The sequence below is a fragment of the Mycobacterium adipatum genome (assembly GCF_001644575.1).
GTDB classification, from domain to species: Bacteria; Actinomycetota; Actinomycetes; order Mycobacteriales; family Mycobacteriaceae; genus Mycobacterium; species Mycobacterium adipatum.
In genome coordinates, this window is record NZ_CP015596.1 from 57,509 (window position 1) to 113,186 (window position 55,678).

Sequence of the window (55,678 nt, forward strand, 5' to 3'; positions counted from 1 at the left end):
TCCGGCGGCACAACACCCCGCCGGACCCGCCACCACGACCGGATCTGACCAGAGCCGTACTGCCAGAACGGGTTTGACGGCTCTCCGAGACCCGGTCATCGTGGCACGGACATCGACGATGACGAGAACCGGTAGGTTACTCACCATGGGCACGGCATTGCAGGCCGTCGTGGTCGGCTCCGGGATCAGCGGCCTGACCACCGCCATCTCGCTGCTGGAGGCCGGCCACGCGGTGCGCATTGCGGCCGCCGAGCGCGCCTTATCCACCACCTCGGCCGTGGCGGCCGCGGTGTGGTTCCCGACCCATGTCGCACCGTGGGAGCGCGTATCGGGCTGGGGTGCACACACCTTCGATGTGCTCGCCGAGCAGGCCTCGGCGCAGGTACCGGGGGTCGTCATGCGTGAGTCGCTGAGCCTGTATCGAGAATCGCCGGGCGAACCCGCGTGGACGGCCGCCGTCGGCAATCTCCGACCGGCCCGCGCGGACGAACTGCCACCGGGCTATGCCCACGGATTGCGCTATGCGGTGCCGTTGGCGGAGATGCCCCGTTATCTCCCATGGCTGGAGGAACGGGTCCGAGCCCTCGGCGGCGAAGTCGACCAGCGCCGGCTGCGTTCACTGGACGACGTGGGCGAGGAGGCAGACGTGGTGATCAACTGTGCCGGCCTCGGCGCGGGCGCACTGGTCGACGACCCTTCGGTGTATCCGGTGCGAGGCCAGATCGTCCGGGTCAGCAATCCCGGCCTGACGATGTCGGTTCGTGACGAGGAGCATCCCGGCGGTCGCGCGTACGTACACCCCCGGACCGCGGACTGCATTCTCGGCGGCACCCTGGACGAGGGCCGATGGGACACCACGGTGGACGAGACCGTCGGAGCGGCGATCCTGGCGCGGTGCGCCGACCTGGTGCCCGCCCTGCGCGATGCTCACGTGCTTGAGCAGGTGGTGGGGCTACGCCCCGGGCGCCCGACCGTCCGACTCGAAGAGGGCGAGCCATTGAACTCCGGAGCTCGAGTCGTGCACAACTACGGGCACGGCGGTTCGGGAATCACCCTGTGCTGGGGCTGCGCCCTCGAGGTCACCGCACTCGTCGGCGGCTCCCACCCCGATCAGCGGAAGTACTGCTCACCGCCGGTCGGGTAGCCCCCGCCGGTGGTGGTGACGTGCACGTGATCGTAGTGGCCGTATCCGCCGGAACCCGCTGCACCGCTCGGGGTGTAGTAGGTACCGCGCCAGATGGCGTCCTGCATGCCGAAACGGGCGGCATTCTTCATCACGTACGCGACGATCTGGTTGCCGAGCGCGACACCCTCCGCGCTCCCGGGGTTGGGGATCATCACGTCGAGCGCCAGCCCGTTCGGGTGCCAGCGCAACGCATCGGGGCGCACGCCGCCGATGCTGCGGATCTCCGGGAAGACCGCACTGATGGCGCGGGCCGCCAGGATGGTCTTGACCTGCAGCCCGTGTTCGGGAGCCACGCCCTTGGGCAGTAACAGCGATCGGGTGTCCGCCCGCCACCTCGACGCCGAGACGAGCTGGGCGGAGGTGACCTCGGGCGCTGCGGATACCAGGGCGGTGGGGTTCCACCCGAAGGACGCCGGTGCCGCGATGACCTCGACACCCAGTGGGGCAGCTTCGGCGGTGCGGACCGCCGCGGGAGCGGAAGCTCTGGTCGCCTGGTCAGCGACGGTCACGGGCTGGATGTCGCCGCCGACGGAGAAGAGTACGGCGGCCGGCGCCACGATGGCGGCAAGTACGGCGGACGACCGCAGTCGGCTGTGAGCCGTTCCCTGTCGCCGCATTCACCACACCTTCGAGCTCGCCGGTTTCACGTTCAGCAACCGCCGAGACCCGGCCGTGTGCTTGTCGTTACCTATCCGTGACTTAACTCGGGTGACTATAACCCGGCGTGTCGCAGCAGCTCAACTCTTCGAGAAATTGGTATGCGCAGGTCGGACGGTCCGAGATCGGCTACGGAGCCGCTGGGGCCGCCGGGTTGGGCACCTGGATGGGGATCGGGGGCAGCAAAGGCACGTTGATATATGTGGTCGTCATCGCCGGCGCCTGCGACACCGTGGTGACCTCTGCGGTGGTGGTCGGCAACGTGCTCGGCACCGTCGTGGTGGTGGTGGACGGCACGGTCGTGGTGGTCGTGGTCGTGGTGGTGGTAGACGGCGTCGTGGTCGTCGTCGTGGTGGTCGTCGTCGTGGTGGTCGTGGTGGTCGTCGTCGTGGTCGTGGTGGTCGGCGGCTGCGTTGTGGTGGTCGTCGGTGCCACCGGCTGCGGCGCGACGGGTTCCGGTGGCGGCGCCGGCGGTGCCTGGGTGACGGTGACGATCGGTGGCGCTGTCTGGACGGCCGGGGGCTGCTCGACCGGCGGTGGTGTGTACACCCCGGACACCGGGGCCGTCGACGGGGTGGGCGTGTCCGTCTCGGACACACTGGTCAGCGCGATCGCCACGCCACCGATGCCGACGACAGCCAGGATGCCGGCGGCGGCGAACACCGCCATCGGTAGCCGCGGGACGCCGCGCGGCTCGTCATCGTATTGGGTCGGAACATGTTGGGAGACAATGCGGGTGGACTCATCGCCGAGATACGGGTTCGGTCCGTTGACCTCGGGATAGTCATCGGGTCCGGCGTAGGGCACCGGCTCGGCGGACAGATCGTCGTCCTGTGACCAGGCCAACGCCCGGAACGTCGAGGACCCGGACTGATCCGGGAGCACGATGGGCGGCGCCAGACTGGTCGGGGCGTCGGCTCCGAGCGCGGGAGCCATCCCGGTCTGCGCGCCGGCCTCCGCCGCGTAGGCCGCGAACAGCGCCGCGCCGACGGCCGCGTCCAGGGCGGGCTGCGGGGTGCTCACCACCGGGATCTGGGTATGCGCGGAGAGCTTCTGGGTGACCAGCGGAATGCTGGCGCCGCCACCCGCGGTCGCGACGACGGTCACATCTGTCCAGCTGATCCTGTTGCGCTGCAACAGATTATCCAGTTCATCGAGCACGTGCTGCACCGGCTCGGCGAGTAACGCCTCCAGCTCGGCGCGGGTCACCCGGACCACCGACCGGTAACCGGGCAACTCCACCGGGATCTCGGTGGCGGCCGCCGCGGACAGGCGTTCCTTGGCCTGCCGGCATTCGTCGCGCAGCGTGCCGAGCAGTCCGACCGCCGCGGTGGCTCCCGGATCGGTGTCCTCGATGCCGGACAACACGTGGGTCAACAACGCCTGGTCGATCAGGTCGCCCGAGAACTCGGCCACCCTGGTCGTCTCGTCGAGCGGTTCGAAGCCCAGGCCCGAATCGGCGAGGGTGATGCTGGTCCCGCCACCGCCCAGGTCCACCAGCACCACCGGGCCGCCGGCACCCAGACCCGGGTGGGCGCGCAGCGAGGTCAGCGCCGCGACGGCATCCGAGACCAGCCGCGGTGTCGTTCCGTTCGGGGAAAGCACCGGATTGGACCGCAGGCTTGCCCGCAGCGCCCGAAGCGTGGCGGCGTCCCAGTGGGCGGGCACCGCGATCGCGGTCTGCGCCGACACGGTGCCGCCCGCGACACCCACCATCGCCTCCAGCGCCTCGACCAGCAGGTCGTCGGCGGGATAGGACGATCCGTCGGGGGCCACCAGCGGTACCGGATCTCCCACGCGGTCAACGAATCCGGTCAGTACCTGTCCCGGCCGGCCGGACGGCACGCCGACTTCCGGCGCACCCTGCACGGGAAGTGTCAGAACAGCGCGCCGGGTCACCGGACGGTCGCCGACACGTGCCGCGACCAGGTTGGTCGTCCCGATGGACAACCCCAACGGGTCGGTCATTGGGCCCACCTTAACCGTCGCCACTGCGTTCGGCCGAACGGACACAACGCGGCGAAACCCTGTGTTCTGATGTCGGGCATGGTTGACAACCTCGCTGAAATCGAAGAAATCAAGAAGGTCAAGTACCGCTACATGCGCGCGCTGGACACCAAGCATTGGGACGATTTCGCCGATACCCTGACCGAGGATGTGGTGGGAGACTACGGCGAGTCCCTCGGTGAGGAACACCACTTCACCGACCGTGCCTCACTGGTGGAGTTCATGCGCACCTCCATGCCGGCCGGCATCATCACCGAGCACAAGGTGACCCATCCGGAGATCGAGGTCGACGGCGACGAGGCGACCGGGATCTGGTACCTGCAGGACAAGGTCATCGCCCCCGAGTTCAACTTCATGCTCATCGGTGCCGGCTTCTACCACGACACCTACCGGCGCACCCCGCAGGGCTGGAAGATCAGCAAGACCGGGTACGACCGGACCTATGACGCGTCGTTGTCCACCGAGAGCCTCGGCTTCAAGGTGAAAGCCGGTCGCGCCGTTAATATCTGACTATTTCGACACGGCGATGAGGGCGCCGGGGCGTAGCCACCGGATGATCTTCACCAGGGCGGCATCGTCGATCGCGACGCATCCCGCGGTCGCGCTGCCGTCGGTGGTGTGCAGGAAGAACGCGCTGCCCGCACCGGGCACCCTGGCCTTGTTGACCCCCATCACCACGGCATGCGCGTACTGCGGGATCTGCAGGTTCTCGGTGCCGCTGCCCTCGGTGGCGAACGGGCACCGGGCCTTCTCGCACACCTGCATGGTGTTGTAGGTCGGGCTGTTCACGTCGCCGTCCCACCAATGGTTCGGCCCCACCTGCACATAGGGCAGGCCACCGCCGGGATTGGCCTGGGTACCGAAGGCGAAGTCCAGGGGGAACACCCCCATCGGGGTCTTCATCGACCCCTCGCGGATCTCCTGCGCCATGCCGCTGGACCCAATGTGCGCGGGTATCCCCACACCGACCGGTGTCCAGCCGGCCGCGGTCCGCTCCCACACGTCGATCTTGGCCGTGGTAGGCCCCACGCCCACAACGGAAATGACCTGGGTGGCGTTGCCGACCGAACCGGCGAACCAGGGGGTCTCGACGGCGTTGGCGACCGGCGCCGACGCCAGGGTCAGCCAGAGCGCGCTCAACACCACCAGTAGTCGGCGCATCCGACCATCGTCGGCGCCGCAACGGGACGGGGTCAAGTCAAGGTTTGGACACGGCGGGTAATGCGTACTTTGTAGCCATGGGACTCGGAACGGTCGACCGGCGCGTATTCCTGGCCGTTGCAGAATCGGACAGCAAGGTGCTCGACACGGTGATGCCCAAACTCACCGCGGCCGCCGACCACTCCAAATTGTGGTTTGCGATCGGCGCCGGACTGTTCGCCACCGGAACCCCGTCCATGCGCCGTGGCGCGGCGCGGGGCCTGCTGACGCTGGCGGTGACCAGCCTGGTCACCAATCAGGGCGCCAAGCGCATCTGGAAACGACCCCGCCCGGACTTCGCGGCGGTGCCCTTCGTCCGGCGGTCGCGGCGGATGCCGACGTCGAACTCGCTGCCGTCGGGGCATTCGGCCAGCGCGGCCGCGTTCGCTGTCGGTGTTGGCCTGGAGAACCGCAATCTGGGCGTCTGCCTGGGTGCACTTGCCGGGCTGGTCGGCCTGTCCCGGGTGGCCACCGGTGCGCACTATCCCGGCGATGTGCTGGCCGGATTCGGGATCGGCACCGCCGTCGCCTTGGTCGGGGCCGGGGTGGTGCCCACCATCGTGGAGCCCCCGATCACCGCCGGCGAACCGCACCGCTACGACACCCCGCCCCGCCCGCAGGGTGAAGGCGTGATCCTGGTCGTCAATCCGAATTCCGGCAGCGGCACCGGGCGCCGCATCCTCGACGAGGTGCGCAAGGCACTGCCCGCGGCCGAGATCGTCGCGGTCGGCGACGACGGGGATATCGAGGACAAGCTGCGCGAGGCCGCCGAGCGGGCCGAGGTGCTGGCCGTCGGCGGCGGTGACGGCACGGTGTCCACCGCAGCCGGTATCGCGGTGCAGGCGGGGGTGCCGCTGGCGGTGTTCCCCGGCGGGACCTTCAATCATTTCGCCAAGGACATCGGCTGCGACACCGTCGCCGCCACCGTCGAGGCGCTGCGCAGCGGGTCGGCCGCCTACGCCGACACCATCGCGTTCAACGACTCCGGGACCGTGGTCAACACGGCGAGCATCGGCGCCTACCCGAAGTTCGTCCGCATCCGGGAAAAGCTGGAGCACAAGATGGGTAAGCCCCTGGCCGGTGCGTACGCGCTGTACCGCACCCTGCGCACCGACGCCACGGTGCGAATCCGCTACGACAACAAGACCGTGCAGACATCGTTGTTCTTCCTCGGCAATTCGCTGTACTCGCCGTCGGGCTTCGCCCCGTCGCGACGGGTCCGGATGGACGACGGACTCATCGACGTGCGCATCCTGGAGACCGGCCGCAAGTGCGCCACGCTGCGCATCCTGACCGCGCTGGCCACCGGCAGACTCGTACACAGCCCGCTGTACCACGAATTGCGGGTACCCGAGTTCAGCTTCACCGCGGTGGACGGCCCCACCCAGATCGCCCACGACGGCGAGGTGGAAATCGTCTGCCAGGAAGCGACTTTCAAGAACCGATATCGCTCACTGCCGGTGTTTCGTCCGCTGCCCTGAGTCGCCGGTTGGTGAGTATCGGCAGACATGCCAGTGCCCACAGATAACCCAGCGCCCAACCCGCCAGCACGTCGGAGGGGTGATGCACATTGAGCACCACCCGGCCCGCGCCGACCGCGATGACGATCAGGACGCCGATCACGATGGCCGCGGTGCGCGCTCGGCCGCCCAACCTGGGCGATGCGGCGAACACGATCGCCGTCACCGCCACCGCGGTCCCGAGGGCATGCCCGGACGGGAAGGCCGAAGAATGCTCCGCCACCAGCGCGGTGGCCGGACGTGGCAGTGACACAATCGCTTTCGTGAAGGTCACGAGCAGCGCGGAGAACTCCACCGTGGCGGCGAGATACAACACCAGCTGATATCGGTCCGGGCGACGCCCCATCAACAGGTAGACGATCCAGATCAACGTGATCAGCCGGAACACCGCCGGATGAAACACCGTGCACAGCACATCCCAGGTCCGCACCCAGCCCGGATGCGCGGTGCCGTAGCGGTACAGCGGATCCAGCACCGCCCAGTCGGCGTGCTCCATCCACTCCCAGCGCGCCAGCACCCCGGCCAGCGCGAGCGCGAACACCGCGGCAGCCACCAACGCACCGATCAGCGCAGCGGGGTGACGCGGGAAAATTCTGTCTGGCAAAGGCGCTCCCGAAGACGATGACCGATCTGCGGCCGAGCATAGGCGCCCGACCCGGTACCGGGGTTGCCGGTATCGTGCGGACCATGGCGGTGTTCCTGCGCAAAATGCTGCGTATCGGCAAACTTCCCGGCGAGCTACGCGACGCCGTGGAGGCCGAGGGCATCATCCACTTCGCCGAGTATGTGCCGGTCACCAGGCGATTCAGCGGAAAGGTGCCCGGAAAGCGCTCGGTCGGCAGTGTGGCCAGTTTCTCCGGGTCGCTGGTGTTCACCTCCCAGCGCGTACTGGGCACGTTGTCCACCGTGCCCAAACTGGCCGGACGGGCCATCGACCTGCGCTGGGACGCACCGCCGTCGGGCCCGGTGATCGCCGATATCTCCTCGGCGGGCCTGGTGATCAACCTCGACGTCGCGCAGGTCGACCCACGGTGCTCCGGGCAGTTGTCACTGCACTACAAGGAGCCGTTGAGCGACGACGTGCTGGCACGCCTGCCGCGCCGCTCGCTGACCTACGACGTGCCTCCGGAGTTCATCTTCCGCGCCGTCGGGGTGCCGTATCACCCGTGACCATCAGCTACGACGACGCGCTTCGCGACCGCATCCGGGCAAATCTGGCCGGCCACGTCCGCCGCACGTTCACCGACACCGCCAAGCGGCGCGCCGCCGTCGCCATCACGCTGGTGGACTCCCACGTCGGTGAGGATCGGGTGGATCCGGCGCCGGTCGAGGACTGGATCGCCGGCCGGCCGATGCCCGAATCACTGGACGGGCGCATGGTCGACGTATCCGGGGGCGCCTCGTTCCTGTTGTGCCGCCGGGCATCACGGCTGAACTCGCATGCCGCTCAGTGGGCGCTGCCGGGCGGCCGGCTCGATCCCGGTGAGAATTCCGTCGATGCCGCGCTGCGCGAACTCCACGAAGAGGTCGGGGTCGAGTTGCCGGGAAGCTCGGTGCTGGGCCTGCTCGACGACTACCCCACCCGGTCGGGTTATGTCATCACCCCGGTGGTGCTGTGGGGTGGCGGCCGACTGGAGCTACACCCCTCCCCCGACGAGGTGGTCGCCGTCTACCGGGTCGGACTGCACCAGCTCCAACGCGCCGACTCGCCGCGGTTCATCGAGATCCCGGAGAGCCCGCGGCCCGTCGTACAGATCCCGTTGGGCAATGACCTCATCCATGCCCCGACCGGCGCGGTGCTGCTCCAGTTGCGCTGGCTCGGGCTGGAGGGGCGGGGCGACGCCGTCGACCACCTCGAGCAGCCGGTATTTGCCTGGAAGTGACGGGTCACCCGACCCGGGCCACCACGAAGACCCGTCGGAACGGGAAGAAGGTCCGCCCGTCCGCGCGCCGCGGGTAGGCCCGCGCCAGCTCGGGAATGATGGCCTGCCGGTACTGCTGCCACTGCTGTTCGGTCAGCCGTTCCTTCACCTGGGTCAGCGCGGTGCCGGTGATCCAGTCCAGGACCGGTGTAGCACCGGTCAACTCGTGCACGTAGGTGCTCTCCCAGGCGTCCACCTCGCAGCCGGCGTCGGTCAGCAGCCCGGCGTATTCGGACGGGGTGGCGACCACATCGGCGTCCCGGAACGGCATGTCTCGCAACGCCTCGGCGAACGGTTCCCGGCGGGCCACCTCGCGCACCGCGACATGCGACGGGGCGTCGAAATTTCCCGGCACCTGGAAGGCGATCGACGATCCCGGGGCCAGCTGGCCGGCCCAGCGCACGATGAGCTCGCGGTGTTCGGGCACCCACTGCAGCGCGGCATTGGAAATGACGACGTCGGTGTCGGGTGCCGGTGACCATTCGGCGATCCCGCCCAGACGCACGTCCAGGCCCCGTTCGGTGGCCGCGGCGACCATCTCCGCCGAGGAATCCCAGCCCTGCACCACCGCCCCCGGCCAGCGCACGCTCAGCGTCTCGGTCAGGTTGCCGGGACCGCACCCCAGGTCCGCCACCCGGCGCGGATGCGGCGCGGCGATCCGGCCGACCAGATCGAAGAACGGCCGACCGCGGTGGTCGGCGAAGGCCAGGTAGGTGTCGGGGTTCCACATGCTGCCATCATCGACGGTGATGAATGAGGCAACAACGGTTCGGCGCATCTGGGGATCGCTGGGGCTATCCGGAATCATCGACGTGCACACCCACTTCATGCCCAAGAACGTGATGGACAAGGTGTGGCTGTATTTCGACAGCGCCGGGCCGCTGGTGGGGCGGGAATGGCCGATCACCTATCGCGCCGACGAGGATGCCCGGCTCCGCACGCTGCGTGCGTTCGGTGTGCGGGCGTTCACCTCGCTGGTGTATCCGCACAAACCTCAGATGGCGGCCTGGCTGAATCAGTGGGCGGCGCAGTTCGCCGCCGCGACACCGGATTGTCTGTCCACCGCGACCTTCTATCCCGAACCCGGTGCCGCCCGATATGTCACCGAGGCCATCGAGGGCGGTGCGCGGGTATTCAAGGCCCATGTCCAGGTCGGCGCCTATGATCCGACCGACCCGCTGCTCGACGACGTGTGGGGCGTGCTCGCCGATGCCGGAACTCCGGTCGTCATCCACTGCGGCTCGGGCCCCGCACCCGGCACGTTCACCGGTCCGGATCCGGTCGAGGCCGTACTGGCGCGCCATCCGCGGCTCCGGCTGATCATCGCGCACATGGGAATGCCGGAATACGAACCGTTCCTCGATATCTGCGAGCGCCATGCCGGCGTCCACCTGGACACCACGATGGCGTTCACCGCATTCGCCGAGGAGACCATGCCGTTCCCGCCGGGCGCCTATCCGCGGCTACGTGACCTCGGCGACCGGATCCTGTTCGGCAGCGATTTCCCCAACATCCCGTACCACTACACCCACGCGATGACGGTGCTCACCGAACTGCCCGGTGTCGACGACGACTGGCTGCGCGGGGTGCTCGCGCGTAATGCGGCTGAACTGTTCGGTTTACAGATACCCGACTGACTGACACGTCGATACGCGCCGGGCTACCATCGGCGGGCCGTAGTGAGAGGGGTTACCGCGTGGCCGAAACCGAGTCTGCACCCGTCGATCCCCCGATCCCGGTCCCCGATGTGCCCGGCGCCGATGCCACCGCGCGGGGGTTGCCGCGGCGCCGTGACCTGACGTTGCAACAGCGGATGGTGGTGGACGCCTCGGCCGTCGCCGATCTCGGCCTGCGTACCGCCGTCGCCAGTATCGTCGGCGCGGCGATGCTGCCGCGGCTCGCCGGTGCCGCCTTGCACCGCAACCGGATGCACGACGAGGACGCGGCACTCGGCTTCTACATCGACCTTGCCGCGCAGCAGGATCCGTTGCTGTCGTTCCCCGCGCCGACCGTGCCGCCGGACGTCTCGACCCGGCCGGCCAACGCGCTGGCGTCCTGGGTCGCGCACGGATCGGTGCACAATATCGAGTTCGCCAGCAGTTTCCGGGCGGTCAACCCCGCACTGCGCGAGCAGCGCGGCGGGTACTCCCGCAACAACGTGGTGCACGCCCAGCACTGGGTGCACGGCGACGGGCCGCGCCCCACGTTGTGCTTGATTCACGGGTTCATGGGTTCGGCATATCTGTTCAACGGGCTGTTCTTCTCGCTGCCGTGGTTCTTCAAGTCGGGCTACGACGTACTGCTCTACACCTTGCCGTTTCACGGCGCGCGGGCCGAGGCGAATTCGCCCTACAGCGGGTACGGCTACTTCGCCGACGGGATGGCCGGCTTCGCCGAGGCCATGGCCCAGGCCGTGTACGACTTCCGGTCGGTGATCGACTATCTGGAGCACACCGGGGTGGACCGCATCGCACTCACCGGGATGTCGCTGGGCGGCTACACCTCGGCGCTGATCGCCGCGGTCGAACCCCGGATCCAGGCCGTCATCCCGAATGTGCCGGTGGTGACGCCGGAAGCGGCGTTCGACGACTGGTTCCCGGCCAACATGCTGGTCCGCTTGGGCAACCGGCTGACCGGCGTCGACAAGACGAAATCCGGTGCGGCGACGATGTTCCACTCACCATTGAACTACCCGCCGCTGGTGCCCAAGGACCGGCGGTTGATCATTGCCGGGCTCGGTGACAAGCTGGCCCCACCCCAGCAGGCCGAGGCGCTGTGGCGGCACTGGGATCGATGCGCCTTCCACTGGTTTCCGGGCAATCACATCCTGCACGTCAGCCAGCCGGACTACCTGCGGCGGATGACGCGCTTCCTGCGGCCGTTCATGTTCTGACGCCCGCTTCTGCCGGCCAGCGGATCTCGGCGGCCGTTGATCCGGCTCGCTGATGGCCGGGAAGCCGCTGGGGCGACAGCGGATTCAGCGCATCGAGTACTACCCGTTGGCGACCGCCGAGAGTGCACAACCCGGTGACGGGCGGACCCGCGGGCGCCTGCGCCGCGCGGATCGCGACCACCCCGGTCACCGTCTCAGGCCCGAATTCGACGGCGGTCCACACTTCCTCGGCGGGGTGCGCCCACACCGCGTCCAGTGTCGTCGACAGCGATAGAGCCGGGATCCGGTATGCGGTCAGGAATCCGGACTCGTCGGTGAGTGCCCGCCAGGTCTCCTTGGCTTGACCGGAGACCGGACGCGGGGCGACATCCAGCGCCGTGACCGTGCACCCGTTCTCACGCAGGTGGTCGGCGAGTCGCCGTCCCAGGACCGTGGCGGTGTCGTGCAACGGGATCCGCGCAGACCGGGCCTGCAGTGCGGAGAGATTCTGCGCGGCGTCCATGGTGAGGGTGATCCAGGTGCGCCGCTCCCCCGCGCGGTCACGGCTGGTGAGCCGTACCTTGTCGCAGCGCAACCCGTACCGGTGCGCATAGCCGGCGATCAGCGCCACCGGCACCTCGTCGGAGGCGCAATCGTCGAGACGCAGGAGCACCGTCGCGGTGTCATCCGATATCGCAGCATCGCCCTCGGCGTGGTTACCCCGCCAGATGCGCCACCGCCGCGCCAGGTGAGTGGTGGCGAAATCGCCTCCCCACCAGGCGAACAGCACGATCACGACAGCGACAGCGACACCGAGTGCCCAGCGCTGGGTCACGGTCTGGTACGGATATGCCAGCGCGGCGGGCACGATGAAGAGCAGTGCCAGGGCGAGTCGGGCCGTCATGCGGCTGTGTCCTTCCGTCGGTGTGCGGCGATCGCGGCGGTCACGATGGCGGCCAGGCCGAGCAGGCCGGCGCCGATATATGCCACGGTTCGCGGGGTGGAGTCCTGCGGTACCGGTTCCGGCGGCGCCGCAACGGGTCTGGTGGTCTCGGACGGCTCGCCCGGGCCGGGCACATCCCAGGTCAGCGCGGCGACCGGGTCCACGGTGCCCGCCCCGACCAGCGACGAGGGTGAGCGCTCCGCACCCCGTGCGGTGGCGGTGAGTCTGCGCACCACCTGCTGCGCGCTGAGTTCGGGAAATCTGCTGCGCACCAGCGCCGCCACGCCGGACACGTAGGCCGCCGCGTAGCTGGTCCCGCTGACCGGCGCCAGTTCGCCCTTCTCGTCGGGCTGCCCGTTGGCCAGTCCCCCCTCCGGGCCGTTGCTCACCGAGGTGATGTTCTCCCCCGGCGCCGCGAGGCCGAGCCACGGCCCGGACATGGTGAACGGCGCGGGCTGACCGGCCGAGTTCAACGCCCCGACCGACAACACATACGGCTGCCACCACGACGGGATGGACACCGCGCTCACCCCGGCCCAGTTACGCGGATCGTCCGGCCGCGCCGGGTCGGTCAACGGGTTCGCCGCACAGTTGGTTCCACCGGCGATGCCGCCGCCGGTGTTACCGGCGGCGGCGATGATGACGGCGTCTTTCTCGACGGCCGCGTAGCGCAGGGCCGCGCCGAGCGCACTCTGGTCGACCGAGGTGTTCGCCGGCACGCAGGCCACCGACGAGATGTTGATGATGCGCGCACCCAGGTCGGCAGCGCGCACCACGGCCCGCGCCAACGTGGCGATATCGTTGCTCGCCTCCACGATCACCGGGTCATTCCCCGGCTGGTTCGGGGAGCCCGCCGGCGAGTATCGCGCCGAGGTCTGCCGGATGGCCAACAGCCGCGCTCCCGGCGCGACACCGGCGAAGCCGTCGGCGCCGGGTTGGCCGGCGATGAGCCCGGCGACCATCGTGCCGTGCCCGTCACAGTCGGTCAATCCGTCGGTGTTCGCGACGAAATCACCGCCGGGCTCGACATTGGGCAGCCGCGGACCCGGCTGCACACCGGTGTCGATCACGGCGACGGTCTGGCCGTCACCGCGGCTGTGCCGCCAGGCCTCCTCGAGATCCAGGGAGAGCTGATTGGCCCCGGCGACACCGGGATCGGTGCCCGGGATCACCCCGGTCACCGTGCAGGCACCGCGTTGCGCCATGGTCTGCACGGGGCCGGCGGCACCGGACGGGGGTGCGGTCCCGGCGTCCACCTCGGGCGGGGTGATGGCCCCCGCGGCCGGGCTCGCGAGCAGCGCCACCGTGACCACGGTCGCGGCGACCGCGGCACCGCCCCGACCGGGATTCATCGGTTCAGCACCCACTCGAACAGTCCGACGAGGTACGCCGCCACCGGGATGACCGAGGCGTCGACCGCGGAACTGGCGAATCCGAACAGCCGGCGGGCGGGCAACGAGTAGGTGTCCGGCGACGCGATCCGCGGATTCAGCGCGGCGACGATCCAGGCGACGGTCACGACCCCCAGGGCCGCCAGCGCCCACCAGGCCGCCGCGTACCGCTCGGTGAGGGCGAAGCTCACCAGCAGCGCGGCGGGTAGCAGGAAGGCCTGGCTCAGCAGCCACGCCTTGCACGGGGTCGAATCCCACACCCGGGCGCGCAACGTGCTGCCCAGCACGGCGGCCGCTACCAGGACCCAGGCCCACGGCGAGGCGGCCGCGGTGCCGACGAGGATCAGCGAGCCGGTCACCGACAGCAGCACTCCGGCGGCCAGGAATCCGGTCTGGTGCGCGTCGGTGACGCGGATGCGGCGTGGCAGATCCTCCAGAACGCGCAGCGGCTGGGCCGATGGTGTCGGGTCGCCCGGCGCGGGGATGGTCGGCACGGGCAGCCGCGCCCACAGGGCGGACAGGCGGGCGGCCTGCACGGTCACTAGCAGCGCAAACACGATGAGGCCGGATCCGGTGCGGATATCGGTCATCTCCCAGATGGTGGCCAGCACCGCGAACAGCAGCACGCCGATACCGAGCACCGTCGACGCGGTGAACGTGGCGATGGCGCGTTCGAAGACGACGATGCTGATCACCGACCAGGCGGCCACACCCGCCGCGGCGAGCAACATCTGCGCCGCGCCGAAATCGCCGGGCACGGCGAGTGCAAAGGCCCCCGCGACCGGGGCCAGCGCGGTCAGCGCCAGCGCGGTGCCCAGGCCGGGGAACCGGGCCCGGGTGGCGAAGGAGGCGATGACGGTGACCGCGGCGATACCGGCCACGGTGAACAGCCCCGCCGAGTGCCCGGTGACCACCCGGACCGCCGTCGCAAGGGCGGTGCCCAGCAGGATCAGGGCGATGACGGCGACCGCGGCGGCGCGCTGGATCTGCACTGGGCCCCAGGGGCGTTCGCGGGCGGCGGAGAAGATGACCGCGGCGTCGGCGATGTCCTCGATGATGCGGGGGGCGGCGGGCCCGTTCGGGATGGCCTGCAACGCCAGCAGATCTCCGTCGACGACACCCACGGTGTCCAGCGTGGCGTCCAGGCTGAAGGGTGCGCCGCCGATCGGCGCGAGGCTCAGGCGCGCCGGGATGCCGGCGTCGGCGCCCTCGGCGGTGTCGTCGGACGGCAGCACGGTGCGCTGCACGGCCGGGATGATCTCGCGCAGCGGAATTTCCGCGGGCAGCGCCATCTCGGTGAGCCGCCCGGCGCCGTCGGCGCTGTGCCCGGCGGCCAGTACGGCCACCCGGACGATCGGCATCACAGTGTTGTCGGGCATCGGTCTTCCGTTCTCTGGTCGAAATCTCGGTTCTGGTGCGCGCCGGGAAACCACGACCCGTGCGGCAGTGTTGCGATGAGTGTGTCGACCGCGGCGGCGATGGCCGTCGCGGTTCCGGGTGCGAACGTGGACACCCATTCCCCGTCAAACGCTTTCGTGGGGCTCACCAGGATGCGGCCGGCCTCGGAGTCGATGACACTGACGCCGACCTCGGTGCTGACCCGGTGACCGTCACGGTGTTCGCCCGCGACGATCTCCACATAGCTGCGCCTGCCGCTGAACACCGCCTGCACCACGGGCTGCGCGGAGCGCGGAATACCCAGGTATTCGATCACTTCGGTCAGGTCGGCACCGGCACGCAGCTTCTCGTCGGCGCGCGCACCCGCGCGCACGGGTACCGCGAAGCCGTCGAAGGTCGCCGCGCGCCGGCCGGCCAGGCCGGCCACCAGCACCGGCACCAGGTCATTCGGGTGCAGCAGGTCCATCGCGGTGAAGGTCACCAGGGCGCCGCTGCGCAGTGCGACCACGGAGGTCTCCTCGGAGCGACCGTCGTGCCGCGCGACGAACCCGCGCAGCATGTCGCCGTGTGCCCCCACGATTCGTAGTTCGAGCCACTGCCGCGCCCGGCAGGTCTGCCGAATCCACTGGGCCACAGCGGGGTCGATCAGCGCGCCCTCGGACATCACACCCAGCTCGGTCAACTCGTCGACCCGGTCGGCCGTGAACCGTTCGGCAACGGAGGACTCGGTGTAGGGCGGCGTGATCGCCAGCACCCACGGAAACGAGCCACATCCGAGCTGTTCTGCGATGAACCATGCCTGCTCGACGGTCAGCTCGACCGCATTAGCAGCCATCTATCCCCATTTGGCGCCCTCTGCCCGGTCCCGGGCGTTCATCGACATGGTGTTGGACTCGTGGGTGCCGGCCATCGCCTGGTAGGCACGCACCAGTTCGGCCATGCTGGCGTTCCACTGCGCCTGCCAGGCCTGGTAGGTCATCCCGGTATCGCCCTGCCAGGCGCCCGAGAGCGCCGCTTGCTCGGCGGCGATATCGGCGCCGACGGCGTTCAGCGCGCCGGCGAATCCGTTCATCTCGGCCGACAGCGCGAGCATGGCCGGGTAGTTGTACATGATCTGCGACATGTGAATTCTCCTATCGGCGTGCGTTATCAGATGGCGGTGTAGGTGCCGGCAGCCGCCGCGTCCTGCGCCACGTAGGTGCCCGCGGCGTCGGCCAGGTTGGCCTGGGCGATGTCGAGCAGGACGTTCACCCGGGCCGAGACCTCGATGAAGCGGGCATGCGCGGCCTGGAAGGCGGCCGCGGACTCGCCCATGTGGAAAGCCTGCGAGGCCTGGGCGGCCTGCTCGGCCTGGGCGATGGTGCTGCGCATCAGCGCGGCCTTGGCGCCGAACGCCGCCTCGGAGGCGACCAGCTGGGGGATGTGCGCGTCGAGCATGCTCATGGCATTTCCTTTCGGGTGAATCTATGGGCGATCGATGCAATCTGGGGTGTCCGGGTTGCGCTCAGTGGTGCTGTCCCCCTCCCGGCGCGGAGGGATCATCTGGATTCCAGGAGCCCGGCAACATGGGGTTGGTCGGCCCGTTGCCGAACGAGTCGCCGGTCAGTTCGGCCATCCCGGAAGCGGGCTCCTCGCGGCTGACGGCGCCAGTGAAACCCATTGGCCCGGCGCCCTTCTCAGACGCTGTGACGCGCGGCTCGGGTCGCGGTTCACGCGGTGCCGGATCCTCGTCGTAGTCCATGTATTCGTCGGCGTAGGCGCGGTCCTTGATCTCGCCGCCCTTCTTGCGCCGGCGCTTGCGGCGCTCGGCCGCCGAGAGTGCCGCCGCGGACGCGACCGCCGCCGACGAACCCGATGCGGGCGCCTTGGCCGAGGTGCTGTCCCGCACGGTCGGGCTGAAACCGCCACCGGGGTGCCCGCCGTAGACGGCATAGGCCATCGCCGGCGCGGCGGCCGCGGGAGCGGCCGCCGGTGCGGTGGCCGGCGCCGACGCCGGGGTGCCCGCCGCGGGCGCCGCCGCGGTCGGGGTGCCGGCCGGGGCAATGCCGGCCACCGGCAGATTGGGTTCGGCGCGCTGGGTGGCCGGCGCCTCGCCGAGATCGATCGGCGGCAGGTCGTCGAACTTCGGCAACAGCGCGAGGAACCCCAGCATGGCCAGCCCGACACCGGCCAGCACGGGTATCAGCAGCGGCGAGAGGAAGACGCCGATCCAGGTTCCCCAGCCGACCGGCTGCAGGATCGCCTGATAGGCCAGTGCGAACAGCATCGGGCCCCAGGTCACCAGGGCCGCAGAAGGATTCGTCGCGAAGTCGATCAGCATCTGACGCAGGATGCCGAGCGGGTTCTGGAAAAACTCCAGGATGAGGTCCCCGCCGGGCAGCGATTTGATGTACTGCTCCAGGAACTGCAGGATGAAGTTCGAGTCATTCAGTGCGGCTGCCGAATTGACGGCCTGGGCCTGCGCCAGCACCTCGGTGGATGCCGCACCGGCACTGCCCGCTTCCCCGACCCCCGGGGTCAGCAGCATCGGTGCGGGCTCCAACACCGGCGTCGCCGCGACCGTCGCCGCCGACACCGCCTGGTAGGTGCTCATCGTGGTGGCGGCCTGGATCCACATCCGGACGTAGTCCGCCTCGGTGACGGCGATCGGAATGGTGTTGATTCCGAAGAAGTTCGTCGCCAGCAGCGCACCGTGCAGCGCGTGGTTGGCGGCCAGCTCGGCCAGTGTGGGCATGGTGGCCAACGCGGTGGTGTAAGCGGCGGCCGCTGTCTCGTGCTGGGCCGCGGCAACGGCGCTCGTGGCGCTCGCCTGCGCCAGCCACACCAGGTACGGCTGGTGGGCGGCGACATACTGCTCGGAGCTCGGGCCTTCCCAGGCGCCCGCCGCCACACCTCCCAGAGTGGAGACCAGTTCTGCCGCCGCAGCGGCATACTCGGCGCTCAGCGACTGCCAGGCCCCCGCGGCGGCAAGCAGCGACCCGGGTCCTGGACCGCTGCTCAGCAGTGCCGAATGAACCTCGGGTGGCAGTGCCATCCAGACGGGAGCGGTCATCTCAGCCGCCGCGCGCGATCAGGTAGGTCGACGCGGCCAGCGCGTCTCCGGCGGCGTAGCTGGCGCCGGATTGAGCGACACCCATCCCGGCGCGGCCGAGTTCCTCGACGGCCAACGCGGCGACGGCGTTGTGCTCGTTACCGGCGGCGCTGAGCCCGGCAGCCGTCTGCAGTGAGACCGGGTCGGCGGCCGGCGGCACGACGACGTTCACCAGGGGCGCCGCCGCGGCGTGCGCGGCGGCCAGTCGCGCGGTCAGCGCCTCGACTGCCGAACCGGCAGCGGCCAGTCCTTCCGGAACAACCCGCAGGGTCATCAGCTGATTTCCTTTCCGTTGGTACCGGCGGGCGAAACTCCCTCGGGGACGAGGGGGTTCACCAGTTGGACATAGGTCGCTTCTTCGCTGTCACCGAGCAGCATCGCCCGGCCCGCCGGCAGCCTGCTGAAGCGCACGCCGCGCAGTTTGCCTCCGTCGGCCGGACTGCCCGACAGCATCACCGTCGTCGCCTGCAGATCGTTGAGGCGGCGCAACAACGGCGCGGTCATCACCGCGTGCGCGGATCCGCTGGCCCTGGCGGTGACGATGACCCGCAGGCCGAGATCGCTTGCTTCGGCCAGCAGCCCGAGCAGCGGACTCCAGGGCCGTTGGCCGGCGTAGGGGCCGCTCACCGCGGGACCGTCCGGGATCTGGTCGACGTCGTCGATGATCAGGTAGTGGGTCTGACCCGCAAAACTCCAGTGGCGCAGGTCCGCTGACGACAGACCGGCGGGCGGGCGGCGCTTCTCGACGAGCGCGGACAGGCCCAGCATTGCCGGGGTGACCCGGTCGATGTTCGGGGTGTACTCGTTGTCACCGAACAGCGGCTCGTCGACCAGGTGCAGCCGGCGGTCGATGACGGTGAATGCGACCTGATCGGCGGTCGAGTTGTCCCGGATGGTGCGGATCAGGTGCCGCAGCAGCGTGGTCTTGCCGGAGCGGCTGTCACCGAACACCATCATCAGCGGGTTGCGCGCGAAGTCAATCGCCACCGGACGCAGATCTTCCTCACGCTGGCCGATGACCACCTGCTCGGGCCCCACGTAGACCCTGCCGACGGCGGCCGGGCTGAGCTGGGTGGGCAGCAACCGGATCGCCGGGGCGCGCTCGCCGGGGTGGCGGGCGTTGATGACCGCGACATCGCGCAGGTCCGGCACAGCGAACAGGAAGTGTTCGGCAGCCATCGTCAGGCCGCGTCCGGGTTGATCGGCGGGCACACTGTCGGCCGGCCGGGTCAACGCGCCGACCACCCGGACATTGCTGTCATGGGAATCGTTGAGCTTGAGCTCAAGTCGCAGCCCGAGGCCGTCACGCATGGCCAGCGGCACCTCCAGCCAGTTCGGTGTGGTGATCACGACGTGGATGCCATAGGACAGCCCGGCGTTGACCAGTTCGGTGACCCGTGCCAGCAGCGGGTTGCGGGTGTTGAAGGTATCGATGTTGTCGCGGCTGAACGCGTATAGGTTGTCGATCACCAGGAAGACCTCCCCGTAACCGTCCGTGTACGTCCCCGAAGCCGCACGGGCACCGGCCTGCTGCCGGGTGCGCAACAGTTGCTCCAGCTCGGCGAAGGTGCGCCGGATCAGCTCGGGTTCCAGCGGCGTCGCGACCGCACCCACATGGGCCAGCTCCGCGAGCGCACGCAACTGGCCGCCGCCGTAGTCCAGGCAGTAGAAGCTGACCTCGCCGGGGGCATGCAGCGCCGCGGCCGAGAGCATGAACGTCTGCAGCGCGGTGGACTTGCCCGATTTCGGCCCACCATGGATGAGCAGGTTGCCCGCCGCACTGCCGGCATCGAAGACCAGTGCGTCACGGCGCATTTCGAACGGCTTGTCGATCTCGCCGAGCGGCCAGCGCCACTGCCGTTCGCCGATCTGGACCCGGGTGAGGAGGTCGGCCAGCGCAATGGCCTCTTCCAGCGGCGGCAGCCACAGCTGCGGCGCCCGCGGGCCGTAGTTGACCAGCTGGTCACCGATGGTGGCGATGAGCTTGCGCGGTGGCGGCGCGTCCTCGACCTCCCCGGTGACGATGACGGTGTCGGCGGCCGGTTCCACCCAGCCCGCGGTGAACAGCCGCGGCTCGGGCACCGAGTGCACCACCACCGTCTGCCCGGCCCGCGGCGGGTCGTAGATGCCGTCGACATAGGTGCTGCGGAACTTGATCGGGTTCGCGCCGGGCGCCGGCACCAGGAAGCCCTCACCCTTGTGCTCGCGGCCCGACTCGATCTGGAAGGCATCCTCGGTGCCGATGATCTGGCGGCTGATCGACGGGCTGGCGACCTTCAGGCCGATCCGATAGGAGGTGTTCTTGTCGATGTCCTTGATCCGGCCGACATCCAGCGTCTGTGACGCGAACAGGATATGGATGCGGAACGAACGACCCTTGCGGGCCACGTAGTCGAACAGCTCCGCGTACTCGGGGTGCTCGGCCAGCATCAGGGTGAACTCGTCGGCCACCACGAACAGTGTCGGGATCGGCGGTAGGTCATGGCCCGCTGCGGACGCGGCCTCGTACTCGGTGACCGAGCTGAACGCGCTGCCCTGCACACGGCGGCCGGCCTCTTTGAGCAGGTGCTCACGGCGAGCCACCTCACCGCGCAGGGTGTCGGCGAACCGGTCTGCCAGCGAACGCTTCTCGGCCATATTGGAGATGACGGCGACCACCTGGGGGAAGTGCCGGAAGATATCTGCGCCGGCCTCGCCCTTGAAGTCGGCGTAGATGACGATCAACCGGTCCGCGGAATGCGTGGTCAGCAGCGACAGCAGGATCGACATCAGGGTCTGGGACTTGCCGGAGCCGGTCATACCGATCATCAGGCCATGCGGGCCCATGCCACCCTCGGACTCGTCCTTGAGGTCGAAGATCAGCGGTTCGCCGGTCGCGGTGACGCCGATGGGTACCCGCAGCTCCTGGTCGCGGTGCCGGGGCGCCCACAGGCTGGCGACATCGAGCGCGGAGGCGTCCTGGATACCGAACAGTGTGGTGAACGTGCTGGCGCCGGTGGCGGCGGTGCGGGCCTGCTCGGGGTTGGTATCCCAGCGGGCCAGGCGGCGGGCCAGATGGGCGGCCTGCGCCGGGGAGAAGGCGTCCGACGCGTCGACATAGGGCTGCCAGCCACCGCTCTGCCAGCGCTCGATCCGGCCGGCGATGACCTTCAGGATGGGCCGCTCCGGGTCCGAATATTGCTCCCGGTGTGGCTCTTTGGTGGACCGGTGGATCACCGTCACGCCCGCGACGCCCGCCTTGTGCACGACGGCGTCGGGGTCGGCGTCGGGATCGTCGAGCAGCACCAGCAGGTGCTTGCCCGAGGCCAGTGCGGCACCGCTGAAGGCGTCCCGTTCGTCGAGGACGGGGGCCAGCAGACCGCGCAGACCGTCGGCGGTGGCGTCCAGGTAGCGGGCCGGGCCCACCCCGTCCGCCTTGCCCGGGACGTCGGTGTGCGGCAGCCATTTCAGCCAGGACCAGTCCGCTGCCTCCAGGTCGGGGGTGGCCAGCGCGACCCCGAGCACCGCGGGGTCATGCCAGGTGACAGCCTGGGCAACCCAGGCGCGCAATGCATCACGGACCTCATCGGGCTCCCCCAGCACGGTGATGCGGGACACCTTGCCCAGATCGATCCCGGTCGGGGCGCTCCGGACCGTGCGGTGCACGTCGAGCAGCCCCCGAAGGGTGGTGTGCGCCACCGGTTCCAGGTCGATCTCGTCGGCGGCATCCTTGACCCGCAGCGCCGTGTTCAGCGGGACATCAGTCAGGCCGGTGCGCACCACCAGGAAGTCGCTGTCGCGGGGGTCGCGCTCCCACTGCCTGCGGGTGCCGGGCACCGCGGCGAGCAGATCCGGGTCCGGGTGCGACCACTGCAACGCGGCCCGCTGAGCGGCGGCCTGAGTGCGCACGTTGTCCCGGACCACCGACAGGTAGCGCAGGTAGTCGGCGCGTTCGGCGTCGACCTCCTCGGTGCGCAGCTTGTTGTCCGACCCGCGGTAGAGCGCGGTGGCGGCCAGCAGCAGCACGAAGGGGAAGAACAGCATGGTCGGCGAGATCATCCGCATACCGGTGGCGAACAGCGCCACGATCATCCCGACGATCAGGATCACGATGAGGTAGGGCAGCACCCGGCGCAGCAGTGACAGCGGCACCAGCCGCGGCAGCGACGGCGGCGCCTCGATGGTGATCGTGCCCTTGCGCACCTCCGGTGCGGGTAGGCGACGTCGAGCCTCGAAGATCAAGCGACTCATCAGTTTTCCCCCTCGCGACCGGATGCGACCGCGGACGACACGGCGTCATGCGCGACGAGCGCATCCGCCCTGGAAAGGGTGGGGCCCGCGGCGAACTGGGCGAGGATCGACCACGGCACCGCCAGCGGCGGCGGCGTCAGGCCCAGCGCAGCAACAGTTTTGCCGTCATCGCCGGTGTCCACGCCGTAGCGCACGCCGGTGTCGCTGACCCAGAAGGCCGAGCCAGCCGGCGCGGCGCCGGCATCGGATCCGCTCGCCTGCACGAAATAGCCGCTGCCGGGCGCCAGCGCCACCCGCTGGGCGGTCGCGCCGCCGCCGGCGCCGACCAGCTCGACGGTCCGCAGGCCGTCGGGCAGCGGCAGAGCGGCACCGGACAGCACGCTCAGCGTGCTCTCGGTGGCGTCGGCGGGTTTGGACCAGTGGGCGCAGGTGACCGGCGCCGGGCCGGTCTCGGTCAGGGTGACCTCGTTGCTCGGGTAGGCGTTGGTGTCGATACCGCCGACGACCGGCAGCTTCGCCACCTCATCGGCGCCCAGTCGCGGCGGCTGCTGCAGGCCATAGGAATTGGAGTTCCGCAGGATCGCGGCCAGCACCGGCGAGATCTGCTGCAGACCCTCGGCGTGCACCGCGAAGTAGCGGATGGTGTTATCGGCCTCGTAGGACGCCACGACGGCTCCGACCGGAGCCGGGACCGGCAGCGGGAACCGCGCCGGCTCACCGGCGCCGGGCAGCACCGGGGCGACCAGCGGTGCGGACTCCGGGATGGCGTTGAACAGCCCGGGCGCGATGACGCGTGGCGCCGCGATATCGGTCCCGAGGCCCAGCGCGTCGGTGGCGGCCCGGTTGCCCAGATCGATCGGGCTGCGCTTGCCGTTCCACAACAGCCAGGTGCCCGCGTGCACGCCGCCGACGTTCTGCACCAGTACCGCACGGTCGGCGGGCAGCGGGGCCGCCCGCTCACCGTGCTGTGCGAGTGGCCCGGCGATCAGGGTGACCCCCGCGGCGCTACCGGAGACCGCATCGCAGACCGTCCAGTTCGCGTCCCGGGATGTGCTCTGCACCATGCGTTCCGGCGCGCCGGGGATACCGATCAGATTGCCGCGCGCGAACGTGTCGATCGCACTGCTCTTCACCGTGGTCGGATTGTCGGGACGCCCGGCGATCAACCGTGCCGAGGTCAGATTCAGCGCGGGATGCATCACGTCACCGATGCGCACATACAGCGCAGACGTGTCCCGATCGGCCAGGATCGTCGAGCTACCCGCATCCCCGCCGGGGCGGATCAAGGAGAACACGAAGCAACCCGCCACCACGGTGACCGACACCAGCGCGCCGACCAGCACCGCGCGGTTCTGGCTGCGCAGCGGGTCGACCAGCATCCGGGTGTCGTGCAGTGCCACACCGGACGCGATGCGGCGCATGACGAACCTCCACCCCGATACCTGGTGGCGGGTGACGAAACCACGCCGGTGCACGACGCGCTCGGGGTTCTCGTTGACCGGTGTGCGCGAGGTGAACTCGCGGCGGTCCTCGTTCTGTTCGCTCATCGGGCGGGCGCCGTCAGGCCGAGCCCGCGCAGCAGCGGAGCAGCCGAGCGCCGGACGTCATCAGCGGTGATCGCCATCAGCTCTTCGTCGGTGAAGTCATCGGAATCCGAATGGTCCAATCGGTATTCGCGTTCCTCCTCGGAACGCTCGACGAGGTTACGGACAAACCGGCCGTTACCGGCGATATCCAGGCTGCGCCGTGCGGTGCCGGTGGCGTCCGGGGTGGTGCTGGCGGCCAGATGCGCGAACAGGGTCTCCATCTCGTCGTGGGCCGTCTGCTCGAAGATGCTGTCGCGTTTCTCGGCCATCCGGGTCGCCATCTCGACGAGTTCGGACGCGCTGTAGGAGGGGAAGTCGATGCTGCGGGTGAAACGGGACCGCAGACCTTCGTTGGTGTCCAGGAAGCGGTCCAGGTCGGCGCGGTAGCCGGCGACGATGACGACCAACCGGTCGCGGTCGTTCTCCATGCGGGCCAGCAGGGTGTCGATCGCGACCAGGCCGAAATCGTTCTTGGCACCCGTCGACACCAGGGCGTAGGCCTCGTCGAGGAACAGCACACCGTCCAGGGCGCTGTCGATGATGGCGTTGGTCTTGGCCTCGGTCTCGCCGATGTGCTGACCGATGAGGTCGGCGCGGTGAACTTCGCGGACCGTCTCCTTCTTCAGCAGACCCAGCCCACAGTAGATCTTGGCCACCACCCGGGCGATCGTGGTCTTACCGGTTCCCGGTGGGCCGGCGAAGACCAGGTGATTGGTGCGCTGCGCGACGGCCAGCCCGCGCTCCTGGCGCCGGATCGACATGGCCACAGAGCTTTTCAGGCGCGCAACCTGATACTTGACCTCTTCCAGTCCGATGAACTCCGCGAGTTCGGCCTCGGCTTCTATCAGCAGGTGCGCCTTGCGTTCCTTGGCGCCCGGATCGACGAAGTCGGACTCCCCCGGCTCGGTCGAGGGATCCCACGGATCGCTGCGTGCCTCGATACGGTCGGCGGTCGTGGTGGCGAGCCCGAAGGATTTGTCCGACAACGCCTCTTGGACCCCGGCATGCTCGGGGTTGGCGGCGTACAACTCGGCCAGCACATCGGCGGCTTCGTCGTCCTCGCCCTGGGCTCGCAGGGACAGCCCCTTCACCAGCCCGCCGTCGACGGCCGCCACCGCGACCGGACCCTCGGGGTTCTCCAGGTGCGAGAGCGCGGGGGCGAACATGCCCAGGTTTGCCAGTGCGATGGCCAGCGTCACCCTCGCGGCGTGCGCGTAGTGCTCGTCGAGGCGCGGGTTGTTGACCACCGGTGTCAGCGTGCGCACCACATCCGACCAGCGCCGGCTGCGCTGGTAGAGCGCGACGCGGACCCAGCGTGCCTGCAGCCAGGCCGGCCGGCGTGAGATCGCTTCCTCGACAAGCCGATCGGCGGCGGCGAACTCACCGGCCGCACCGAGTGTGGCCGCATACGCCAGCGCGATGTCATCACGGCTGGTCGCGCGGAACTGCAGGTAAAGGCCGGTGTCGTAGGTGAATCCGAGATCCTCGGCGCCGAGCTCGATTTCGCGGGTGAGCGCCCCGAAGGTGCCCCGGGTGCGCCAGATGGTGGCGATGACGCGGCCGGCGTTCTCGCCCGCGCCGGCGGCCGCCAGGCCGATCCAGGCGTCACACTGGTCACGGGCGATGCGGGTCAGCTCGGCAAAGCCCGATCGCGCCGCGGCCGGGTCCGCGGGACGCTGCCGGTCGTTGACCGACAATCCCAGCGATCGGCAGCAGGTCGCGAACCTGTTCACCAGGTCGCGATCGACGCGTGTTGCTCCTCCACTCGCGGTGAGCGTGTCACTGACCGTATCCATGTGTCATTTGCAAAGAAGCACGCGCCCCCCTGCCGTCTCCTTTGGTATGGCTAGGCTAACTCCGCCGAAGTTAGCATTGCATTAGCTAACCTGTCGAGACGTTCGGGGTCGACGGCGGGCGTGACGGCGCTCACCGCGCGACAGGAGACCACCGGCGGCAGCCGATGGCGGTGGTGATGCGCTTGACCTCGCGTGATGCCGCTTTGAGCACCGGCCGGCCCGGGGCGGCCGTCAGACCAGTGGACGACCCGTGCGGATGCGCCAGTCCAGGTCCTTGAGCAGGACGTTGAACGGGAACTGCCGGACCGCCCGCGGTGCCACGTCGTTGGCCATTCGCAGGGCGCCGATCAGCCGGTCGAAGCGGCGCTGACGCTGCGAGTCCCAGGGCAGGCGCATCTCCGCGCGGAAGCGTTCGGGCAAGAAACCGGTGGTGATCAGGCCGGTGATGTCCTCGTGCAGGCGCTGCAGCGGACCGGGCAACCGCAACCCGCGCAGCCGTCCCACCGCAATCGGATACAGATACTCGCGGATGGTGTCGTCGATATGCACCTTGTCCAGCTGTTCCTGCCAGTATTTGTCGAAGGCCGCGCGGTCGGCCGGCCACATCTCGGCGGGCACCTGCAGGGTGGTGCCCAGCGTCATACCGTCCAGATAGTGCTTGTCGGCGGTCTCGTCGTCCATCTCGCCGACGAACATCCGCTGGATGTCCACCGATCCCTTGTAGAGGCAGGCGGCGACCCACATCTGTAGGTCCTTGTCGAAGGCGTTGTATTCGACCGGGCTCGCCGCGGTCGAGCGCACCTGGGCGTGTGCGCCGTTGACCGCACGCCGGAACGCGGCCTTCTGCGCCTCGGTGCCGCGGCCGGCCACCGCCAGGTAGGTGAAGGTGGTGCGGGCGCGCTTGACGGGGTGCCGGTCGACCCGCCCACCCTCGACCTTGCTCTCCTTGACTCCGTAGCCGACACCGGGCCGGGCGAGCTGCATGACCACGTTGGCCGGGCCTGCCAGCAGCGCAACGCCCATCAGACCGTCGTCGACGGTCGCACCCCAGCCGCGCCGACGGGCCGGCACGCGGCCGGTCTGGCCGATCGGACGTTCGACGATCGTCATGGACACCTCTGCGGAATGAAAGTGAGAACGAGTGTTTCCTGATATTGCACCGCCGGCCGGACGGGTGTCAAGATGGACGATATGACCCAGCTGCGGCCCTATCGCGGTGTCGCGGCGCCCCAGCGTCTGGCCGAGCGGCGCCGCCGCTTCCTGCAGGCTGGGCTGGATCTGCTCGGGGAGACCTATGACGAGCTCACGGTGCGGGCCATCTGCCGGCGCTCCGGCATCGCCACCCGGCACTTCTACGAGGCATTCATCGATAAGGACGAGTTCGTCGCCGCGGTGTTCGATTCCGTGATCGGCGAGATCGCCACCACCACCCAGGCGGCCGTGGCGGCCGTGCCGGGGCCGGAACAGAATCGGGCCGGCATCACGAATCTGGTGCGCACCATCGCCGACGACGCCCGGATCGGGAAGTTGCTCTTCGACCCTCAGCTGTCCAATGCGGTGCTGGTGCGCAAACGCGCCGAACTCGGTGGGTTCTTCGCCGTGCTGGCCGGCCAACACGCCCAGACCGTGCTGAACCAGCAGGACAGCGACCAGATCAAGGCCCTCGCGCATTTCATCGTCGGCGGAGTCAACCAGACCCTGCACGGCTGGCTGGCGGGCTCCATCGCACTGAGTCGCGAGGAGCTGATCGACTTCCTGACCGCGCTGCTCGATACCTTTCCCGACCCCGGCAGGGGCTAGACGACTGCGCGCGGCCGGCGGTCGGCCGCGGTCTTGGGCACCGTGGTGGTGTCGGCCTCGGTGAATTCCTTGATCCAGCAGGCGAACTCCAGGGTGATGCCATCCGGGTCCTGGAAGTAGAAGGAACGCACGTATACCCCTGGGTGCAGGGTCGGCGAGGCCTGCCATTCGCTTTCGTCGTGATTGAGCACCGGGCCGACACGGACGCCCTTGGCCTTGAGCTTCTCGCGATACTCGTCGAACTTCTCGGCAGGCACGTGGAAGGCCAAGTGGTTCATGGTGGTCACCGCACTGGTGATCTCCCCGAGACCGGGCAGTGCCACCGGGGCCGACACCCCGGGAATTCCGTCGGGGGCATCGGTGAACCAGAAGAAGGCCACGCAATCGCCGTTGCCGGCGTCGAAGAAGAAGTGCTGCCCCATTCCGCCCGGCAGGTCCAGAGATTTGATCAACGGCATGCCGAGCACACCGGAATAGAAGTCGACGGTGCGCTGCATGTCCGAGCACACCAATGCGACGTGATTGATCCCCCCGAGCTGGAACTCCGAGTTGGGGTTGTCGGGCTTGATCATGACGAGTACTCCCACCGCTGGCGCAGATCCGAATCTGAATCTAACATCAGATTCAGATTCGATCAACGAAGGGACCCTGTGACCGCTCGGGTTGAGCTGCCCACCGCGCGCGGGCGCCAGACGCAGGCCGCCATCGATGCGGCCGCTCGAACAGTGATCGCCCGCAAGGGAATTCTGGCTGCCACCATCGCCGATATCGCCGCCGAAGCCGGTCGCTCCACCGCGTCGTACTACAACTACTACGACTCCAAGGAAGCGATGGTGCGCGAGTGGGCCGTCCGCTTCCGCGATGAAGCGCGCGACCGGGTGATCGCGGCCAACGAGCCGGGACTGAGCAATGCCGAGCGTGCGCACGCCGCCGCGGCCGCGCACTGGCACACCTACCGACATCGGCTCGCCGAGATCATCGCGGTGTCCCAGCTGGCCATGGTCAGCGACGATTTCGCGCAGTACTGGGCAGAAATCTGCGCCCTGCCCATCGCGCTGATCACGAAAATGGTGGTCCAGGCGCAGGGCGAGGGCTACTGCGCCGGCGATGACCCGCATCTGATCGCCGTCGCCCTGGTGTCCATGCTGAACCAGTTCTGCTACACCCAACTTTCGGGCACCGGCGCGCAGACCGCCGATGACGACGCCTGCATTGCCACCCTGGCCGCGATCTTCCACCGGACGATCTATCACAAGGAGACCTCACTGCCATGACGACGAAGGGCCAGACGCCGGGGGTGACCCGGGAGTTCGTCGGAATGGATTCACCCACCGCGCGCCGCGCCGGGGCCGGCGGGCACCCCTGCCAAGGGCTCTACCATCGTGGGGTCGGCCGCAAGCCCAAGGTCGCGGTCATCGCGACGCATTATCAGATCGATTTCTCCGAGCACTACCTCGCCGACTACCTGGCCACCCGCGGAATCGGGTTCCTCGGCTGGAACACCCGCTTCCGCGGTTTCGAGAGCACCTTCCTGCTGGATCACGCCCTGGTCGACATCGGCGTCGGGATCCGCTGGCTACGCGAGGTGCAGGGCATCGAAACCGTGGTGCTGCTGGGCAATTCCGGTGGCGGCTCACTGATGGCCGCCTATCAGGCCCAGGCGGTGCACCACCATATCGCCCCGCTCGACGGGATGCGGCCGGCCGCGGGTCTCGCCGACCTGCCCCCGGCCGATGGTTACGTGGCCAGCGCCGCGCACCCCGGCCGGCCCGATGTGCTCACCGCGTGGATGGACGCCTCCGTCATCGACGAGAACGATGCGCTGGGAACCGATCCCACCCTGGACCTGTTCGACGCGAAGAACGGCCCGCCCTACTCGGCAGACTTCATCGCCCGCTACCGCGCCGCACAGGTGGCCCGCAACGATGCCATCACGGACTGGGCGGAGTCCGAGCTCAAACGTGTACGGGCCGCCGGGTATTCAGACCGGCCGTTCACGGTGTTGCGCACCTGGGCCGACCCCCGGATGGTCGACCCCACCCTGGAGCCGACGAGACGTCAGCCCAACATGTGCTACGCGGGCCCGCCGGTCAAGGCCAACCGATCCGCGTATGGCATCGCGGCTGCGTGCACACTGCGCAACTGGATCGGCATGTGGAGCCTGCGGCACGCCCAGACCAGGGCCGAACCCCATCTCGCGCTCATCGACTGCCCGGCCCTGGTGATCAACGCAGAGCAGGACACCGGCGTGTATCCCTCGGATGCCCAACGCATCCATGATGCTCTCGCCAGCACCGACAAGGCCCGGTTGTCGATCGACACCGACCACTACTTCACCACCCCGGGGGCCCGCAGCGAACAGGCCGATACCATCGCCAAGTGGATCGCGAAAAGGTGGCGCTGAAGGTACTGGCCCATTTCACCCCCGGTCGGCGGGTGATGGATTTCGTTGCTGCAGAATCGGATTGGCTGGATGTCCGGTGGTGCGCAGAGGATGACGACACCACCTTGCACCGGGAGCTGCCCGGCGCCGACGTGATCTGGCATGTGCTGCGTCCGCTCTCGGAAGCCGATCTCGGCCTCGCCGCCCAGTGCCGACTGGTGCACAAGCTGGGCGCCGGGGTGAACACCATCGATGTCGACGCGGCGACCCGCGCCGGGATCGCCGTCGCGAACATGCCCGGCGCCAACGCGCCGTCGGTCACCGAGGGCACCCTGCTGTTGATGCTCGCCGCCCTGCGCAGGTTGCCCGTGCTGGATCGCGCCACCCGCGCGGGCCGCGGCTGGCCGTCGGACCCGAGCCTCGGGGAGACGGTGCGCGATATCGGCGGCTGCACGGTGGGGCTGGTCGGCTACGGGAACATCGCCAAACAGGTGGAGGCGGTACTCAAGACGCTGGGCGCCCGGGTGTTGCACACCAGCACCCGCGACGACGGCCACCCGGGCTGGCAGCCGTTACCGGCACTGCTCGCCGAGAGCGACATCGTCTCGCTGCACTTGCCGTTGACCCCGGCGACCCGGCACCTGATCGACCGGGACGCGCTGGCGTCGATGAAACCCGGCGCGGTGCTCGTCAACACCGCGCGCGGGCCGATCGTCGACGAGGACGCTCTGGCCGACGCGTTGCGCGCAGGCCGGCTGGGCGCGGCCGGCCTGGACGTCTTCGCCGTCGAACCCGTGCCACCCGGCAATCCCCTGCTGGAACTGGACAACGTGGTGCTGACCCCGCACGTCACCTGGTACACGGTCGACACCATGCGCCGCTATCTGGAGGTCGCGGTCGACAACTGTCGGCGGCTGCGGGACGGCCTTCCGCTCGCCAACGTGGTGAACCAAGTGAACTAGGGCCCGGGGGTGACTGCCATCACCCCCGGGGTACGCTCGGTTACCAACCGACCGGTTAATAGGGAAGTTGCCCCATGGAGGTTAAGCGTGCCCATCGCGATCAACTCTGAACACAATGACCTGGCCGACTCGGTCCGGTCGCTGGTAGCCAAAGTCGCCCCGTCAGACGTCCTGCACGAGGCCCTGGAGACGCCGATCTCCAACCCGCCCCCGTACTGGAAGGCCGCTGCCGAGCAGGGCCTGCACGGTGTGCACCTGTCCGAGGCCGTCGGCGGCCAGGGCTTCGGGATTCTGGAACTGGCCATCACGCTCGCCGAGTTCGGCTACGGCGCGGTACCCGGACCGTTCGTGCCGTCCGCGATCGCCAGCGCACTGATCTCGGCTCACGACACCGAGTCCGCGCTGCTCAAGGATCTGGCGACCGGAGCGAGCATTGCCGCCTACGCCATCGACTCCGGGCTGACCGCCACCCGCCAGGGCGACACGCTCGTCATCCGCGGTGAGGCACGGGCTGTGCCGGCCGCCGCGCAGGCCTCGTGGCTGGTCCTGCCGGTGTCGATCGACAGCAGTGAGGAATGGGTGGTCCTCGACGCCGACACCGTCGAGATCGAGGAGGTCAAGAGTCTCGATCCGCTTCGGCCCCTGGCCCATGTCCGGGTCAGCGCCGTCGAGGTCGGTGCCGACCGGGTGCTGTCGAACCTCACCCGCGACCACGCCCTCGCGCTCATCACCACGCTGCTGTCGGCCGAGTGCATCGGCGTCGCCCGGTGGTCCACCGACACCGCGACCGAATACGCCAAGATCCGCGAGCAGTTCGGCCGGCCCATCGGCCAGTTCCAGGCCATCAAACACAAGTGCGCCGGCATGATCGCCGAGACCGAGCGGGCCACCGCCGCGGTCTGGGACGCCGCCCGCGCGATCGACGAATTCCACGGCGGCAGTGACGATTCCAAGTACCAGTTCGCCGCCGCGGTCGCGGGCACGCTGGCACCGGAAGCGGCCCAGCACACCGCCCAGGAGTGCATCCAGGTGCACGGCGGCATCGGCTTCACCTGGGAGCATGACACCAACATCTACTACCGCCGGGCCCTGGTGTTGGTCGCCAGCTTCGGCCGGGCCGCCGACTATCCCCAGCGGGTCGTCGACACCGCGACCGGCGCGGGGTTGCGCAAGCTGGACATCGACCTGGACCCCGACACCGAGAAGATCCGCGAAGAAATCCGCGCCGAGGTGGCGGGCCTGAAAGCCATTGCACGCGAAGAGCGCAACGCGGCGATCGCCGAAGGTGGCTGGGTGCAGCCGCATCTGCCCAAGCCGTGGGGTCGCAATGCGGCACCGATCGAGCAGATCATCATCGCCCAGGAGTTCTCGACCGGACGGGTCGCCCGCCCGCAGATGGGCATCGCCGCGTGGATCATTCCGTCCATCGTCGCCTACGGCACCGATGAGCAGCAGCAGCAGTTCCTGCCGCCGACCTTCCGCGGCGAGATGATCTGGTGCCAGCTGTTTTCCGAGCCGGGCGCGGGATCGGATCTGGCCAGCCTGACCACCAAGGCCACCAAGGTCGACGGTGGCTGGCGCATCACCGGCCAGAAGATCTGGACCACCGGCGCGCAGTTCTCCCAGTGGGGTGCGCTGCTGGCTCGGACCGACCCGACCGCACCGAAACACAATGGCATCACCTACTTCCTGCTGGACATGAAGTCCGAGGGTGTCGAGGTGAAGCCGCTGCGCGAACTCACCGGTGACGCCATGTTCAACACGGTGTTCATCGACGACGTGTTCGTGCCGGACTCCATGGTGCTCGGCGAGGTGGACCGCGGCTGGGAGGTCAGCCGTAACACCCTGACCAACGAGCGGGTGTCGATCGGCAGCGCCGAACCGCCGTTCCTGGCCAGCCTGGAGCAGTTCGTGGAGTTCGTCCGCGACGGCCAGTTCGACCAGATCGAACAGAACCATGCGGGCAAGCTGATCGCCGAAGGTTATGCGGCCAAGGTGCTCAACCTGCGCTCGACGCTGCTCACCCTTGCCGGTGGGGATCCGATGCCGGCCGCGGCCATCTCCAAGCTGTTGTCCATGAAGACCGGTCAGGGTTATGCCGAGTTCGGGGTGTCCTCGTTCGGCACCGACGGCGCCATCGGCGACAAGGAGCAGGACCCGGGCAAGTGGTCGGAGCGGTTGCTGTTCAGCCGCGCCACCACCATCTACGGCGGCACCACCGAGGTGCAGCTCAACATCATTGCCGAGCGTCTGCTCGGCCTGCCCCGCGACCCGTAACCCTCGCGCGACCAGACGCAAATGGCCCCCACATCGCTTGATGTGGGGGCCATTTGCGTCTGCTCGCGGGAAGTCCGTCAGGGCAGGATCGCGTCGACGTAACCCCCGTCGACGCGCAGCGCCCCACCGGTGGTCGCCGAGGCCAGCGGCGACGCGAGGTAGGTCACCATGTTGGCGATCTCCGCCGGCTCGATGAGCCTCTGCAGCAACGACTGTGGGCGGTGCGCGCGCATGAACTCGCGCTGCGCCTCCTCCCAGGGCAGGGCCTTGTCCACCAACTGATAGACGAATTCTTCGACGCCCGCGGTATGAGTCGGTCCGGCGATCACCGAGTTCACCGTGACGCCGGTCCCCGCGGCATCCTTGGCGAATCCGCGGGTGACGGCGAGCAGCGCGGTCTTGGACACCCCGTAGTGGATCATCTCGGCCGGGGTGACGATCGCCGAATCGCTGGCGATCTGGATGGCTCGGCCCCAACCGTTGTCGATCATCGACGGCAGATAGGCCCGGATCAGCCGGACCGCAGAGAGCACGTTGACCTCGAAGTAGCGCTGCCACTGTGCGTCGGTGACCTCGCGCGCCGGTACCGCCTCGAAGATGCCCAGGTTGTTCACCAACACATCGACGCCGGGGAACTCGGCGACCAAGGCCGTGGCGCCGTCGGCGTCGGCGACATCACCGGCGAAACCGACGGCATCGCCGCCGCCGGGACCGCCCCTGATACCGGCCACCGCCTCGTCGACCCGGGCCTGGGTGCGGCCGTTGACGATGACGCGCGCACCGGCCGAGGCCAGTCCTTGCGCGATGGCCAGGCCGATGCCCTGGGTGGAGCCGGTGACGAGTGCGGTCCTGCCGGAAAGGTCGATGTTCACGCCGTAGAACTACCCCGGCGCCGGCACCGCTATTCCCCGGCTACTGCTCGACGGAATCACTGCCGATCTCGCGCAGCTCACGCTTGAGGATCTTGCCGGTCGGGTTGCGCGGCAACTCGTCGAGGAAGATGACCTCCCGCGGCACCTTGTAACGGGCCAGGTTGTCCTTCACGTAGGCCTTGATGACGTCCTCGTCGATGCTCGCGCCCTCGGCCTTGACGACGAAGGCACGCAGCCGGTGACCCCACTCCTTGTCCTCGACCCCCAGCGCGGTGGCCTCGACCACCTCGGGGTGCCCGCTGATGAGGTCCTCGACCTCGGCGGGGAAGACGTTCTCGCCGCCGCACACGATCATCTCGTCATCACGGCCCGACACATAGAGCAGCCCGTGCTCGTCGAAATAGCCCACGTCGCCGGAGGACAACATGCCGTCGATGATCTGTTTTCCGCCGCCGCCGGTGTACCCCTGGAACGGAAAGGTGTTGCGCACGAAGATGCGCCCCACCTCGCCCTGTGGCTGCTCGTTGCCGTTGTCGTCGAGGATCTTCACTGTGATGCCCTTGACCGGGGGGCCGACGGTCGCCGGGTTGATGGACAGATCCTTGGGCCGGGCAATGGTGGCGAACGCGATCTCGGTCGAGCCGTACAGGTTGTAGATGATCGGCCCGAGGTCGCGCAGCGCCCGGCTGGCGAGTTCGGCGCCGAGCTGGGATCCGGAGACGAAGACGATCCGCAGGCTCGACAGGTCGGGCTTGGGCGAGGTCTTCTCCAGTTCGTCGAGCATGCGCGACAACATCACCGGGACCACCACGATGGCGGTCACCTTGTGCTTCTCGATATCGGCCAGCACGGTGGCCGGCTTGAACCGTCGGCGCAGCACGAGCGTGGTCCCCAGCATCATCGCGATGGTCGCGTGCAGGAAGCCCAGCGCGTGGAACATCGGCGCCGGCAGTGAGGTGACCTCCCCGGACCTGAACGGGACGTGGGACAACACCCCGCCGATGGGTGCGAGCGAGGGAGGCGTGCTGCGGTTGGCGCCCTTGGGGGTGCCGGTGGTCCCGCTGGTCAAAATGATGACCGACGAATGCTTGGTCACCTTCGGCGCGGGCTGCTTGCTGCTACGCGCAATGAGGTCGGCCAGGGTGTCGTCGGTGGAACCCGACGGTTCCTCGGAATCGGGGTTGGTGGCCAGCGCCCGGAATTTGCCCAGCGCCGGCTCGGCCTGCGCGACCGCCGCGGTGTACTCGTCGTCGTAGATGATGACCCGCGCGCCCTCGCGTTCGGAGACCTCCTTGATCTGCGGCCCGGAGAACTCACTGTTGAGCAGGATGATGCGGGCACCCACCCGGGCGGCGCCGTACACCCCGACCAGGAACCAGCGGTGGTTGCGGATCAGCAGCGCGACACCGTCGCCGCCTTTGACCCCCTTGGCGCGCAGACCGTTGGCCACCGCGTGCGCGGCCCGGTCCAGCTCACCGAAGGTCATCTCCCCGTCGTCGTCGATGACAGCGACGTGGTCGGGATGGCGCCGGGCGTTCAGCGCCGGGATCATCCCGAACTCCCCCCAACGTCGGATATCGGCGAGCATGGCGGCCATCGCCTGCGGCGATTCGAGCCGCAGGGCTCCCGCCTCGAACATCTTGCGGGCGTAATGCAACTCCGCGGCGCCGCGGCCGAGGTATTGCTGGGCTTTGGCCACTGCCTGAGCGGGCAGGTCTGTGAGACTCGACATGACCGCCACAATATGTGACGCGTGTCGAGTCGCGGCAGATAACTACCATGGCCGTATGGGCGCTTCGGCCGGCAGTCGCAGGACGCTGGAGGTCGGCGGTCACGAGGTGTCCGTCAGCAACCCCGACAAGGTGGTCTTCCCCGCGGCCGACGGCCGGCCGCCGATCACCAAGATCGCCCTCGTCGACTACTACCGCAGCGTTGCCGAGGGTGCGCTGCGCGGCGTGCACAACCGGCCGATGATTCTCAAACGCTTCGTCAAGGGCATCGGGGAAGAGGCGATCTTCCAGAAACGGGCACCGGAGAAGCGCCCGGACTTCGTCGGCGTCGCCGAGTTGAGATACGCGTCCGGGACATCGGCCAAGGAAGCGGTCATCACCGACGCCGCCGGCCTGGTCTGGGCGGTCGGCCTCGGCTGTATCGACTTCAACCCGCACCCGGTGCAGGCAGAAGACCTGGAGCATCCCGATGAGCTGCGCGTCGACCTCGACCCGATGCCCGGGGTCGACTGGGGCGAGATTCTGGCGGTCGCGGAGGTCACCCGCGGGGTGCTGGAAGACCACGGCCTGACCCCCTGGCCCAAGACCTCCGGCTCCCGCGGGTTCCACATCTATGCGCGCATCCGCCCGGACTGGCCGTACAAGCAGGTGCGGCTGGCCGCCGAGTCGGTGGCCAGAGAGGTGGAGCGGCGGGCGCCGGAGCTGGCCACGTCCCGGTGGTGGAAGGAAGAACGCGGCGCGCGGGTGTTCGTCGACTTCAACCAGAACGCCAAGGACCGCACGGTGGCCTCGGCCTATTCGGTGCGCGCCAGGCCTGATGCGCGGGTATCCACCCCATTGCACTGGGGCGAGGTGCCCGGTTGCCGGCCCGAGCTGTTCACCGTCGGCACGGTGGGGGCCCGGTTCGCCGAGATCGGCGATCCGTGGGCGGAGATGGATGCCCACCCGGGCGATCTGACCGAACTGCTGGCCCTCGCCGATCGGTTGGGGCCTGCGGAGAAGCCGCCGCCGAAGAAGAGCGTCGACGGACGGCGGACCTCGCAGATGCCACTCATCGAAGTTGCCAGGACCAAAACCCGCGACGAGGCGATGGCGGCACTGGAGGTGTGGCGCGACCGCCACCGCGAGGCGTCCGAGCGGCTCGAACCGGTGGACATCCTGATCGATGGAATGCGCGGTCCGAGTTCGATTTGGTACCGCGTCCGGATAAATCTGCAGCACGTGCCCGAAGGGCTCCGGCCGCCCCAGGAGGCGTTGATCGCGGACTACTCGCCGTGGCACAACTATTCGGGAAATCAGTCCGCACACTGATACCGAAAATTGGGCTACCCAGCCCTAATGTGTGCCCACCATTTCGGTTGATGAAACCGATCACCGAAAACAACTGCCCAACAACGGGTTTCAATTTCTTCAACGAACCCTTATCCGGCTCTCAGACTATCTTCTTAGCAAAGTATTAACCACTACTCCCAAGTACCTTAAGTTCCGCCGATAACTTCGAAGACATCAGCACGACAGGTCACGAACCAGAAGGGAGGCAGAACATGACGATCGCATTTCGCTACGGCAACCCGGCGGTCGAGTGCGACGGCGCCGAACTGCGAGCACAATGCCGCCACCTCGCGATGGTGGTGACCGTCTCAGGTGCCATCGATGACGACAACTTCGATCGACTCACCCAGAAGGTCCGCCGACTGGTCCTCGCGGAAAAGCCGTTCGCACTCGATCTGAGTGACGTGACGTACCTGTCCGCGCGTGGTGTGTCTCTCCTCTACGCCCTCGATGATGAGTGCGATATCGCCGGAGTCGAGTGGGCGCTCATCGCGAGCCCCGAGGTTCTCGATGTCCTGCGACTGCTCGACGACGCATTCCCCATCACGGTCTCCGTCCCGGAGGCGCTGCACCACTTCGCCGAGGGCACCCTGGCCCGGCGTCGGCTGCTCCCACTCCTGCACAAGACCGCATAACCGAAAGGCGGAACACACATGCTGCTCGATGTTCGCTGGCTGACCGCTCTGATGGGACGTCACCGCAAGACTGCCCGCTAAGAGGCCCACTCTCATCCGATGAGCCCTCCCGCCGACCGGCGGGAGGGCTCATCGCTGTCACTGCGGACGCCACCGCCGGTCTTTGCGTCGAGCCAACTCCTGGGGGTCGACCAGCTCCAACATCGGCCGACCGGGAACGCAGATCATCGTCACGGTGAACTTGCTCGGGATATCGGCGCGGTTGTTGCCGTCGCTGTAGTGGATGACATCACCGCCCGGCTCCCAGAACGCCTCCCCGGCTCGGACCACGCGCGGTGACTGACCCTCCAATTCGAAGAGCATCTCGCCCTCGATGACGTACCCGAACGCCGGCCCCGGATGACGGTGCGGAGGGGCTCCCGGATCACCGGGCGGGTACTCGATGACGATGGTCATCACGTGCGCGTCCGGCGGGATCACCGGTTGTGTTTCCTGCAGGACGGTCACCGCCGTCTTCCAAGCCTCAGACATCTGGGGTCTCTCCTCTGCTAGGCGGCAGCGCCGCCACCATCGGCGTGCAGGGTCAGGCCGGTGACGAAACTGGAGGCGGCGGAGGCGAGGAACAACACCGCCTGCGCGATCTCGGCGGGCTCCGCGGTACGCCCGAGCGGGAGTGCCCGGCCGAGTTCGTCATTGGTGGCGCCCCATTCGGCGACCACCCCTTCGGTGTTGGTCGGCCCGGGTGCCACGGTGTTGACTCGCACACCGTGCGGCCCGAATTCCACCGCCCACGTGCGGGTCAGTGACTCCACCGCGGCCTTGGACGCGCTGTACACCGACGCGCCCGGCACGCCCTTGGACGCCACCATGGAGGTGACGTTGATGATGCTGCCGTGCCCACGCTGCAGCATCCCCGGAACCAGGCCGGCCACCAGAAAATACGGGCCCCGGACGTTGGTGTCGAAGGTGGATGCGAAGGTGGCGACATCCTGTTCCACGGTCAGGGCCCCCGGGAAGGTGGCGGCATTGTTGACCAGGATGTCCACCCGGGGCGCCTGTTCGATCAGTGCCGCGACCGATTCGAGGTCGGACATATCGGCGTGGAGGAAGCGGACATCGGCACCGAGGGCGGCGGCCGCGGACTCCCCTCGCTCGCGGTTGCGCCCCGTGACCAGCACCGTGGCCCCCGCATCGGCCAGCAGGCGTGCGCAGGCCCTCCCGATGCCCGCGGTGCCACCGGTCACCAGGGCGGTCTGCCCAGTCAATTCCTTTGTCATGTCGTGCCTCTCCTTGTTTTCAAGCCGAAACATCCTCAAGCGGAAACCTGTTCGAGCTGGACGCCGCCCACACCGCGTTCCCGGGCGACGCCGGCCAAGGTGTCGCGCAGCTGCGCGCGGGCGCGGAACACCCGCGACATCACGGTGCCGACGGGGGTGCCCATCACGCGCGCGGTCTCGGCGTAGGTCAGTCCCTGCACGTCGGCGTAGTAGAGGGCGGTCCGGAAGCCCTCCGGAAGCTGATTCAGCGCGGCCTTGATGTCGGCATCCGGGAGGACCTCCATCGCCGTCGCTTCCGCCGACGGGGCGCTGCGCATCATGGCGGCGGGCAGGTCCAGATCGGCGACCGACCCGACCGCGTGCTCCGCCGGGCGCCGTTGCCTCATCCGATGGTTGCTGATCCAGCGGTTGTGCATGATGCGGAACAACCACGCGTTGAGGTTGGTGCCGGGCTCGAACCGGCGGAAACCCATGAATGCGTGCATCAGGGCGTCCTGCAACAGGTCCTCGGCGTCGGCTTCGTTGCGGGTCAGCCGGCGCGCACCCCGCATCAATACGGGTCGCAGGGGCGCGGTGTCACGTTCGAAACGCGCAGCCAGTTCGGCATCGGACTCGGTGACGGTGCTGATGAGTTTCACACGTCCCAGACTTGCGTCTTCCGTCAGCCGGCGGACCCTTGAAAACCCCTAGTCACCGGTCCGTAGGTCAGGTCCGCGGACTCCGGGGCGTTTCTTGCCCGGGCACCGGGCTGATCGGGCCGACACCCTGGTTCCCGGTGCCCGCGCATCCCTGTTCGGAATCCGGTTCCAGGACTGCCTACCGCAGTACCGCGCTCATCCCTTGAAGTAGACGATCTGATGGCTGGTGGCCAGCAGCCTTCCACCGGTCCCCCAGATCTGGGCGGCTTGGTCGAAATGGCCGGACGAATACTGTTGTGCACGTGCGGTTGCCAGCACATGGTCATCGCCCTGGGCGGCCAAGGCGTCGCTGTCGGCGTGGAAGTACACCGTGATCGACACGGTGCCCGCGGGCAGCGGACGCCCGAGCCGCAGGTAGATGCGCGGGTAGAAGATGTCACAGACAGCGGTCAATGCGGCGAAATCCCATGGCCGAGGGGGGTTGTCCCGAACCCACAGCGTGGTCTCCGAGGACGCGGATTCACCGTCACCGGCATCCGGGATGGCGCCGGTGACATAGCGCATGTCGTAGTTGCGCATCCAGGTCGGCCCCTTGTCCGGACCGACCGGCACCTCCGCGGGTGCGGGCACCGACGGGCTTGCCGGTTCGGTGTCACCCCAGGTGTCCCGCCGGACCCCGAAAACCGCGGTGGCGGTGGTCAACACGTCACCGTCCTGGCTGAGCTCGACGAACCAATGCTGGTTGGATCGGTTGGTGCGCACCGCGCGGGTGCTGATCTCGAAGTCGCCTTCGACGATCGGAGCCAGGTAGTTCACCGTCAGCGCCACCGGTTGACCGTGCACATCGGGCTGCAGTTCGATGGCCCGCAGCAGCGCTGCGGCGGTGATGCCCCCGAACGGGCCGACCATGTTCGCCCATTCGGGCACGGTGCGACCGCGCAACAGTCGTTCACCGGCGGGTTGCAGGGCGATGCCATTGTCGAAGGCCGTCATCGGTCTTCCTCCAGGGTCGGGCGGTTCGCTCGGTCGACGGCGCTGCCGACCGGCGATCCACGTTACCCGCGGACCGCGGACCGGCTCCGTGGCCGTCCCGCTCGTGCGCTAGGCGAACCGTCCGGCGAAACCCCGCAAGGGCAGGTCGGCACTGGTGAGCAGCCCCGGTGCCGCCGCGACCACCGAGGCGATGGCGTTGAGTGCGGGCAGACCGGTCACGGTCATCCCGATCGAGGCGAAGCTCGCCGGATCGGAGAGGTCGACGCCGGGTTTGGGGAAGATCATGTGCTTGTTGTACACGCACGGATCGCCCGTCACCTGGGTGATGTAGCAGCCCTTGATATCCCAGCTCGGGTCGGTGTGCGGGGTCATCTGCCATTCGAGGTGGGTTTCGATCTTCGGGACACCGTCGACCATCCCCTGGTACTTGATGTAGTTGCCACCCAGCGACCCCTTGGGCAGCTGGTACCAGCCGAGGTCGACGTCCTTGGTGGTGGCCCCGAGTTCGTAGCTGAACTTCACCTCGTCGAGGTGGACGTCGAAGCAGTCGGCCATCAGCAACACACTGTCGGCGAAGACCCGGGTGTACTTCTCCAGCATGCCGGGCAGCCGCGGGTCGTCCACCGGCAGCCCGTAGCCGACCTCTTTCCAGGTGTCGGCGGAGTGGTGACAGGACACATCCACCGATTCGATGGTGGTGACGTTCTCGATCTCGGCGACATCGGCCGAACACACCACGCCCAGAATCTGATTCAGGCCCGGATTCATACCCGTGCCGTAGAACGTCGCACCGCCCCTGGCCGCAGCCGCGGCCAGCACCTCGCTCACCGGCCGCCCGGATGGGTGCGGATGGTTGGTGTCGCGGTGCCAGCCGGTGATCCAGTCCGCGGTGGTCACGATATTGATCCCCGCCTCGAGCACCCGCACGTAGAGGTCCTCGTCCGGGAACACTCCGTGGAATGTCACCACATCGGGATCGGCGGCGATGATCTCCTCCACCGTGCCGGTGGCGATCACCCCGTTGGGTGCCAGACCGGCGATCTCACCGGCATCGCGACCCACCTTCTCCGGGGTGTAGCAGTGCAACCCGACGAGCGTCAGATCCGGATGCGCGGCAATGCGTTTGATCATCTCGGTGCCCACATTGCCGGTGGCTACCTGGAAGACGCGGATCATATGGTGTCTGCCTCTCGAACTCTTGCCAGGTCCGCGGCGGATCCGCCGAGACCGTCTGGATAGAACTGCATGGCCCACTTGCGAATTGCGGTGAACCCTTCGTACTCGGCGGTGGCCAGCGCAGGCGGATCCGAATAGCGCTGGTGCGACCAGATGTGGATGTCCTGGGTGAACTGCCGAATGACTTCGGCACCGAACTCGCGGGCCTTGTCCTCGGCCCGCTGGTCGTCACGACCCGGGGTCCGGCCGATGTAGACCATGAACCGGACGTCGGAGGTCCGGTCGTCGACCGGGGTGACCGCCGAGATGGTCCGGTTGTCGACCATCCCCCAACTCTTGGTGACGGCGATACCGAGCCCACCGTTGATCGCCTCGACGCCGCTGTTGACGTCCTCGATCCGCTGTCCGTCGTCGCCTTCGAAGGTGATGGTGAAGTCGACATAGGACACCGGCCCGGCGAAGTCGTGGCGGGTGAACACCGGCACGATGGGCGTCTGGTGCACGTATTTGAAATGCGCGAAGTCCACCCCGTTTTCGAGCACGTACTGCGGATGTAGTTCCAGTTCCTGTCGGAAAAGGCGCTGCTGGGGGTAGTAGTCCTCGGCGGTGCGTGCACCGAAGTCGGCGAAGATGTCCGGAGCGTCGAAGAACGGTTCCCGGCCCTGCACGTCATGCCAGATGTAGACCGACGCGTTGCGCTCGACCACCGGATAGGTCCGTATCCGTCTGCCTCGGTTGGGCCGGTCCTGATACGGGATGCAGACGTTTCGACCCTCGTCGTTCCACTGCCAGCCATGGAAAGGGCATTGCAGTACGTCGCCTTTCACCTGCCCGCCGTAACCGAGGTGCGCGCCGAGGTGCTCGCAGTAGGCGTTCATCACCGTCAGCCGGCCGGACGCCGCGCGCCAGGCGATCATCTCCTGGCCGAAGTAGGTCATCCGGTGTACGTCACCGACACCGATCTCGTCCGACCAGGCCACCTGGAACCAGCCCGTCGGCTTCATCGACAGTGGTGGCTTTGCCATGGGCCAACAATCACAGAGGGTTCTATTAAAGTCAAGGGTCGCGTAGCATCCATCCGGTGACCGAAGCCGCCGAGCGCCGCACCAACCGGCGCGGGCAGGCCAGTCGCGAGAGCATGCTCGATGCGGCGTTGCAGGCCTTGGCATCCGGAGCACCCGGGTCGGTCTCGGGTAACCGGATCGCCAAAGATGCCGGCGCGACCTGGGGCACGGTCAAGTACCAGTTCGGCGATATCGACGGGCTGTGGGCCGCCGTTCTGCGCCGGACCGCCGAGCGCCGCGGCACGCTCCCGGCACATGCCGCACCGCACGGAACCCTGGCGCAGCGCGTCGCAGCCATCCTGGACATCCTCTATGCCGGACTGAGCTCGACCGACTCCCGGGCCATCGAGAACCTGCGGGCCGCGCTCCCCCGCGATCGAGCCGAGCTGGAACGCCACTATCCGCAGACCGCGTCCGAGCTGGCATCCTGGCAGAAGACCTGGATCACCGACTGCCAGAGCGCCTTCGCCGACCTGGACGTCGACCCCGCCCGTGTGCGCGAGGTCGCGCTGTTCATCCCGGGGGCGATGCGCGGCATCACCTCCGAACGCCAACTCGGCTCATACATCGATCTCGACGAGGCCCGTCACGGCCTGTCCAAGGCGATCGTCGCGTACCTCCAGGGATGAGGGGACTTCCGGCCCTACCGGCCGGCGCCGCGCCCGCACAGACTGGTGGCATGGCGACCACATCGCAGGCCCCACGCCGGGTGAAGATCTTCGAGGAGGCCGTGCACCTGGCGTGCCGGGCCCCGTCGTACCACAACAGCCAGCCGTGGCGCTGGGTGGTGACCTCCGACAGCGTGCAACTCTTCGTCGACACCGACCGACTGGTCGCCACCGATACCACCGGCAGGCAGGCGGTGATCAGTTGTGGCGCAGCGCTCGACCACTTCCGCGTCGCGGCGGCCGCGGCCGGATTACAAGCGCGTGTGCAACGCTATCCCGATCCCGAGGATCACCACCACCTGGCCACCATCACCTTCGCCGCGCTGACCGATATCACCGCCGGCCACCGGCGGCGTGCCGATGCCATCCTGCGCCGGCGCACCGACCGGCTGCCGATGGAAGCACCATCCGATTGGGCCTCCTTCGAACTGCTACTCGGTGAATCCGCTGATCCCGCCGTCACCTTGGACGTCATCGCACCGGCCGACCGGCCTGCCGTCGCGGACGCCTCCCAACTCACCGATGCGCTGCGTCTCTACGATTCGGCCTACCATCACGAGATCGACTGGTGGACATCCCCCTTCGAGGTCAATGACGGTATCCCGCACAGTGCTCTGGTGTCGGCGGCCGAGGCCGACCGGGTCGACGTCGGGCGGTCCTTCCCCGTCACCCAGAATCGCGAGCGCCGCCCCCACGTTGCCGAGGACACCGCCCAACTGGTGGTGATCTCGGCCACCGACGACACCCGGGCCGGCATATTGCGCTGCGGCGAGGCACTTTCCGCCCTGCTGCTCGATGCCACCGTCGCAGGGTTGGCATCGTGCACACTGAGCCACCTCACCGAGGTGCCGGTGAGCCGAGATATCGTCGGCGCCCTGGTCAACCGGCCGTTCCCACAGGTGGTCGTGCGCTTGGGACGAGTGCCCGAACTCGACGACGTGCCGCCTCCCACGCCCCGCCGCCCGCTGTCGGAGGTGTTGGCGCTCAAGCTCTGAATGCGGCGAGCATCGCGTGCAGTCGGCGGCCCACCGCGTCGAGCGGATCGGTGCTGCGCTCGGCCCGACACATGGCCACCGCACCCTCGACGGCGGCGACCACCAGCATCGCGGTGTCGGCGGCGTCCGCGTGGCGCGCACCGTCATCGCGCAGTGCGCCGGCCACCGCCGACGTCCAGTTGCTGAAGGCGAACACCGCCGCATCCCGCGGCGCGACATCGTCCTCGCCGACCTGCACCGCGACCGCCAGCACTGCACAACCGCACTGGAAGTCGCTGTCCACCAGAGCTTCCCGCCACAAATTCAGTAACCGATCGACGAGCGCGACCGCACCGCCCGCCGCCGCATCCTGCAACTGCGCCGTCATGCGCGCGTCCACCCAGCGGATCGCCTCGGCGGCCAACTGCGACTTTCCGCCCGGGAAATAGTGGTACGTCGATCCGAGCGGCGCCGCGGCGTGCCTGGCCAATTCCCGGACCGTCAACGCGCTGAAGCCGGCGCGCCCCAACATGTCGGCCGCGCCGGCCACCATGCGCTGCCGCGTGTCCCGGTCGGATTCCACCATGGATCCACCCCCTATAACGTTCGTCATAAAATATCACGAGCTGGGATTATGACGGGTGATATAGGAATCGGGCCGGTCGCCGCCCGAGGAATATGAGATGCGGACCACATCGCCGGGGCATTCCGTGTCAAGCGCCCGATATGCGGGTAGCCGACCGAATGAAGGCGCATCCGCGCCGCACGGTCGATCCCGACCGATGACAACACATCCACCAGGGGGCCCACGTCATGACCGACACCACCACTCTCATCGCCAACCTGCGGACCATGCTGGAACTGACCAGCACCGAGATCCAGATCGCGGAGTTCCGCACCAGCCAGGCCCGCACCGATGCGGTGCATCAGGAGCTGACGAAGAACGCCGAGAATGCCCGCACCCGCGCGGCGCTCATCGAGGCCACCATCCGCGAACTCGGCGGCACACCAACCATTTTCGGCCCGCTACTCGGGCGCGCCGCGGCTCTGGTCAAAGCGCTCACCGAGCAGGCCGAGCCGTTTTCCGAGGCCCTGCTGGGCGATCTCGCCCTGGAACATCTGCTCGTCGACCGTGCCCGCTATCTGAAGTCACTGGCCGTCGCGGCCGGCAACTCCCAGGTCCAGGACCTGGCCGACTCCCTGATCGAGGCACACAATGCCACCGTGGTCTGGCTGACCACCGTGTTGGCCGAGGACGCCCTCGGCGGCCCTGCGGCGCTGCGTCGCACCCCGGTGCAGGCCGCAGCCGGCGTCGCGGTCAAACTCGCCAACCTGCCGGGACAACTGGCGACCCGGGCGGTCGACCGCGTGCTGACCACGGTCCGGTCCACCCGCCCTGCCGTCGACGATGCACTCGCACGCGGCAGCCAGGCCGGCGAGATCGCCGCCAAGACCCTGTCGGCATCACGTGACGCCGCGCTCTCGGCGGCGGAGAAGGTGAGCCGACGCGAAGGCGCCGGCGAGGTGGCCGACGCCCTGCACAACCTGCGCGGTAAGACCGGCGTCCTCGACGCCGCGGAACTGCCCATCGCCGGCTACGACGAGCTGAACGTCAACGACGCCGTGGCGGCGGTCAAGGAACTGTCCGAGCCGGCCGACATCCGCGTCGTCATCGCCTACGAGGAGCTCCACAAGGATCGCCAGCGAGTGGTCTCCGCAGCTCAGACGCGGCTGAGCAGTATCGCCCAGGAGATCGTCGGCATCAGCTGATCGCTTCGGATTCCGGCGAATCCGTTGGCACCGACCGCACCCTACGGTACCGTAAGTTACGGTACCGTAGGTTTAGCGGTGTAAAGGGAACGGAGACCGCCATGGTGGATCAGAACGGCGTGCTGCACGAGCTGGAGCCGATCGTCGAACAGAACCTCGAGCGCCATCTCGACACGGTCAAACCCTGGGATCCGCACGACTACGTGCCGTGGAGCCGGGGGCGCGATTTCGCGTTTCTGGGCGGCCAGGACTGGGCACCCGAGGATTCCCCGCTGGACCCGGTCGCCAAGGCGGCACTGACGGTCAACCTGTTGACCGAGGACAATCTGCCCTCCTACCACCGCGAGATCGCCACCCGTTTCGGGCGCGATGGCGCGTGGGGCACCTGGGTCGGGCAATGGACCGCCGAGGAGGGCCGCCACAGCATCGCGCTACGCGACTACCTGGTGGTGACACGCGGTGTCGATCCCAGCAAGCTCGAGGCGCTGCGGATGGAACACACCGTCGCCGGATACGACTCGGGCGACAAGACCCCGCTGGCGGCGCTGGCATACGTGTCGTTCCAGGAGTTGGCCACCCGTGTGTCGCACCGAAACACCGGGCGCGCCTCGGGTTGTCCGATCGCCGACCAGTTGCTCGCCCGGATCGCGGCCGACGAGAACCTGCACATGGTCTTCTACCGCAACCTCATGTCCGCCGCGCTCGATATCGCACCGGATGCCGCCATGCGTGCCATCCGCGACGAGGTCATCGGCTTTGCGATGCCCGGTGCCGGAATGACGGACTTCCACGAGAACTCGATCCTCATCGCCAAAGCCGGCATCTACGACCTGCGCATCCATCATGACGAGGTGCTGCAGCCGGTGTTGCGCTTCTGGCGGATCTTCGACCGCGACGATTTCGGGCCCGCCGGCGAACAGGCCCGCATCGAATTGGCCCGGTTCCTCGATGCCGTGGACGAACGCGCTCGCTTCTACGAGGAGAAGGCGGCCCGCCGCGCGGTCGGCGCGCAGGCCTAACGACCCGGGCGCCGCAGTACGGCTGCGGCATCCGACACCGCGGCGCCGACGTTGCCGACCAGCTCGCTGTCCAGTTTCCAGCTCTGCCAGTACAACGGCACATCCAGGTGGACGTCGGCGATCCGGACGAAATCCGCGTTCACGAGTTGCTCGGGGTACATGCCCCACCCCAGTCCGGCGCGGACCGCCGCGCCGAAACCCTCCGCGGTCGGCACATAGTGCACGGGGCGCGTGATCGGCCGCCGGAAGGCCTTGCGGATCAGGTTGTCCTGCAGCGCATCATCTCGATTCCAGGCCAACGATGGCGCGGTCGACGCCGCGGCTGCGGTGAATCCGGCCGGCAGGTACTCGCGCACGTATCGCGGCGCGGCCACCGGCACATAGCGCATCACGCCGAGCGGCCGCACCCGGCAGCCCGGGACCGCGGTGCGTTCGGTGGTCACCGCACCCATCACCGCCCCCTCGCGGAGCAGCCTGGCCGAGTGGTCCTGATCCTCGATCCGGATATCGAACAGGACGCCGGGCAGCCGGCCGAATACGGCGTTGAACCAAGTGGCCATCGAATCGGCGTTGACCGCGATCGCGATGCGGGTACGTTCGGTCGATCCCCCCGCCGTTTCGGCCAGCGCCTCGGACTCGAGCATCTCGGTCTGCGCGGCCAGCCGCAACAACGGAATTCCGGCTCCGGTCGCCCGGCAGGGTTTCTCACGGATGACCAGTACCTGCCCGACCCGCTGCTCCAGAGCCTTGATCCGCTGACTGATGGCCGACGGTGTGACATGCAGTCGCTCGGCGGCCGCATCGAAGCTGCCCAACTCCACCACCGCCGCGAACGCGGTCAGCTGCTGACCGTCCAGCTTCATCCGTTCAGGCTAATCCAGCGGTGCGGCCGCGAGCCGGATACCGGGATACCCCGACCGTCTGGATAGCCCCCTAATAATTAGGGTAGTATCCAACTGCCGCCGCCGGAGCGCGGCGCCCTCGAGGACCTTGGCGATTCATGCTCTGGTCCTAATTTTGTTTCTACACAAGATGATTCGATGTTTCGACCGCGTTTCGTCGGTGAGGCGCCGGCAACATAGACGTATTCCATCCCTAACCAGTCGGCAATGGTGACCGCCTGTAATGGAATCAGCCGAACTCACCGGCATCCGGCATCGTCGCCGATCCACAGACACGTGAAACACGGAGACCCCCATGTCTTTTGATTCGTCCATCGCCGAGAACATCGCCACCTCACTGGCCGAGATCCCGCATCCGTCGCTACCGAAGGGATCCAATATCTACGGCGGCACCAAGATCTTCCCGGACTATCAGGCCGACGAGGGCGAGAGTTACTTCACCCTGGTGCACGGTATCGCCCACGAATCCTCGGTGTCGTTCGTCGCGGTGCTGCAGGCCACCCGGGCGTTGCGCAAGGGCTTCGAATCGGCGCTGTACTTCTACGGCCCCGGTGCCATCAACTGCCTGGCCACCCGCGGATTCCCGAAGACGGGTGACTCCGGATTCCCCGGAGAACAGAACATCAACGACGCCCTGGGCACCTTCATCAAGGAGGGTGGCACCGTGTTCTGCTGCCGGTTCGGCCTGGGACTGCACGGTGGACGGGAAGAGGATCTCATCGAAGGCGTCATCCCGGCGCATCCCCTCGATGTGCAGGACGCGTTGATCTACTACGCCCGCAAGGGCGCGATCATCAACTCCACCTACATGGTCTAGGGACATCCACCATGACCACGCTGGCCGCCGTCTCGGCGAATTTCACCCGGGACCTGGAACAGAACTACGCGCTCATCGCCGCCCTGACCGCACAGGCCCGCGAGCAGGGTGTCGACTTCATGGTGCTGCCGGAGGCCGCCGTGGGCGGCTACCTGTCCTCGCTCGGCAATCACGGTGACACCGTGAAGACCACCCGACGCTCGTTGCCCCCGGCGATCAGGCTGGACGGTCCCGAGATCGCCCGGATCCAGCGGATCATCGGGGACCTGGTGATCGCGATCGGATTCTGCGAACTCGCCGAGGACGGCGAAACCCGTTACAACACCGCGGCCGTACTGGACGGCAACAGGATCTACGGCACCTACCGCAAGGTGCACCAACCCCTCGGGGAGGGGATGTCCTACTCGGCGGGGTCGGGCTACGGCGTCTTCGACACCCCGGTCGGCCGGGTCGGGCTGCAGATCTGCTACGACAAGGCCTTCCCCGAGGCGGCACGCATGATGGCACTCGACGGCGCCCAGATCATCGCCAGCCTGTCGGCATGGCCGGCGGCGCGCACGGCCACCGCGGAAAATCTGCAGGACGATCGCTGGACCTACCGATTCAACCTGTTCGACATGGCCCGGGCACTGGACAACCAGGTCTTCTGGATCGCTTCCAACCAGAGTGGGACCTTCGGTTCGCTGCGCTACGTGGGCAATGCCAAGGTGGTCGATCCCGGCGGGAACATCTTGGCGACAACACTTCTGGATAGCGGGATGGCGGTGGCCGAGGTCGACCTCGACACCACGTTCCGCACGATGCGGGCCGGCATGTTCCACCTGCGTGACCGCAGGCCCGATGTCTACGGCCCACTGACCGCCGACACGGACACCGCGAAATGGCAGGAACTCGCGCATGCCTGAAATGACCTTCGACGTCCGCTGGCCGGACGGCAGCATCCAGCGCTGCTACTCGCCCAGCCTCGTCATTCATGACTACTTGCGCACCGGCGGGTGCTACACGGTCGGCGAGTTCGTCGACAGGTCCGGACGGGCCCTGGCCGAGGCCAGCGACCGAGTCCGGGCAAAGTTCGGCTTCGCGTGCACGTCGGCGGCCGAGACGGGTCACCGCATCGTCAGCGCCGCTTCGGATTTCCCCGACGATGCCGTCATCGAGATCACGGCCATGCACCCACCGATGGAGCCCAGATGACCGTCACTCACGTCCCCGTCGCCGTCATCGGGGCGGGACAGGCCGGACTCTCGGTCAGCTGGTATCTGGGCCGCGCCGGAATCGAACACCTCGTGCTGGAAGCCGGCACCCCGGTACACGCGTGGGCGGACACCCGGTGGGACAACTTCACCCTGGTCACCCCCAACTGGCACTGCCGGCTGCCCGGATATCGCTACGACGGTCCCGACCCGGACGGCTTCATGACCCGGGACGAGGTCATCACGTGGCTGGCCGGCTGGCTGGACACCTTCGACCCGCCGGTCCGCGCGCACACCCGGGTCACCCGGCTGTCCAACGGGCCCACCGGCGGATTCGAGCTGACGCTTGGATCCGCGACCGGCGAGGACACCATCACCTGCGAGCACGCCGTCATCGCCACCGGCGGGTATCCGCTCCCGGTGATCCCGCCCTACGCGGATTCGCTGCACGAGTCCGTCCTGCAGATCCACTCGGAGCAGTACCGCAACGCCGAACAGCTACCCGAGGGTGCGGTTCTGGTGGTCGGCACCGGGCAATCCGGCGCACAGATCGCCGAGGATCTGCATCTGGCCGGACGCCAGGTCCACCTCGCGGTCGGCAGCGCACCGCGAGTGGCCCGTGCATACCGCGGGCGTGACTGCATGACCTGGCTGTCCGATATGGGCCTCTACGACCGACCGGCCGCCCAGTACCCGGGCGGCAAGGCGGCCATCGAGAAGACCAACCACTACGTCACCGGGCGTGACGGGGGTCGCGATGTGGACCTCCGCCAGTTCGCCACCGAAGGTATGCGACTCTACGGCGCACTGGCCGACGGAGCCGGCACACTGTTGCGGTTCGATCCGACCCTCACCGCGGCCCTCGACAACGCCGATTCGGTGTACAACTCGATCTGCGCCGATATCGACCGCCACATCGACCAACAGGGAATCGACGCACCTCCGGCCAGCCGCTACGAACCGGTCTGGATTCCCGAATCCGAGCCCACCACGATGGATCTCGTCACCCAGAACGTCACGTCGATCATCTGGGCGATCGGGTACCGGCCCGACTACCGGTGGATCGAGGCCAGCGCCTTCGACGGCGGAGGACGCCCCATGCAGACCCGCGGTGTCACCAACGTGCCGGGGCTGAGTTTCATCGGGCTGCCCTGGATGCACACCTGGGGATCGGGCCGGTTCCTCGGCATCGACCGCGACGCCCAGCACATCGCCGCCACCATCATCAGCAACTACCACGAGTCCGTGCTGCGGCTCGCGGTCGGTCACTAGGCCGGCCAGACGCAGCGTCTGTCATCGACCGCAAGACCCGTCACCTAGGAGCTCCTCATGTCGGTTTCCACCCGAGTCGATCTGGCCCTGCTCGGTTTCCGCGGCCGGCCACCGGTCAGCCGGTCCGCCGGCGCCGGCCCGAGCGCCGACGGGCATCTCGTCATCGACGGCATCAACGCCGCGATACCCCGCAACGACGACAGTCCGTTCGTCTTCGACGGCACCCGGGTGCTGTTGGACGGCCAGGACACCGGGCTGGACGTCGAGGTCATCGAACGGCCCGCGTTCTATGATCTGCGCACCGCCGACGGTGTGCCGTACGAAAAGCTGGCTCGGCTGCACGGCCGAAATGTGCTTGCCACCACGGTGGTTCAGACCTGCATTCGCTATGCACCGGATCAGCGCTGCCGGTTCTGCACCATCGAGGAATCACTGCGCTCGGGTGCGACCACAGCCGTCAAGCGGCCCACCGATCTGGCCGAGGTCGCCGAGGCGGCGGTCCGGTTGGACGGGGTCACGCAGATGATCATGACCACCGGGACGTCGGCCGGAACCGACCGCGGCGCGCGTCATCTGGCGCGTTGTGTGCGGGCCGTCAAGGCCACCGTCCCCACCCTGCCCGTCCAAGTGCAATGCGAACCGCCGGCCGATCTCGCCGTCATCACCGAGTTGCGCGAGGCCGGTGCCGATGCCATCGGCATCCACATCGAGTCCCTCGATGACGAGGTCCGCCGACGCTGGATGCCCGGGAAGGCGACGGTGCCCATCCACCGGTACCACGAGGCCTGGCGGGAGGCGGTGCGGGTGTTCGGACGCAACCAGGTCTCGACCTACCTGCTAGTCGGTCTCGGTGAAGACGCCGACGCGCTCATCGCGGGCGCAGCCGAACTCATCGAGATGGGGGTCTACCCCTTCGTGGTCCCGTTCCGCCCGCAACCCGGTTCGCTGGCCGTCGACGTCGACAGGGCCACCGCCCCGGACGCCGCCGTCGTCGAGAAGGTATCCCGCGAGGTCGCTGCGCTGCTCTCGCTGGCCGGGATGACCGGAGCCGACCAGCGGGCCGGCTGTGCCGCCTGCGGGGCGTGCTCGGTGCTGCAGGGACTGGGTGCCTGATGATCCACTTCGACCGCAGCACCCAGACATTCCCCGCCGACCTGTCGATACTGGCCGGATCCCGTCCTAGCGCACCGTTTCTCATCCGGCGCGCCGAAGACGAAGACCAACTGAGCGGGTACCACCGGTTGCGCAGGGAGGCATTCGTCGACGAGCAGGGATTGTTCATCGGCAGTGACCACGACGACACCGACGACGACCCACGCACCGTGGTGCTGGTGGCCACCGATCCCGCGGGCACTGTGGTGGGCGGCGTACGGCTGGCCCCCGTGGGTTCGGTAGATCTGGGTTGGTGGACCGGCAGCCGGCTGGTCACCTCCGCCGACGCGCGAACGGCCGGAATCGGGCCGGCGCTCATCCGGGCCGCCTGCGCGTACGTCGAGTCCGCCGGGGTGCTGCGGTTCGAGGCCACCGTGCAGCGGCGGTACCGGGCCCGGTTCAGCGCGCTGGGTTGGGACAGCCTGGGCGAGACGGTCGTCGCCGGAGCGCCGCATGACTGGATGCGCTGGCCGCTCAACCCATTCGACCGGCTGGCGCGCGCCACGAAGTCCTTCCTCGGCGCCACCTTGGCACCGCTGCGGGCCGTTCGCGGCGGACTCGGCCCGGCCGGTTTCGCCGGTGACGACGGTGCACCGGTACCGGGCACCGATATGGTCGTCGCCTGCGATGCCATCATCGCCTCGATGGTGGAACGCGATCCGGAGTGGGCCGGATGGTGCTCGGTCCTGGTGAATATCAACGATCTGTCCGCGATGGGCGCCACCCCGACCGGCCTGCTGGACGCGGTCGGCGCGCCCACGCGCAGCATGCTGGACCGGGTGATTCGCGGTATCACCGCGGCATCGGTGGCCTGGCAGGTGCCCGTGCTCGGCGGGCACACCCAGCTCGGCGTGCCCGCCGCCTTGGCGGTGACGGCCCTGGGACGCACGACCGACCCCATCCCGGCCGGCGGAGCCACCACCGGCGACCGGATCCGGCTGACCGCCGATCTGAGCGGGGGGTGGCGGCCGGGTTACACCGGCAAACAATGGGATTCGACCAGCGCCCGCAGCTCCGCCGACCTGGCGGCGATGGCCGGGTGGGTGGCGGCCACCCGACCCCGCGCCGCCAAGGACGTGAGCATGGCCGGGGTGGTCGGCACGCTGGGCATGCTGGCCGAGGCCGCCGGCACCGGCGCCGAGCTGGAGGTGGCCGCGGTGCCCCGGCCCACCGCCGCCGACAGCGGCTCCTGGCTGACCTGCTTTCCGGGTTTCGCCATGCTCACCGCCGGTGAACACCGCACCCCGGTCGCGCTGCCCGACGGGGTGGTGGGCGCGGACTGCGGGTCGTTGACCGCCGCACCCGGAGTGCGCCTACGCTGGCCGGACGGGGTGACGACGACCGCCCTGACATCGCCGGTCACCGGCATCGGCCCGGCCTGAGGGGAGCGCATGGCATCGGTCACCCTGGGCGCGGTCGCGGCACATTTCGGCCGCGACGTCGACCGCGGTGTGTCCAAGGTCGTCGGGATCGTGGAATCCGCGGCCCGCGAGGGGGTCGACTTCCTGGTCCTTCCCGACGCCAGTCTGGGCGGATACATCGGCGACTTCCACGCACCGGACCCCAATGATCCGCCACCCGCCCTCGACCCCGACGGCCCGGAGATCGGTGCGGTGATCGCCGCGGCGGGCCCGATGACGGTGTGCGTCGGCTATGCCGAGGCCGCGGCGGGCGGCAGCCGGTACAACGCGGCGATCTGCGTGTCCGGCGACGGCGTCCTGGGCAGCTACCGCAAGGTCCACCAGCCGGCCGGCGAGGCGCTGACCTATCTGGCCGGCGACCGGTTCAGCACGTTCGACACCCCGGTCGGCCCGGTCGGCATGCTGATCGACTACGACAAGACCTTTCCCGAGTCGGCCCGTGCGTTGGCTCTGGACGGGGCGCACATCATCGCGGCGCTGTCGGCGTGGCCGGCCAGCATCACCGATCGCGCGTCCCGGCTGCCTGCAGACCGGCAGTCACGGCTGTTCGACCTCTATGACTGCGCGCGGGCCGCGGAGAACCAGGTGGTGCTGGTGTCTTCGAACCAGACCGGCGTGATGGGGAATCTGCGCTTCCTCGGCCAGGCGAAGATCGTCGGGCCGGGCGGCGACATCCTGGCCAACACCCGTTCCAAGGGTGGGCTCGCCAAGGTGGAGATCGATGTCGAGGCCGAGATCAGCCGGGCACGAAAGGTGTTGAACCACTTGGTCGAACTCCGCCCGGACAGCTATCGCACCGCAACGAAGAGCTGAGATGCGGATCGCGCTGTTGACCTACTCGACCAAGCCCCGCGGCGGCGTCGTCCACACCCTCAACCTGGCCGAGGCACTGGCCCGCCGCGGGGCGGATGTCACCGTGTGGTCGCTGGCCAGGGCCGGGGATCGGGGTTTCTTCCGGCCCGTGGACCCCGCGGTGCGGATTCGCCTGGTCGAGTTCTCCGATCTGCCCGGTGACACCGTGACCGACCGCATCGTGCGGTCCATCGAATTGTTGGGCCGGTCCTTCACCCCGACCGACTACGACATCGTGCACGCGCAGGACTGCATCAGCGCCAATGCGGTCGGCGAGTGCATCCGCACCATCCACCACCTCGACGAGTTCACCACACCGATCCTGGCCGAGTGCCACGAGAAGGCGATCGTGGCGCCGTGTGCCCGCATCTGCGTATCGGCCGCGGTGGCCGCCCAGGTGCGGTCGGGATGGGGCTTCGATCCGACGGTCATTCCCAACGGTGTTGATGCGCAACGGTTCAGCGACGCCGCCGAAGACATCTCGGGCGTCGCGCGTTGGCGCCGACAACTGGGCCGTTACGTGCTGACCGTGGGCGGTATCGAACCCCGCAAGGGCACCCTCGATCTCGTCGAGGCATTTCACCTGCTCCGGCGCGACCGTCCGGATCTGCAGCTGGTCATCGGGGGTGGCGAGACCCTCTTCGATTACCGCGACTACCGCAGTGAGTTCGAGTCACGTTGTCAGGCATTGGATATCGCT

Annotated in this window: 54 protein-coding genes (1 of these 54 only partly in view); 26 read left to right on the forward strand and 28 right to left on the reverse strand. The window is 68.3% G+C overall.

The window, feature by feature from the left end:
- Positions 1–145: 145 nt before the first annotated feature.
- Entirely contained in the window at positions 146–1,144 is a 999-nt protein-coding gene (locus A7U43_RS00275; protein WP_067989758.1) for an FAD-dependent oxidoreductase, read from the forward strand.
- Here the strand turns inward: A7U43_RS00275 and A7U43_RS00280 are convergent.
- Positions 1,111–1,803 (reverse strand): VldE C-terminal domain-containing protein, encoded by a 693-nt coding sequence (locus A7U43_RS00280; RefSeq protein WP_067989761.1) that lies wholly within the window; start codon positions 1,801–1,803, stop codon positions 1,111–1,113. The genes A7U43_RS00275 and A7U43_RS00280 overlap by 34 nt on opposite strands.
- 169 nt (positions 1,804–1,972) lie before the next feature.
- Positions 1,973–3,811, reverse strand: coding sequence for an Hsp70 family protein (locus A7U43_RS00285; protein WP_067989763.1), 1,839 nt, complete (start codon positions 3,809–3,811; stop codon positions 1,973–1,975).
- A 69-nt stretch (positions 3,812–3,880) separates the two neighbouring features.
- On the opposite strand from A7U43_RS00285, the gene A7U43_RS00290 reads away from it, so the two are divergent.
- Positions 3,881–4,360: a nuclear transport factor 2 family protein gene (locus tag A7U43_RS00290; RefSeq protein ID WP_082901972.1), complete on the forward strand. Its 480-nt coding sequence runs from the start codon at positions 3,881–3,883 to the stop codon at positions 4,358–4,360.
- Here A7U43_RS00290 and A7U43_RS00295 read toward each other — a convergent pair whose 3' ends face one another.
- Positions 4,361–5,011, reverse strand: a complete 651-nt coding sequence (locus A7U43_RS00295) for a L,D-transpeptidase family protein (RefSeq protein WP_067989765.1) — start codon at positions 5,009–5,011, stop codon at positions 4,361–4,363.
- 77 nt (positions 5,012–5,088) lie between these two features.
- On the opposite strand from A7U43_RS00295, the gene A7U43_RS00300 reads away from it, so the two are divergent.
- Positions 5,089–6,531 carry a bifunctional phosphatase PAP2/diacylglycerol kinase family protein gene (locus tag A7U43_RS00300; protein ID WP_067989767.1) on the forward strand — a complete coding sequence of 481 codons (1,443 nt, stop codon included), beginning with the start codon at positions 5,089–5,091 and terminating at the stop codon, positions 6,529–6,531.
- On the opposite strand, the gene A7U43_RS00305 is transcribed toward A7U43_RS00300, so the two are convergent.
- Positions 6,485–7,174, reverse strand: coding sequence for a phosphatase PAP2 family protein (locus tag A7U43_RS00305; protein WP_231963493.1), 690 nt, complete (start codon positions 7,172–7,174; stop codon positions 6,485–6,487). The two genes, A7U43_RS00300 and A7U43_RS00305, sit on opposite strands and share 47 nt — an antisense overlap.
- Before the next feature lie 83 nt (positions 7,175–7,257).
- On the opposite strand from A7U43_RS00305, the gene A7U43_RS00310 reads away from it, so the two are divergent.
- Entirely contained in the window at positions 7,258–7,740 is a 483-nt protein-coding gene (locus tag A7U43_RS00310) for a hypothetical protein (RefSeq protein WP_068001627.1), read from the forward strand.
- The gene (locus tag A7U43_RS00315; protein WP_067989769.1) at positions 7,737–8,453 is read left to right on the forward strand and encodes an NUDIX hydrolase; all 717 of its coding nucleotides are present in this window, start codon (positions 7,737–7,739) and stop codon (positions 8,451–8,453) included. The genes A7U43_RS00310 and A7U43_RS00315 overlap by 4 nt, the downstream gene beginning before the upstream one ends.
- A 4-nt stretch (positions 8,454–8,457) precedes the next feature.
- Here A7U43_RS00315 and A7U43_RS00320 read toward each other — a convergent pair whose 3' ends face one another.
- Positions 8,458–9,222, reverse strand: coding sequence for a trans-aconitate 2-methyltransferase (locus A7U43_RS00320; protein ID WP_067989771.1), 765 nt, complete (start codon positions 9,220–9,222; stop codon positions 8,458–8,460).
- 19 nt (positions 9,223–9,241) lie between these two features.
- On the opposite strand from A7U43_RS00320, the gene A7U43_RS00325 reads away from it, so the two are divergent.
- Positions 9,242–10,129, forward strand: a complete 888-nt coding sequence (locus A7U43_RS00325) for an amidohydrolase family protein (protein ID WP_067989775.1) — start codon at positions 9,242–9,244, stop codon at positions 10,127–10,129.
- A gap of 59 nt (positions 10,130–10,188) precedes the next feature.
- Positions 10,189–11,385, forward strand: a complete 1,197-nt coding sequence (locus A7U43_RS00330; RefSeq protein WP_067989777.1) for an alpha/beta hydrolase family protein — start codon at positions 10,189–10,191, stop codon at positions 11,383–11,385.
- On the opposite strand, the gene eccE is transcribed toward A7U43_RS00330, so the two are convergent.
- The 12 genes from eccE to A7U43_RS00390 form a co-directional block, all read right to left on the reverse strand.
- Positions 11,375–12,268 carry a type VII secretion protein EccE gene (eccE, locus tag A7U43_RS00335; protein ID WP_067989779.1) on the reverse strand — a complete coding sequence of 298 codons (894 nt, stop codon included), beginning with the start codon at positions 12,266–12,268 and terminating at the stop codon, positions 11,375–11,377. The two genes, A7U43_RS00330 and eccE, sit on opposite strands and share 11 nt — an antisense overlap.
- Complete coding sequence (gene mycP, locus A7U43_RS00340) at positions 12,265–13,659, reverse strand: type VII secretion-associated serine protease mycosin (RefSeq protein WP_067989781.1); 1,395 nt, start codon at positions 13,657–13,659, stop codon at positions 12,265–12,267. Before mycP ends, eccE begins: the two co-directional genes overlap by 4 nt.
- Positions 13,656–15,077, reverse strand: a complete 1,422-nt coding sequence (gene eccD / locus A7U43_RS00345) for a type VII secretion integral membrane protein EccD (protein ID WP_067989783.1) — start codon at positions 15,075–15,077, stop codon at positions 13,656–13,658. The genes mycP and eccD overlap by 4 nt, the downstream gene beginning before the upstream one ends.
- Positions 15,059–15,931: an ESX secretion-associated protein EspG gene (locus tag A7U43_RS00350; RefSeq protein ID WP_067989785.1), complete on the reverse strand. Its 873-nt coding sequence runs from the start codon at positions 15,929–15,931 to the stop codon at positions 15,059–15,061. Before A7U43_RS00350 ends, eccD begins: the two co-directional genes overlap by 19 nt.
- Positions 15,932–16,219 (reverse strand): WXG100 family type VII secretion target, encoded by a 288-nt coding sequence (locus tag A7U43_RS00355; protein WP_067989788.1) that lies wholly within the window; start codon positions 16,217–16,219, stop codon positions 15,932–15,934.
- A gap of 26 nt (positions 16,220–16,245) precedes the next feature.
- Positions 16,246–16,539 carry a type VII secretion protein EsxS gene (locus A7U43_RS00360; RefSeq protein ID WP_067989790.1) on the reverse strand — a complete coding sequence of 98 codons (294 nt, stop codon included), beginning with the start codon at positions 16,537–16,539 and terminating at the stop codon, positions 16,246–16,248.
- Between the two features lie 61 nt (positions 16,540–16,600).
- Positions 16,601–18,148, reverse strand: a complete 1,548-nt coding sequence (locus tag A7U43_RS00365) for a PPE family protein (protein WP_067989791.1) — start codon at positions 18,146–18,148, stop codon at positions 16,601–16,603.
- Between the two features lies 1 nt (position 18,149).
- Positions 18,150–18,461, reverse strand: a complete 312-nt coding sequence (locus tag A7U43_RS00370) for a PE family protein (protein WP_067989794.1) — start codon at positions 18,459–18,461, stop codon at positions 18,150–18,152.
- A complete protein-coding gene (eccCa, locus tag A7U43_RS00375; protein WP_067989796.1) occupies positions 18,461–22,417 on the reverse strand; it encodes a type VII secretion protein EccCa in 3,957 nt (1,318 codons plus the stop codon). The genes A7U43_RS00370 and eccCa overlap by 1 nt, the downstream gene beginning before the upstream one ends.
- Positions 22,417–23,964: a type VII secretion protein EccB gene (gene eccB, locus A7U43_RS00380; protein WP_067989797.1), complete on the reverse strand. Its 1,548-nt coding sequence runs from the start codon at positions 23,962–23,964 to the stop codon at positions 22,417–22,419. Before eccB ends, eccCa begins: the two co-directional genes overlap by 1 nt.
- Positions 23,961–25,799, reverse strand: coding sequence for a type VII secretion AAA-ATPase EccA (eccA, locus tag A7U43_RS00385; RefSeq protein WP_197499935.1), 1,839 nt, complete (start codon positions 25,797–25,799; stop codon positions 23,961–23,963). The genes eccB and eccA overlap by 4 nt, the downstream gene beginning before the upstream one ends.
- A 231-nt stretch (positions 25,800–26,030) precedes the next feature.
- Positions 26,031–26,909: an oxygenase MpaB family protein gene (locus A7U43_RS00390; protein ID WP_082901973.1), complete on the reverse strand. Its 879-nt coding sequence runs from the start codon at positions 26,907–26,909 to the stop codon at positions 26,031–26,033.
- Between the two features lie 81 nt (positions 26,910–26,990).
- Between A7U43_RS00390 and A7U43_RS00395 the strand changes: the two genes are divergently transcribed.
- Positions 26,991–27,599, forward strand: a complete 609-nt coding sequence (locus tag A7U43_RS00395) for a TetR/AcrR family transcriptional regulator (RefSeq protein ID WP_082902341.1) — start codon at positions 26,991–26,993, stop codon at positions 27,597–27,599.
- Here A7U43_RS00395 and A7U43_RS00400 read toward each other — a convergent pair.
- Positions 27,596–28,171 carry a VOC family protein gene (locus A7U43_RS00400; RefSeq protein ID WP_067989804.1) on the reverse strand — a complete coding sequence of 192 codons (576 nt, stop codon included), beginning with the start codon at positions 28,169–28,171 and terminating at the stop codon, positions 27,596–27,598. The genes A7U43_RS00395 and A7U43_RS00400 overlap by 4 nt on opposite strands.
- Positions 28,172–28,249: 78 nt before the next feature.
- On the opposite strand from A7U43_RS00400, the gene A7U43_RS00405 reads away from it, so the two are divergent.
- From A7U43_RS00405 to A7U43_RS00420, 4 genes are all read left to right on the forward strand, one after another.
- Positions 28,250–28,873, forward strand: coding sequence for a TetR/AcrR family transcriptional regulator (locus tag A7U43_RS00405; RefSeq protein ID WP_067989805.1), 624 nt, complete (start codon positions 28,250–28,252; stop codon positions 28,871–28,873).
- The gene (locus A7U43_RS00410; protein ID WP_067989807.1) at positions 28,870–30,003 is read left to right on the forward strand and encodes an alpha/beta hydrolase; all 1,134 of its coding nucleotides are present in this window, start codon (positions 28,870–28,872) and stop codon (positions 30,001–30,003) included. The genes A7U43_RS00405 and A7U43_RS00410 overlap by 4 nt, the downstream gene beginning before the upstream one ends.
- Positions 30,004–30,038: 35 nt before the next feature.
- On the forward strand, positions 30,039–30,944 hold the full coding sequence (locus A7U43_RS00415; protein ID WP_082902342.1) for a 2-hydroxyacid dehydrogenase: 906 nt from the start codon (positions 30,039–30,041) through the stop codon (positions 30,942–30,944).
- A gap of 87 nt (positions 30,945–31,031) precedes the next feature.
- On the forward strand, positions 31,032–33,221 hold the full coding sequence (locus A7U43_RS00420) for an acyl-CoA dehydrogenase (RefSeq protein ID WP_067989810.1): 2,190 nt from the start codon (positions 31,032–31,034) through the stop codon (positions 33,219–33,221).
- Positions 33,222–33,298: 77 nt separating this feature from the next.
- On the opposite strand, the gene A7U43_RS00425 is transcribed toward A7U43_RS00420, so the two are convergent.
- Positions 33,299–34,093 carry an SDR family NAD(P)-dependent oxidoreductase gene (locus A7U43_RS00425; RefSeq protein ID WP_067989812.1) on the reverse strand — a complete coding sequence of 265 codons (795 nt, stop codon included), beginning with the start codon at positions 34,091–34,093 and terminating at the stop codon, positions 33,299–33,301.
- A 40-nt stretch (positions 34,094–34,133) separates the two neighbouring features.
- Positions 34,134–35,825 (reverse strand): long-chain-fatty-acid--CoA ligase FadD2, encoded by a 1,692-nt coding sequence (gene fadD2 / locus A7U43_RS00430; RefSeq protein ID WP_068001638.1) that lies wholly within the window; start codon positions 35,823–35,825, stop codon positions 34,134–34,136.
- 55 nt (positions 35,826–35,880) lie between these two features.
- Here fadD2 and A7U43_RS00435 point away from each other — a divergent pair, with 55 nt between their 5' ends.
- Positions 35,881–37,134: a DNA polymerase domain-containing protein gene (locus tag A7U43_RS00435; protein ID WP_067989815.1), complete on the forward strand. Its 1,254-nt coding sequence runs from the start codon at positions 35,881–35,883 to the stop codon at positions 37,132–37,134.
- Between the two features lie 233 nt (positions 37,135–37,367).
- Positions 37,368–37,790: an STAS domain-containing protein gene (locus A7U43_RS00440; protein ID WP_067989817.1), complete on the forward strand. Its 423-nt coding sequence runs from the start codon at positions 37,368–37,370 to the stop codon at positions 37,788–37,790.
- 138 nt (positions 37,791–37,928) lie between these two features.
- Here the strand turns inward: A7U43_RS00440 and A7U43_RS00445 are convergent, their stop codons facing one another.
- The 6 genes from A7U43_RS00445 to A7U43_RS00470 all read right to left on the reverse strand — a co-directional run bounded on the left by A7U43_RS00445 (position 37,929) and on the right by A7U43_RS00470 (position 42,899).
- Entirely contained in the window at positions 37,929–38,321 is a 393-nt protein-coding gene (locus A7U43_RS00445) for a cupin domain-containing protein (RefSeq protein WP_067989819.1), read from the reverse strand.
- Between the two features lie 17 nt (positions 38,322–38,338).
- A complete protein-coding gene (locus A7U43_RS00450; RefSeq protein ID WP_068001641.1) occupies positions 38,339–39,067 on the reverse strand; it encodes an SDR family NAD(P)-dependent oxidoreductase in 729 nt (242 codons plus the stop codon).
- A gap of 35 nt (positions 39,068–39,102) precedes the next feature.
- On the reverse strand, positions 39,103–39,705 hold the full coding sequence (locus A7U43_RS00455) for a sigma-70 family RNA polymerase sigma factor (RefSeq protein ID WP_231963494.1): 603 nt from the start codon (positions 39,703–39,705) through the stop codon (positions 39,103–39,105).
- A gap of 195 nt (positions 39,706–39,900) precedes the next feature.
- Positions 39,901–40,698, reverse strand: a complete 798-nt coding sequence (locus A7U43_RS00460; RefSeq protein WP_067989822.1) for an acyl-CoA thioesterase — start codon at positions 40,696–40,698, stop codon at positions 39,901–39,903.
- A 108-nt stretch (positions 40,699–40,806) separates the two neighbouring features.
- A complete protein-coding gene (locus A7U43_RS00465; protein WP_067989824.1) occupies positions 40,807–41,874 on the reverse strand; it encodes an NAD(P)H-dependent amine dehydrogenase family protein in 1,068 nt (355 codons plus the stop codon).
- Complete coding sequence (locus A7U43_RS00470) at positions 41,871–42,899, reverse strand: Rieske 2Fe-2S domain-containing protein (RefSeq protein WP_067989826.1); 1,029 nt, start codon at positions 42,897–42,899, stop codon at positions 41,871–41,873. Before A7U43_RS00470 ends, A7U43_RS00465 begins: the two co-directional genes overlap by 4 nt.
- Before the next feature lie 56 nt (positions 42,900–42,955).
- On the opposite strand from A7U43_RS00470, the gene A7U43_RS00475 reads away from it, so the two are divergent.
- Positions 42,956–43,567 (forward strand): TetR/AcrR family transcriptional regulator, encoded by a 612-nt coding sequence (locus tag A7U43_RS00475; protein ID WP_067989827.1) that lies wholly within the window; start codon positions 42,956–42,958, stop codon positions 43,565–43,567.
- A 50-nt stretch (positions 43,568–43,617) separates the two neighbouring features.
- Positions 43,618–44,601, forward strand: coding sequence for an Acg family FMN-binding oxidoreductase (locus A7U43_RS00480; protein ID WP_067989829.1), 984 nt, complete (start codon positions 43,618–43,620; stop codon positions 44,599–44,601).
- Here A7U43_RS00480 and A7U43_RS00485 read toward each other — a convergent pair.
- On the reverse strand, positions 44,591–45,166 hold the full coding sequence (locus A7U43_RS00485) for a TetR/AcrR family transcriptional regulator (RefSeq protein WP_067989830.1): 576 nt from the start codon (positions 45,164–45,166) through the stop codon (positions 44,591–44,593). The genes A7U43_RS00480 and A7U43_RS00485 overlap by 11 nt on opposite strands.
- Before the next feature lie 227 nt (positions 45,167–45,393).
- On the opposite strand from A7U43_RS00485, the gene A7U43_RS00490 reads away from it, so the two are divergent.
- Entirely contained in the window at positions 45,394–46,350 is a 957-nt protein-coding gene (locus A7U43_RS00490; protein WP_067989832.1) for a hypothetical protein, read from the forward strand.
- A gap of 101 nt (positions 46,351–46,451) precedes the next feature.
- On the forward strand, positions 46,452–47,369 hold the full coding sequence (locus A7U43_RS00495; RefSeq protein WP_067989834.1) for an acyl-ACP desaturase: 918 nt from the start codon (positions 46,452–46,454) through the stop codon (positions 47,367–47,369).
- Here the strand turns inward: A7U43_RS00495 and A7U43_RS00500 are convergent.
- On the reverse strand, positions 47,366–48,232 hold the full coding sequence (locus A7U43_RS00500) for a LysR family transcriptional regulator ArgP (protein WP_067989837.1): 867 nt from the start codon (positions 48,230–48,232) through the stop codon (positions 47,366–47,368). The genes A7U43_RS00495 and A7U43_RS00500 overlap by 4 nt on opposite strands.
- 334 nt (positions 48,233–48,566) lie before the next feature.
- Here A7U43_RS00500 and A7U43_RS00505 point away from each other — a divergent pair, with 334 nt between their 5' ends.
- The 8 genes in view from A7U43_RS00505 to A7U43_RS00540 are tightly spaced (at most 57 nt apart) and all read left to right on the forward strand, a layout consistent with a single transcriptional unit that may run on beyond the window.
- Positions 48,567–49,088: an MSMEG_0572/Sll0783 family nitrogen starvation response protein gene (locus tag A7U43_RS00505; protein WP_067989839.1), complete on the forward strand. Its 522-nt coding sequence runs from the start codon at positions 48,567–48,569 to the stop codon at positions 49,086–49,088.
- A gap of 11 nt (positions 49,089–49,099) precedes the next feature.
- Positions 49,100–49,993, forward strand: a complete 894-nt coding sequence (locus A7U43_RS00510) for a carbon-nitrogen hydrolase family protein (RefSeq protein WP_067989841.1) — start codon at positions 49,100–49,102, stop codon at positions 49,991–49,993.
- Positions 49,986–50,282, forward strand: a complete 297-nt coding sequence (locus A7U43_RS00515; RefSeq protein WP_067989843.1) for an MSMEG_0570 family nitrogen starvation response protein — start codon at positions 49,986–49,988, stop codon at positions 50,280–50,282. Before A7U43_RS00510 ends, A7U43_RS00515 begins: the two co-directional genes overlap by 8 nt.
- On the forward strand, positions 50,279–51,553 hold the full coding sequence (locus A7U43_RS00520; RefSeq protein WP_067989845.1) for an MSMEG_0569 family flavin-dependent oxidoreductase: 1,275 nt from the start codon (positions 50,279–50,281) through the stop codon (positions 51,551–51,553). Before A7U43_RS00515 ends, A7U43_RS00520 begins: the two co-directional genes overlap by 4 nt.
- A gap of 57 nt (positions 51,554–51,610) precedes the next feature.
- Complete coding sequence (locus A7U43_RS00525) at positions 51,611–52,666, forward strand: MSMEG_0568 family radical SAM protein (RefSeq protein WP_067989847.1); 1,056 nt, start codon at positions 51,611–51,613, stop codon at positions 52,664–52,666.
- Entirely contained in the window at positions 52,666–54,087 is a 1,422-nt protein-coding gene (locus A7U43_RS00530) for an MSMEG_0567/sll0787 family protein (RefSeq protein WP_067989849.1), read from the forward strand. The genes A7U43_RS00525 and A7U43_RS00530 overlap by 1 nt, the downstream gene beginning before the upstream one ends.
- Before the next feature lie 9 nt (positions 54,088–54,096).
- Entirely contained in the window at positions 54,097–54,939 is an 843-nt protein-coding gene (locus A7U43_RS00535) for a carbon-nitrogen hydrolase family protein (RefSeq protein ID WP_067989850.1), read from the forward strand.
- A gap of 1 nt (position 54,940) precedes the next feature.
- Positions 54,941–55,678, forward strand: the 5' portion of a protein-coding gene (locus A7U43_RS00540) for an MSMEG_0565 family glycosyltransferase (protein WP_067989852.1). Its footprint extends 351 nt past the window's final position; only the first 738 of its 1,089 coding nucleotides appear in the window; its start codon is at positions 54,941–54,943; the stop codon falls past the right edge of the window.

Bases quoted from the DNA above. Each gene is read 5' to 3' on its own strand.
- A7U43_RS00350 (WP_067989785.1), bottom strand. From the start codon at position 15,931: ATGGCTGCTAATGCGGTCGAGCTGACCGTCGAGCAGGCATGGTTCATC.
- A7U43_RS00280 (WP_067989761.1), bottom strand. From the start codon at position 1,803: ATGCGGCGACAGGGAACGGCTCACAGCCGACTGCGGTCGTCCGCCGTA.
- A7U43_RS00505 (WP_067989839.1), top strand. From the start codon at position 48,567: ATGTCTTTTGATTCGTCCATCGCCGAGAACATCGCCACCTCACTGGCC.
- A7U43_RS00290 (WP_082901972.1), top strand. From the start codon at position 3,881: ATGTCGGGCATGGTTGACAACCTCGCTGAAATCGAAGAAATCAAGAAG.
- A7U43_RS00285 (WP_067989763.1), bottom strand. From the start codon at position 3,811: ATGACCGACCCGTTGGGGTTGTCCATCGGGACGACCAACCTGGTCGCG.
- A7U43_RS00460 (WP_067989822.1), bottom strand. From the start codon at position 40,698: ATGACGGCCTTCGACAATGGCATCGCCCTGCAACCCGCCGGTGAACGA.
- eccA (WP_197499935.1), bottom strand. From the start codon at position 25,799: ATGGATACGGTCAGTGACACGCTCACCGCGAGTGGAGGAGCAACACGC.
- A7U43_RS00515 (WP_067989843.1), top strand. From the start codon at position 49,986: ATGCCTGAAATGACCTTCGACGTCCGCTGGCCGGACGGCAGCATCCAG.
- A7U43_RS00470 (WP_067989826.1), bottom strand. From the start codon at position 42,899: ATGGCAAAGCCACCACTGTCGATGAAGCCGACGGGCTGGTTCCAGGTG.
- A7U43_RS00365 (WP_067989791.1), bottom strand. From the start codon at position 18,148: ATGACCGCTCCCGTCTGGATGGCACTGCCACCCGAGGTTCATTCGGCA.
- A7U43_RS00295 (WP_067989765.1), bottom strand. From the start codon at position 5,011: ATGCGCCGACTACTGGTGGTGTTGAGCGCGCTCTGGCTGACCCTGGCG.
- A7U43_RS00395 (WP_082902341.1), top strand. From the start codon at position 26,991: ATGACCCAGCTGCGGCCCTATCGCGGTGTCGCGGCGCCCCAGCGTCTG.
- A7U43_RS00520 (WP_067989845.1), top strand. From the start codon at position 50,279: ATGACCGTCACTCACGTCCCCGTCGCCGTCATCGGGGCGGGACAGGCC.
- A7U43_RS00360 (WP_067989790.1), bottom strand. From the start codon at position 16,539: ATGAGCATGCTCGACGCGCACATCCCCCAGCTGGTCGCCTCCGAGGCG.
- A7U43_RS00490 (WP_067989832.1), top strand. From the start codon at position 45,394: ATGACCGACACCACCACTCTCATCGCCAACCTGCGGACCATGCTGGAA.
- A7U43_RS00275 (WP_067989758.1), top strand. From the start codon at position 146: ATGGGCACGGCATTGCAGGCCGTCGTGGTCGGCTCCGGGATCAGCGGC.
- eccCa (WP_067989796.1), bottom strand. From the start codon at position 22,417: ATGAGTCGCTTGATCTTCGAGGCTCGACGTCGCCTACCCGCACCGGAG.
- A7U43_RS00325 (WP_067989775.1), top strand. From the start codon at position 9,242: ATGAATGAGGCAACAACGGTTCGGCGCATCTGGGGATCGCTGGGGCTA.
- eccB (WP_067989797.1), bottom strand. From the start codon at position 23,964: ATGAGCGAACAGAACGAGGACCGCCGCGAGTTCACCTCGCGCACACCG.
- A7U43_RS00390 (WP_082901973.1), bottom strand. From the start codon at position 26,909: ATGACGATCGTCGAACGTCCGATCGGCCAGACCGGCCGCGTGCCGGCC.
- A7U43_RS00440 (WP_067989817.1), top strand. From the start codon at position 37,368: ATGACGATCGCATTTCGCTACGGCAACCCGGCGGTCGAGTGCGACGGC.
- A7U43_RS00480 (WP_067989829.1), top strand. From the start codon at position 43,618: ATGGCGACCACATCGCAGGCCCCACGCCGGGTGAAGATCTTCGAGGAG.
- A7U43_RS00525 (WP_067989847.1), top strand. From the start codon at position 51,611: ATGTCGGTTTCCACCCGAGTCGATCTGGCCCTGCTCGGTTTCCGCGGC.
- A7U43_RS00355 (WP_067989788.1), bottom strand. From the start codon at position 16,219: ATGTCGCAGATCATGTACAACTACCCGGCCATGCTCGCGCTGTCGGCC.
- A7U43_RS00410 (WP_067989807.1), top strand. From the start codon at position 28,870: ATGACGACGAAGGGCCAGACGCCGGGGGTGACCCGGGAGTTCGTCGGA.
- mycP (WP_067989781.1), bottom strand. From the start codon at position 13,659: ATGAATCCCGGTCGGGGCGGTGCCGCGGTCGCCGCGACCGTGGTCACG.
- eccD (WP_067989783.1), bottom strand. From the start codon at position 15,077: ATGCCCGACAACACTGTGATGCCGATCGTCCGGGTGGCCGTACTGGCC.
- A7U43_RS00435 (WP_067989815.1), top strand. From the start codon at position 35,881: ATGGGCGCTTCGGCCGGCAGTCGCAGGACGCTGGAGGTCGGCGGTCAC.
- A7U43_RS00320 (WP_067989771.1), bottom strand. From the start codon at position 9,222: ATGTGGAACCCCGACACCTACCTGGCCTTCGCCGACCACCGCGGTCGG.
- fadD2 (WP_068001638.1), bottom strand. From the start codon at position 35,825: ATGTCGAGTCTCACAGACCTGCCCGCTCAGGCAGTGGCCAAAGCCCAG.
- A7U43_RS00485 (WP_067989830.1), bottom strand. From the start codon at position 45,166: ATGGTGGAATCCGACCGGGACACGCGGCAGCGCATGGTGGCCGGCGCG.
- A7U43_RS00495 (WP_067989834.1), top strand. From the start codon at position 46,452: ATGGTGGATCAGAACGGCGTGCTGCACGAGCTGGAGCCGATCGTCGAA.
- A7U43_RS00310 (WP_068001627.1), top strand. From the start codon at position 7,258: ATGGCGGTGTTCCTGCGCAAAATGCTGCGTATCGGCAAACTTCCCGGC.
- A7U43_RS00465 (WP_067989824.1), bottom strand. From the start codon at position 41,874: ATGATCCGCGTCTTCCAGGTAGCCACCGGCAATGTGGGCACCGAGATG.
- A7U43_RS00510 (WP_067989841.1), top strand. From the start codon at position 49,100: ATGACCACGCTGGCCGCCGTCTCGGCGAATTTCACCCGGGACCTGGAA.
- A7U43_RS00400 (WP_067989804.1), bottom strand. From the start codon at position 28,171: ATGATCAAGCCCGACAACCCCAACTCGGAGTTCCAGCTCGGGGGGATC.
- A7U43_RS00300 (WP_067989767.1), top strand. From the start codon at position 5,089: ATGGGACTCGGAACGGTCGACCGGCGCGTATTCCTGGCCGTTGCAGAA.
- A7U43_RS00415 (WP_082902342.1), top strand. From the start codon at position 30,039: ATGGATTTCGTTGCTGCAGAATCGGATTGGCTGGATGTCCGGTGGTGC.
- A7U43_RS00500 (WP_067989837.1), bottom strand. From the start codon at position 48,232: ATGAAGCTGGACGGTCAGCAGCTGACCGCGTTCGCGGCGGTGGTGGAG.
- eccE (WP_067989779.1), bottom strand. From the start codon at position 12,268: ATGACGGCCCGACTCGCCCTGGCACTGCTCTTCATCGTGCCCGCCGCG.
- A7U43_RS00370 (WP_067989794.1), bottom strand. From the start codon at position 18,461: ATGACCCTGCGGGTTGTTCCGGAAGGACTGGCCGCTGCCGGTTCGGCA.
- A7U43_RS00450 (WP_068001641.1), bottom strand. From the start codon at position 39,067: ATGACAAAGGAATTGACTGGGCAGACCGCCCTGGTGACCGGTGGCACC.
- A7U43_RS00530 (WP_067989849.1), top strand. From the start codon at position 52,666: ATGATCCACTTCGACCGCAGCACCCAGACATTCCCCGCCGACCTGTCG.
- A7U43_RS00535 (WP_067989850.1), top strand. From the start codon at position 54,097: ATGGCATCGGTCACCCTGGGCGCGGTCGCGGCACATTTCGGCCGCGAC.
- A7U43_RS00445 (WP_067989819.1), bottom strand. From the start codon at position 38,321: ATGTCTGAGGCTTGGAAGACGGCGGTGACCGTCCTGCAGGAAACACAA.